Raw genomic sequence first — 55174 nt, 5'->3', positions numbered from 1 at the left:
CGCCGGCACCGGAAGTCACGATGGAGCCGGCCGTCGCCGACACTGCGCCGGCCATTCCTGAGCCCGCAAAGGAACCCGAGGTCGTGGAGACGGCACCGGCCGCCACGGAGGCCGCTCCGTCCCTTGCCGGCGAAGTGCCGGCGCCGGAAGCGGAGGCAGAGACAAAGCCGAAGCGTCGAGCGCCCGCCCGCCCGCGTAGCCCGACGACCCGGCGGCGGCGCGCCGCTGCGTCGCAGGCCGCCGAGCCTGAGGTTCAGCAACCGGTCTTCACCGATATCGCGGATATTTTTGAGGCTGCCGAACAGGCGGAAGCCCTCGCGCCCAAGCCCCGCCGGACCCGTCGGCCGAAGGCAAGGCCCATGGAAGCGGAGACTGCGGTGGCTGACGCGCCTGCAACCACCGAAGCAGTCGCCGAGGTGAGCGCCGCGCCGCAGGATGGCTCGGCGTCTGCCGGGAATGTCGCTGGCGCCGAAGCGCCTGTTGCCAATGAAGGGCAGGCAGCACCAGGGGCGGCGGTGCAACCCGTTCTGATTGGTGCCAGCGAAACGCCGACCGCCGCGCGCAAGCGCGGCTGGTGGAAGCGCCCAGCCTGACTTGACCCTGATATTCCGGTTGCATGTTGAGGGGGAACTCTGATTCGACAGGCATGGCCAGGAGGCTGCGGGAGATCCCGGTCTCTGGCGCCGGCAGGCCAATTTGGGCCGCGGAAGATGGGATGCGGAGGCGTTTCCCGACATCGTGCGCGACTGTGTCTGGAGAACTTTGCGACACCTGAAGGCGTGCCGGTTGTCGATGTGATCGGCTTCCTGAAGATGGGCAAGGCATCACGTGGTGTCGCGCGACAATATGCCGGCTCGGCGGGCAAGATTGCCAACGGCCGGGTCGGCATGCTCGCCGCCTATGTGTCGGCTCATGCCATGCCTTTATCGATCGGGCTCTCTATCTGCTGAAGCGTTGGAGCGGCGATCCTGCAGGGCTTGCCGCAACCTGCGTTCCTGACACTGTCGCTTTCCTCACGAAGCCCGCCTTGGCGATCGACATGATCCAGCGTTCGCTGGCAACAGATGTTCCATTCACGGGTAGCCGCCGATGCCGTCTGCTGCGTGGGCGACATCGAGGGCACGAATGGCGCCCGGCTTCACGATCGGGCCTGGTGCGGACACGCAAATCCCGATGCTGAAGATCATGATGAGACAAAGACGGATCTTTGGGCCCGAGGCCTCCTGATGCGTCGCAACATCAGCGACGGCGATCTTGCATTCTTGCCGATCTGGTGCTCGGTCGGCGCGAGTATACAGGTGCCCGGTTGTCTCGAAGGCCATCCCTGGGCGATCAAAACAACTTCTAGACCGCGAAGAACGAATTCTGCCTTGACCACAACGAGACCCGGTCCTGGCACGAGTGGCATCGCCACGTCTCGCTCGTGATGCCCGCTTCGCCGTGATGGCCGTGGTCCGATATCGCGCCGACGATACGACGCCCCCCAAAAAGCCGAGTATGACGACCCGCAGAAGCGGATCCGCTGGTCTGTTCAGGGAGTCCGCCGCATCGCCAACAAGCGCGCTCAGAGACGGGTCGAACCCGCCGACGTCATCGCTTGGTCGTGCTTGCGACCGACCCACCAAGCCGCGCCCGAACGGACTTATCAAAAATCCAAAATGCAACCGTAATGCTGGAACGGCTTCAGGCCGCGCGGGGCGGATGTCCGGCCCGGCGCATCAGGAGGTGCCGTCCGCGTCGTGAGGGCGGACGTCGAGGAACCGGCTCAGCAGCCAGTCCCCGTCGATCTTCTGTTCGGTGAGAGCCATGGCCAGAACCTCGCCGCCAAAGACCGGGGCGGCGAGGATCATGTCGGGATGAACCCGACGCACCCGTTCCAGGTTCTTGCGCGTGCTGACCGCAGCAACCTTTTTGGCATCGGTGCCCAGTTCGCGGACAGCGAGAATCACGAATGCGTTTTCAGAGTCATCATCCGAAAGAGCGAGAATCGCCCGCGCATGCTCGCCTCCGGCCTTGCGCAGCGTATCGAGATCCGTCGGGTCGCCGATGACCGTCTCGGCATCGCTGAAGCCAGCATCCTCGGTTTCGGTGATGAAGACCACCGCCTCGCCGCGATGGTGGAGTTCGCGCGCCGTGTTCCTGGCAAGGACGCCATGCCCCGAAATGATGAAGTGGTTCACGCGTTTCATCTTCTGTCTCCGTGGACCGATCGTCCGGTTGATGCGATTCTGGAGAACTGGGCCGATCACCGCAGTGAGCGCCGTCGCAAATACCGTCAGCCCAAGGACGATCAGCGAGACGACGAAGAGCCTTGCATCCTCGCTTTTGGGCAGAATATCGCCGTAGCCGACGGTCGACATTGTAACGATAACGAAATAAACTGCCGCGGGCAGATTCGTGATCGGCGGGCTGAATCCCGCTCCAAGAAGCAAGGAGCCCAATACGCCATAGACCATCAGTACGAGCACGGACGCCACGGCGAATAGCGTTCCGGCGGCGAGTGACGAGCGCGAGAAGTGATTGCGCGCCAGCAGGAGCGACGCCAGGAGGACGAGGATATAGATCGTCTCGCCATCGAGCCGCGTTGCAGCTCCCAGATGCACGGTCAGCAGAAGTTGGGCCAGCGCGATGCCGATGGCCGATAGCCAGGCGATTCTCGACCGCCCGAGCAATCCCAAGGCGATCAAGATCTGTAGGGCGCCGACGACCACGTTCGGCACACCGTTGAGAATCAGGCCGGGAATGTTTCCCGAAATCGGGTGGATGGCACTGACCAGGTTCGCCAGATCGAGGTGGAGATATTGTGCCGCGAACTTCTGGATCGTGGGCAAAATCGCGAGGGCCCCGGCGACACCGACGGCGAGCGCCAGAGGCACGTGAGGGAACCAGAGGTCCATCCGCAAACGGCGGTACCAGCGGTTGCTGAGCAACCGCGTCTGCCGGGCAACGAGCGATAATGCCCTACGCACGGCGACCTCGGCCCCTGCCGCATTTCATCACACCAGACATCCGGAAGGCAGATGGGCGCAGACCGGCAGCGGTGCAACGCCCGCCGGTCAGGGAATGGTGATTTCGAAACTCTCGATCACGGTATTGGCAAGCAGGCGGCGAGCCATGGAGTCGGCTGCGTCGCGGGCCTTTTCACGGTCGGTCTCGGCGAGATCGAGTTCGATCAGCTTGCCGACCCTTACGTCGTTCACGTCATTGTATCCAAGCCCTTCGAGCGCGTGGCCGATGGCCTTGCCCTGCGGATCGAGCACGCCGGCCTTCAGCTTCACGGCGACCAGAACCTTCATTGCATCGTCTCCGGGCCCTTCATATCGCGTGTCCCGGCCTCGGGCAGGATTCCGAGACGCTTGGCGACTTCCTGATATGCTTCCTCAACCCGGCCGAGATCGCGGCGGAAGCGGTCCTTGTCCATCTTCTCGTTGGTCTTGGCATCCCAGAGACGGCAATTGTCCGGGCTGATTTCGTCGGCGAGGACGATGCGCATATCGTCGTTCTCCCACAGCCGTCCGAACTCGATCTTGAAGTCCACCAGCACGATGCCGACGCCGAGGAACAGGCCAGTGAGAAAGTCGTTGATGCGCAGGCTCAGATGGACAATGTCATCCATATCCTGGGTGCTGGCCCAGCCGAACGCGGTGATGTGGTCCTCGGACACCATCGGATCGTTCAGGGCGTCGTTCTTGTAATAATATTCGATGATCGATCGGGGGAGCCGCGTGCCCTCAGGGATGCCGAGGCGCGTGCTCATGCTGCCCGCGGCAACGTTGCGAATGACGACCTCGATCGGAATGATCTCGACCTCGCGCACGAGTTGTTCGCGCATGTTGAGGCGGCGGACGAAATGGGTCGGGATGCCGATTTCGCCGAGGCGCTGCATCAGGAACTCGCTGATGCGGTTGTTCAACACGCCCTTCCCCGTGATCACGCCCTTCTTCTGGGCGTTGAACGCGGTGGCGTCGTCCTTGAAATACTGCACGAGGGTGCCGGGTTCCGGCCCTTCGAACAGGATTTTTGCCTTGCCTTCATAAAGTTGCCGGCGACGCGCCATGGGTGAACCTCGTATCTCGGCGGCTGATGGGAAACGGTGAGGCCGCACGCGACCGGGTATATCAACCGGCAGCGGTTTGCGCCATGCCCGGAGGCAGACGCTGCCCCGTGGTGGCAGCGCCAGCCGGTATCAGGCAGCCTTTTGTCTGAGCGCAGCGGGCAATCCGCCGATGGCCTGATCAATCAGGCCCCGATCATGGGCCTCGTCGATTGTCTCTTTCAGGATCTGCTCGGCGGCGCGTGCGGCGAGCGCGGCCGCGGCATCCCGCACTTCGGCGATCGCAGCGGCCTCGGCCGCCGAAATGCGCTCACGGGCCATCTGCTCGCGCCGGCGGGCGGATGCCTCGGCTTCGGCGAGCAGGTCGGCGGCAAGCCGTTCGGCCTCACGGCCAGCCATGGCCAGCATGTCCTTGGCCTGTGCCAGCGCGGCCTCGCGCCGGGATTCGGCATCCTTGAGCATGGCCTCAGCCTCGGCGCGCAAGCGCGACGCCTCGTCAAGTTCGTGCTGGATGGCGGCGCTGCGCTGGTCGAGCATGGTGGTGATGGCGCCGACGATCTTTCTTCCAAAGAAGGCCAGAAAGATCAGGACCGCGACGGTGACCCAGAAAGTCCCCTTGTCCCAAAGCGTACCGGTGAGGGCTTCGTATTCCATGATCTCTCACCCTTGGGTTGAAAGTGCCGATACCGCCTGCTCGATGCGGCCCGGCTCGACGGCCTCGCCGATCAGGCGGTGCAACAAGCTCGACGCCACATCGCGGGCGATCGGAGCCAGCGCGCCCACGGCTGTCCGGCGCGCGGAGTCGATCTCGGCCTCGGCAGAAGCGATCTGAGCGCTGAGACGGTCGTTGAGCGCTGCCGTTTGCGCGCGGGCACGTTCCTTGGCGGCGTTGACCGCCTCGGCAATTGCGCCCTGGCTCGACTCCCGCGCGTTCTGGATGGCAAGATTGAGTTCCCGGACCGCGTGTTCGGCTTCCGCCTTTGCGCGGCGTGCGGTTTCGAGGTCGGTGGCGATGCGGTTGTGGCGGTTCTCGATCACGCCGCCGATGCGGGGCAGGGCCCATCGCGCCAGCACGAAATAGAGCACGACCATGATGACCGCCATCCACACGACCTGCGCACCGGTCAGCGGATTGGAGAAATCCATCTGCGGCATCTTGCCTTCGGCCATGGCGATTGCCGGCGTCAGGCCCAGGGCGGTGGCGGCGAGCAGTATGGTGGTTCGACGCATCGCGTGAAGTTTCCCCGCCGTTGGATCAGGCGAACAGGATGATGAGCGCGATGACCAGCGCGTAGAGCGCAACCGCCTCGGTCAGCGCGAAGCCGAGCAGAACGTCGCGGAACATCTTGTCGCGCGCCGCCGGGTTACGGCCGACCGCACCGACGAAGGCGCCGAACAGGTTGCCGATACCGACGCCCGCGCCGGCAACGCCGATGGTCGCAAGACCCGCACCGACGTCGCGAGCGAGGAGGAGGGTGTCAATGGCCATAACTTGGATTCCTTTCAGTTCAAGCGGTAGCGAGGCCGGTCGGGCCGGCGGGTTGAAGAGAGCGCGAGGCGATCAGTGCATGTGGATCGCATCGTGCAGGTAAAGGCAGGTCAGGATCGCGAACACGTAGGCCTGCAGGAACGCGACCAGGAATTCGAGCGCCGTGAGCGCGATGTTCAGGCCGAGCGGTATGATCGCCGCCACCACGCCGACTGCGCCGAGACCGGAGACCAGCATCAGCATGAAGCCCGCGAACACCTCCCACATCACATGGCCGGCCGTGATGTTCGCGAACAGTCGAACCGAAAGCGAGATCGGGCGCGAGAGGAAGGAAACGATCTCGATCGGAATCAGCAGCGGAAGCAGCCAGCCCGGCACGCCCGGGGGGGAAAAGAACTTCAGGAAGCCGATGCCGTGATACCAGAAACCTACCAGCGTCGAGAGGGCGAAGACGAAAAGCGCCAGGGCGCCGGTGATCGCGATGTGGCTGGTGAAGGCGAAGAAATACGGGAAAAGGCCAAGGATGTTGCCGATCAGGATGAAGGCGAACAGGGTGAAGACGAAGGGGAAGAAGCGCTTGCCTTCCTCGCCGATCGTGTCGAGCACCATGTTGTGGACGAATTCATAGCTGATCTCGGCGAGGCCCTGCATGCGGCCGGGAACCAGAGCGCGCTGGCGCAGCGCGACAACGAAAAGCGAGGTGACGATCACGGCGGCGAGCAGCATCATCTCGTTCGAATTCGTGAATTCGATCGCCTTGCCGAACGCACCGAATCCGGTGGTCAGCTGGAACTGCCCGAGAGCGTTGATCCCCGATTCTTGCGCCATCCGTATCCTCCGGTCAGTCCTTGTCGCCCGGTCCCATGGCCCGGAACACGTTTCGAAGCCCCGCAGCCGCGCCGATGGGCACGAAGCCGATCATGAACCAGGGTGCTGAATGAAAAAGACGATCCAGTCCATAGCCGATCGCGACAGCCACGACCAGAGACGCCACCATTTCGGCGCCCAGCCGCGTTGCGACGCTGAACGGATTGGGCCCCTTGTCCTGCTCCGCGCTCTTTCCGGCGGGCTTGTCGAGCCCGGCGCGGCTGCGCGCAGCGGCAAGGCGCTGATCGAAATCGCTCCGATCATCTGGCCCCTGAGCCGGTTCGTCACCCATTTTCACACCCTTACGCCCGCCGACAGGCGGCAGCGGTTGCTACCGACGCTGCCGTTCCAAGTCAACATATCGCGAGCGTGAAATCTATTCCGCGGCGATCGCCCCGGCGGGTTCGACCATCGCCGCCGCGGTACCGAGATCCACGGACAGGACACGGGAAATGCCCCGCTCCTGCATCGTGACGCCGTAGAGCCGGTCCATTCGCGCCATCGTGTGATGGTGATGGGTGACGACGATGAACCGGGTGCCGGTATCCTGGGAGATGTCCTCCAGCAGGCGGCAGAAGCGTTCGACGTTCGCATCGTCGAGCGGGGCGTCGACCTCGTCGAGGACGGAGAGCGGCGCGGGGTTGCAGCGGAAGACCGCGAAAATCAGTGACAGCGCGGTGAGGGCCTGCTCGCCGCCGGAGAGAAGGGACAGTGTTGCGAGTTTCTTGCCCGGCGGTTCGGCGAAGATCTCAAGCCCGGCTTCGAGCGGGTCGTCGGAGCCGGTGAGGGCAAGATGGGCGCGCCCGCCGCCGAACATCCGGGTGAACAGCGCCTGGAAATGGCGGTCGATCTCGGTGAAGACGGCCGAAAGGCGCTCGCGGCCCTCCCGGTTCAGATGGCCGATGGAGCCGCGCAGCTTTGCGATTGCGCTGGTGATCTCCTCGCGGTCGCGGTCGATCGCGGCAAGGCGGGTCTCGATCTCGCCGACCTCGATATCGGCGCGCAGGTTGACGGGACCCATCTCGTCGCGTTCGCGGGTGAGGCGCTCGAACCGCTTCCGCGCCTTTTCGGCGGCGTCGGGCGACGGATCGGCGACTGCGGGCAAAGCGGGATCGACCCCCAGGCGCTCCAGCATCTTTTCGGCGACGGTGCCCCAGGCGTGGTCGGCTTCGCGCACGGCGGATTCAGCGCCGATGCGGGCTTCGCGGGCGCGGGCGAGATCCTGCTCCGCGGCGCGCGCGGCGGCGGAATTCCGCCGTGCGGCCTCTTCGGCGCTGGCCAGATCCCGCGCGGCGGCGTGGTGGTCGGACTCTGCCGCTTCCAGCTCGGCGCCCGCCTCGGCCCGCCGTTCCCGCGCGCCGCCATCGGCGCCGAGGGTTTCCAGGCTGGCTTCGGCCTCGTGCAAGCGGGCGCCGAGGTCGGTGCGGCGGTCATTGGCGTCGCGCGCACGTTCGGCCCAGTCCGACTGTTCGCGGATGATCGTGTCCAGACGGCGGGCGCGGGCGTCGGCTTCCGTCTGCAGGCGTTGAAGGGCCTGGGTTGCCTCGCTGTCGCGCCGGCGACTCTCGGACAGGGCGGAGCGCGCGCGATCGAGCGCGTCGCGAAAGGCCTGGGCGTCGTCCAGTGTCGCGAATTCGGCTTCGATGGCGGCGAGCGCGGCGCGTGCTTCTCCGGCCTCGGCCTCGATTCGGGCGCGTGTTTCGGCCGCCGCGGCCTCGCGGGCGGCTAGCCGTTCGGCTTCGGCCGCCAGCCGGCTCGCCGTCTCCGCCGTCGTTCGCAGATCCTTGCGGGTCCGGTCGATGGCCGATTCGGCGGCGCGGCGGGCTGTGCGCGCCTCATCCTCGGCATGCCGTGCGTCGCGCTCGGCGGCTTCGGCTTCCTGCAGCGCGGCGCGGGTGGCCTCGGCGCTCTGCCGCGCACGGGCGAACTCGACGTCAAGCTGATCCAGCCGGTTGCGCTGGGCGAGGCGGACTGCCGCCTCGGTCGGCGCACCAGGGCGGACCACGAACCCGTCCCAACGCCAGACCCCGCCCTCGATCGAAACGAGAATCTGGCCCGGGCGCAGCGTCGCCTGCAAGGCTTCGCCGTCTTCGCCATCCGGCAGCAGGAGAATGTGATCGAGGGCGCGTCGGAGGGCATCCGGCGCGGTGATCGTTTCGCCGATCCGGGGCAGCGCGGCATCGGACGCGATGGCCGGCAAGGAGCGCCAGTGCCGGGCGGCGCTGGCCTGCTCGCCCGCCGAGAGCTCGGCGCCCAGCGCGGCGCCCAGTGCCGTTTCCAGCCCTGCGGGAACCTTGATGCGGTCCAGCACCGGGTCGGGGTCGCGGCCGAATTTCTGGGCGAGCAGGGCTTTCAGCGCATCGGTTTCGGCCTTGAGCCGCGCCGCCGCGGCATCCGCCTCGGTTGCGGCAGAGCGGGCGCGGATCGCGGCAGCATGGGCTTCCGTGCGCCGCGTTTCCGCCCCCTGCACCCTGTTCTGGGCCTCGGCATAGGTGGTTTCAGCTGCAGCCACTGCCCGTTCGGCTGCCTCGCGGGTGGCTTCCGCCGCGGCGAGACGTTCGGGAGAAACGAGGGCGGCCTGTGCTGTGGCGTGCGCGGCTTCGGCTTCGCGGGCCCGGCGATCCGCCTGGCCGGCGGTGCCGCGGGCCTGGGTCAGCCGGGGTTTCCATGGCCTGACGCTGGGCCTGGGCGCGGGCGGCGGCTTCCGTCGCCTGTTGGGTTGCGGCTTCGCACTGGGCGAGTGCGGCCGACGCGGCCTCGGCCTCGCGCCGCGCCTGCTCGATTCGGGCGGGAGCCAGTTCGTGATCGGCGGCGAGTTGCGACCGCTCGGCCTCCAGCCGGATCGCGGCGGCTTCGGCGTCGCGCGCGATCCGTTCGGCGCCGGCATGGTCCTTTCGCAGGGTGGCCACCCGCGCTTCGGCTTCGCGCCGGGCCGCTTCGAGGCGCGCGATCTCGGCATCGATCTGCTCGGCGAGGATCCGTGCGCGCTCGAGGCGTGTGCGCGTGTCCGCTTCGCGCGCGCGCAAGGCCGGCAGCGCATCGTTCTGCGAGGTTTCGCGGCCCAGCACGTCGTCGCGAAGCTTTTCGGCGTGGCCAACCGCTGCTTCGGCCTCGGCGAACTGCGCGCGCGCCGCCCGGCGCCGGCGTTCGGCGAGCTCGCGTTCGATGGCGAGATATTCAGCCTCGGCGTCGCGGATCAACCCCGAGATGTTCCGGTAGCGATTGGCCTGGCGGGCCTGCTTGCGCAACTCGGCGAGGCGCGCCTCCTGCTGGGCGCGCAGGTCGTCGGCCCGGAGAAGGTTCTGCTCGGCCGCCCGCAGCTTGAGTTCGGCCTCGTGCCGGCGGGCGTGCAGGCCGGTGATGCCGGCGGCTTCCTCCAGCAGGGCGCGCCGCTCGTCCGGGCGGGCGTTCACCAGGGCGGAAACCCGGCCCTGGCTGATCATCGCAGAATTGCGGGCACCGGAGGCGAGGTCGGCGAACAGGGTCGCGACATCGCGCGCGCGCACTTCGCGCCCGTTGATCCGGTACGAACTGCCGCTGCCGCGCTCGATCTTGCGCGAGACCTGGAGTTCCGGCTCGTTCTGGAACGGAACCGGGGCGAGGCCCGCGGTGTCGGTCAGGGTGATCGACACTTCGGCAAGATTTCGCGCAGCACGCGCCATCGTGCCGGCGAAAATGACGTCCTCCATCTCGCCGCCGCGCAGGGACTTGGCGCTGGCTTCGCCCATCGCCCAGCGCAGCGCGTCGACCACGTTCGACTTGCCGCAGCCGTTCGGCCCAATGATGCCGGTCAGCCCTGGCAGGATGTCGATCGTGGTCGGATCGGCGAAACTCTTGAACCCGCTGATCCGCAGGCGGGCGAAACGCGCGGGCAAGCCGGACCTACGCGGCCTTCAGCCAGGAGGAGAAGGTGTCGAACGAAACCGCTCCCTCCCGCTTGCGGCCATTGATGATGAAGGTCGGGGTCGAATTGACCTTGTAGGTCTTCTCGGCGTCGTTCAGTTCGTTGAGGACGAAGGCGCGCAGCTTCTTGTTGGCTATGGCGGCGTCGAACGTCGTGCGGTCCATGCCGGCGAGGGCGGCGTAGCGGAACAGGGCGTTCTGGTAATCCTTGGGCGTTTTCAGCCCCGGCGCGTAGGCCCATTCATCCTGCGTGCGGAAGAGTTCCGAGATGAACGGATAATATGCCTTCGCCGGCAGCGCGCGGGCGATCTGCGCGGCCCAGAGTGCGTCCTCGTTCAGCGGGAAGTCCTTGAAGACGTAATAGACCTTGCCTGGCTTGACGTAGCTTTCGATGACCTTGGGCAGCGCGTGCGTGGCGAATTCGGCGCAATGCGGACAGTTGAGGGAAAAATATTCATAGACGGTTACGGGGGCATTCGGATTGCCGAGGCTGCGGATCGAATAGGGGGAATCGGCTTTCGTTTCCGCGGCGGCCGCCGGAAAGGCGATCCCCAGAGAGCCTGCGGTCGCAAGCCCACCTACCATTCCTAGTAGCGAACGACGGTCCATGACGATATCTACCTCTATATGTTGTGTAGCGGAAGCGTTCCGCCACGTCGAGCGGAAACGGCGCCTGTGCTGGTCCGATGCATAGCCGATCGCCCCAGGAGTGACGAGAGCGGCGCCGCTTCAATTCAGCGTGGCGCAGGTTTTGAAGCGTGCGCCACCGGATCGGGTTGCCACAGACGATACCTCGGCTATACCGGCGCCATGAATCTCAAGGATCATATCCGCGGCATCCCCGATTTCCCGAAACCGGGGATCCTCTTCTACGATATCTCGACCCTGATCCGCCATGCGGATGCGTGGCAGGTGGCGATGGGACGGCTTGCCAAGGTAGTGCGCGCGCATCACCCGGACCTGCTTGCAGGCGTCGAGAGCCGCGGCTTCATCCTTGCCGCGCCGCTCGCCCTCAAGCTCGGTTGCGGCTTCATCATGCTGCGCAAGCGCGGCAAGTTGCCCGGCGCGACTGTCGGCTACGACTACGATCTCGAGTATGGGCAGGACCGGATCGAGATCCAGGCCGATGCGGTCCAGCCGGGCCAGCGGGTTGTCGTCGTCGATGACCTGCTTGCCACCGGAGGGACGATGGCCGCCGGTATCAAGCTGCTGCGGAAGGTGGGCGCAGAGGTTCCGGCCGCCGCCGCGTTGATCGAGCTGGCGTTCCTGAAAGGCAGGGATCGTCTCGATGTGCCGTTCGAAGCCCTTGTCAGCTACGATCAATAGGTTCGGGCCGCGAGGCCTCGAACCGTGAAGCGCCGTGCCGCGCTCGGTGCGCTTGGAACGATCATCGCCGGCTCTGCCCTACCTTTTGCGCGCGCCAGCGATCTCCCTACGCCTGCCAACGCGATCTTTGCCGATACATTTGGCGGGTCCTACCGGATTGTTGTCGGTGGCCTGCCTGGCGGGCAGGCCGATCGCTGGGGGCGCGCGATTGCGCTTGGCCTGGAGAAAATCCTCTCACCCAGAACGCCGCTCCGCATCGAGACCGTCGGCGGGCAAGATGGGGTGACCGGCGCAAATCGCCTGCAGACATTGATGGTATCCGACGGTCATACGGCCGCGCTGTTGCCGGGCGAGTCGTCGATTGCTTTCCTGACCGGCGATCCGCGCGTGCATTTCCGGCCGGGTGAGTGGATTCCGATCCTCGCCGGACTCAGTTCCGGCGTGATCGTGTTGCGCGGCGGGGCTGGCCGACTGGCGCAAGCGGCGCCGGTCCGCCTTGCCGCCGCCGCGCCGGAAAGTCCGGACCTGGCCGCCATTCTGGCGTTCGAGCGTTTGGGGGTGCCGATTTCGCCGATTTTCGGACTGCGCGGCACGACGGCCGTGGCGCGCGCGTTCGGGCTTGGCGAAGTCGACGCGGTGATGCTGACTGGTGAGGATATTCCTGCCGATCTCGCATCCCTCCAGGCCGAAGGTGGCGTGGCGATCTGTTCACTCGGTACCGTTGACCAGGCGGGACGAACAGTACGGGATCCGCGTTTCGCGAACGTGCCGACAGTTGCCGAGCTTGCCGGGATACGGCACGCGAAGGCGCTGTCGCCACCGCTCGAGCGGGCGTTCCAGGGCGTCGCGGCGGCGAGCCGCCTCGATTTCATCATGGTTTTGCCGCATCTGACGCCGGCGGCGTCGGTCGCGCTCTGGCGGCAGGCTGCACTTGGGGCGATTCAGGGATCCGCCTTGCAATCGGCGGCGACGGCGAGCGCAATCAGCCTGACCGTTAACGGTGCGGCGGTCGCGCTGGCGCCGATCGCCGCGTCGCCCGAAGCGCTGCTGGCGCTGCGCCAATTCCTGTTCACGCGGTTCGGCTGGCGGCCCAGCTGATGCGCGGTCCGTCCGGGGCGGCAGCCTGAATGGCGAAGAGTGCCACCCGTTTTGTCTGCAATGAGTGCGGTGCCGTGGCGCCGAAATGGGCCGGAAGGTGCGAGGCCTGCGGCGCATGGAACACGCTCGAGCCGCAGGCGGTCGTGCCCACCGGCACCGGACGCAAGGCGGCGGTTCAGGCCGGGCGGGGGATCGACTTCGTCGGTCTGGCCGGGGAGACGCCGCCGCCGCCGCGGATTCCGCTCGGAATCGAGGAGTTCGATCGTGTGCTCGGCGGTGGCATGGTGCCGGCCTCTGCCATTCTTGTCGGCGGCGATCCGGGAATCGGGAAATCGACGCTCCTGTTGCAGGCGGCGGCCCGGCTTGCCGCTTCCGGGCGGCGGGTGCTGTATGTGTCGGGCGAGGAGTCGGTCGCGCAGATCAGGCTTCGCGCCGAACGGCTCGATCTCAAGACGGCGCCGGTCAATCTGGCTTCGGCAACGGTGCTGGCCGATATTCTGGGGTCATTGCGCGCCGAACGTGACGCGGCGCTGGTCGTGATCGACAGTATCCAGACGATCTGGGACGAGACAGTCGAGTCTGCGCCCGGTACGGTCAGCCAGGTGCGCGCCAATGCCTTCGCCCTGATCCAGGCCGCGAAGACGCAGGGATTCGCGCTGATGCTCGTTGGCCATGTGACCAAGGAGGGCGCGCTCGCCGGACCGCGCGTGCTGGAGCACATGGTGGATGTGGTGCTGCACTTCGAAGGTGATCGCGGCCACCAGTTCCGGATCCTGCGCGGAGCAAAAAACCGGTTCGGCGCGACCGACGAGATCGGCGTCTTCGAGATGACCGGACGGGGGCTGGCCGAGGTGGCGAACCCTTCGGCCCTGTTTCTTGCCGAGCGGCATGGCAACGTGACCGGCAGCGCGGTGTTTGCCGGCCTTGAAGGATCGCGCCCGGTGCTGATGGAGGTGCAGGCGCTGCTCTCCGCCAATGGCGCGGGCTCGGCGCGGCGCTCGGTGATCGGCTGGGACCAAGGGCGGCTGTCGATGCTGCTGGCGGTGCTCGATGCGCGCTGCGGCCTGAAACTGGGCGGGCATGACGTCTATCTCAATGTCGCCGGCGGGTTGCGCGTCTCGGAACCGGCCGCGGACCTCGCCGTGGCCGCCGCGCTGATCTCCGCCGCGAGCGGCGTGCCCGCCGATCCGGAGACGGTGTTTTTCGGCGAGATCGGATTGTCGGGCGAATTGCGGCAGGTGGCGCAGGTGGAATTGCGGCTCAAGGAGGCGGCGAAGCTCGGCTTCGGCCGGGCGGCCCTACCGCGTCGTGTCGCCGGCGGGACGAGGCGGTTGTCGGCGCCGGAGGGGATGGTTCTCGCGGAATACGGGCATCTGAGCGATCTTGTCGCGGCCATGGGCGCAGTGACCGGCAATGGGGAGGAGGCGTGATGACCTGGGCTGACGGTATCGCGATCGGTGTCGTTCTTTTGTCCGGCCTACTGGCGCTGGCCCGTGGCTTTGTGCGCGAGGTGCTGGGCATCGGCGCCTGGATTGGCGCGGGCCTGGCTGCTTTCGTCTCTTACCCGCTGGTCGAACCCCAGATCACCGGCATTGTGGGAAACCCCAAACTGGTTCTGCCGGTGTCGATCGGGATCGTGTTCATCGTTGTTCTGATCGTCCTGTCGATCCTGAGCGCATGGCTTGGTTCGATGGTGCGGGATTCGGTGCTTTCAGGCGTCGATCGCACGCTGGGGCTCGCGTTCGGCCTCGTGCGCGGGGCGGTGATCGTCTGTCTCGCCTATATCGCCCTTTCGATCTTTCTCCAGCCATCCGAATGGCCGTCGGCGATCCGGCGGGCGAAATTCCTCACCTACGCGGAGAACGGATCGGCTTTCCTGGTGGCGTTCTTGCCGGCGGCCTACCGGCCGCACGTCGACAGGATCGGCCCTGCGGCGGCGCCGGCCGCTGCGCCGGTCAGTTCCGCCGCAGGCGGAACAGGACCCAGCCAGTAAGGTTGGGCATGGTTCGATCCTCGACAGGGCCGAACCTAGGCATTATGTGACAGTTTCCGGTCGCAAGGGGATCAGGCGGCGTGACACAATCCGAAAATCCAGTCATTCGCGACGACGATGACAAGCTGCACGAGGAGTGTGGCGTCGTTGGCGTCTGGAACGTCACCGATGCGGCGGCGATCACGGCGCTTGGTCTGCACGCGCTCCAGCATCGCGGCCAGGAGGCGACAGGCATCGTCACCCATGACGGGGTGCGTTTTCACGCGCACAAGGGGATTGGCCTGGTCGGTGACAATTACGGCGATGCCAAGGTCATGGCGGGTTTGCCTGGCACGCGGGCGATCGGACACAACCGCTATGCGACGACCGGCGCAACGCTTCTGCGCAATGTGCAGCCATTGTTCGCCGAATTCGAGTTCGGTGGTCTGGCTGTCGGCCATAATGGCAACCTGACCAATGCCCATACGCTGAAGCGCGCCCTGGTGCGGCGGGGCTGTCTGTTCCAGTCGACGACCGACTCGGAGGTTTTCGTTCATCTGATCGCGATCAGCCTCTATGCGACAGTGCTCGACCGTCTGATCGACGCGCTCAAGCAGGTCCAGGGTGCGTACTCGCTGGTTGCCCTGACCAATGACATGCTGATTGGCGTAAGGGACCCGCTTGGGGTCCGGCCTTTGATCCTCGGCCGCACGCACGGTGCCGATGGAAGCGGGCCGGGCTGGGTGCTGGCATCGGAAAGCTGCGCGCTGGAGATGGTCGGCGCCGAGTTCGTGCGCGATATCGAGCCTGGCGAGATCGTTGCGATCGACCGTGGCGGGGTGCGGAGCCTCAAGCCGTTCGTGCCGCAGAAGCCGCGCTTCTGCGTGTTCGAATATATCTACTTCGCGCGTCCTGATTCGATCGTCGACGGCATGTCGGTCTATGCCGCGCGCAAGCGCATAGGCAGCGAACTGGCGCAGGAATCGCCGGTGGAAGCCGACCTGATCGTCCCGGTTCCGGATTCTGGCGTGCCGGCGGCGATGGGTTATGCCGAGCGGAGCGGCATTCCCTTCGAACTGGGCATTATCCGTAACCATTATGTCGGGCGGACCTTCATCGAGCCGACCGATCAGATCCGCCATCTCGGCGTGCGGCTCAAGCATTCGGCGAACCGGCCGGCGCTCGAGGGCAAGCGCGTCGTGCTGGTGGACGATTCGATCGTGCGCGGCACGACGTCGAAGAAGATCGTCGAGATGGTGCGCGCGGCAGGGGCGCGCGAAGTGCATATGCGGATTTCCTCGCCCCCGACAACGCATTCCTGCTTCTATGGCATCGACACGCCTGAGCGCGGCAAGCTGCTCGCCGCCCGCAACAGCGAAGCCGAGATGGCCGCGCTGATCGGCGTGGACAGCCTGGCGTTCATCTCGATCGACGGGCTGTATCGCGCGCTTGGCCACCAGGGGCGCGACGCCGCTGATCCGGCCTATTGCGATGCCTGCTTCAGCGGTGATTATCCTATTCCGTTGACCGACCACGCCGAGCCGCGGGACGCGCAACTCTCGCTGCTGGCCGAACTGGCCTGACAAGGTTGCGCCGGAGCATGGTGCATGACGCTGGTGGATCAGATCAGGGCGATTATGAGCACGATGAAGACACGGATGCCGACAGCCGGTGAGGCGCTGCCGGGGCGGGCGACGCCGATGCCGATTCCGGAATTCCACTACGTCAGCGGCGCGCGGCTCGCAGAGCCCTATCCGCCAGGATCGGAAGTCGCGATCTTCGGTCTTGGCTGTTTCTGGGGCGCGGAACGCAAGTTCTGGCAAGCGCCGGGCGTGCTGGTCACGGCCGTGGGCTATGCTGGCGGATTTACGCCGAACCCCACCTATGAGGAGGTGTGTTCCGGTCGCACGGGCCATGCCGAAGTCGTGCTGGTCGTGTTCGATCCGCGGGCGACCTCATATCAGAACCTGTTGAAGCTGTTCTGGGAAAACCATGACCCGACGCAGGGCATGCGCCAGGGTGGTGACATTGGCACGCAGTATCGCTCGGCGATCTACGCCTTGTCCGACGAACAGCTTCGCCTCGCCGAGTTGTCCCGCGACGCGTATCAGAACGTGCTGTCCGAGGCCGGTTTCGGCAGAATCACGACAGAAATCCTCCCCGCGCCGACGTTCTTTTTCGCCGAAGCCTATCACCAGCAATATCTGGCCAAGAACCCTGACGGTTATTGCGGGCTTGGCGGGACAGGAGTGACCTGTCCCGCTGGTGTCATGCCCGCCGATTGAAAACCTGCCGATTGAAAACCTGAGGTATCATTTCAGGCCGGCAGGCTGCGGCGCTTGGTTCAGTGAACCGAGACTGGCGCCAGTTCGTGCTGGACGATCGCGGCACGGGCAACGCTGTTGTCGGCTGCGACGGCCATAGGCACGCCGTTGGCGGCGAAGACGCCGAAGGCCGGTCCGTTCGGTGTCATGATCGGGCGGACATAGGCGATTTCCTCGAGTCCGAGTTCGGCGAGCTGGGCCTCGGTGATCTGATGCGGATCGAGAAACGCCTGGAACGGCGCGTCTTCGGCGATACCGTCATGGGTCTTGATGTTCATGTCAGGAACCCTCCTGAAGTTCACGCCCAACGATGCGCGACGCAACTGCATCACTGTCGAGCGTGCGTGCTGAGCTGGCGCCGTTTTGGCCGCCTGCTCCCTTCTTGATGGCGATCGTGCGGATCTTCGCTTCCGGCAATGGCCGGGCGAGGTCGATATGCAGGAGCCCGTTATCGAGCCAGGCGCCCTTGACCTCGATACCTTCCGCGAGAACGAAAGCCCGCTGGAACTGACGCGCGGCTATTCCGCGATGCAGGAAGATACGCCCCTGCATGTCGTCGTTCTGGCGGCCCCGGATCACCAGCTGGTTGTCTTCCTGCGTGATCTGGAGATCGTCCATCGTGAAACCGGCAACGGCGATGGTGATCCGCAGGCTTGTCGAGCTGAGTTGCTCGATGTTGTAGGGCGGATACCCTTCCGACGACGTCTTGGCGGCACGTTCGATCACCTGTTCAAGATGATCAAAGCCCAGAAACAAGGGCGAAGTAAAAACGCGAGTTGTCAAAGCCTCCTCCTTTCGAGCGAGACAAGCGAAACCCGGACGGCGTTTCGCACCTCCGAAATGGGCATAAATCGCGTCCATTGCAAGTACCGATTGATCGGGCGCGGCGGCGGGGCTACATGCCGGCCATGAGTGCGACGACCGATATTGCGGATGCCGGAATCCCGGAGATCCTGATTGTTCCCGACAAGCGGCTGCGGATGAAAGCGCGCCGTGTGGTCGGCGCGGACCGTGACGACGTGGCGGAACTGGTGCCGCGGATGTTCGCAGCGATGTACCGCGCGCCGGGTATCGGCCTCGCTGCGCCGCAGATCGGCGTGTCGCTGCGTCTGGTGGTGATGGATCTGGCGCCGGACGACCAGAAGCAGCCGATGGTCATGATCAATCCCGAGATCACGGCGCGGAGCGAAGAACTCGTCTCGCGCGAGGAGGGCTGCCTGTCGCTGCCGGGTCAGTATGCCGAGGTGATCCGGCCGGGGCAGATCAGCGTGGCATTCGAGGACGAGGACGGCAAGAAGCGAACGATCGATGCCGACGGGTTGCTGGCGGCCTGCATCCAGCACGAGATCGATCATCTCGACGGGGTCCTGTTCGTCGATCATCTGTCGGCGCTCAAACGGAACATGATCCTGCGCAAGCTCGCGAAGGATCTGCGCGAAAAGGCCGCGCGGAAGCCGGCACGCTGATGCGTCTCGCGTTCATGGGATCGCCTGGATTCGCGGTGCCGGCGCTGCGGGCGCTGCATGCGGCGGGCCATGATATCGTCGCGGTCTATTGCCAGCCGCCGCGACCGGTCGGGCGGGGCCATCGCATTCACAAATGCCCGGTTCATGAGGCTGCGGAGGCGCTCGGCCTGACGGTGCGGACGCCGGAGCGCCTGCGCCGGGATGATGCCGAGCGGGCCTATTTTCGCGCGCTCGACCTCGATGCCGCAGTCGTCGCCGCCTATGGACAGATTCTTCCAGCGGACATGCTGGTCGCCCCGCGACGCGGCTGCATCAATATCCACGCGAGTCTGCTGCCGCGCTGGCGTGGAGCCGCGCCGATCCATGCCGCGATTCTTGCGGGGGATGCGCAGACCGGCGTGACCATCATGCAGATGGATGAGGGGCTCGACACCGGGGCGACGCTGCTGGCCGAAGCGGTGCCGATCGGCCCTGAGGATACAACGGTGGATCTGCTTGACCGGCTCGCCGATCTGGGTGCCGCGCTGGTCATCAAGGTGCTTGACGGGAATTTTCCGCCTGTGCCGCAACCGGAGGGGGGGGTGACCTATGCTCCGAAACTCTCGAAGGCGGACGCGGAGATCGACTGGTCGGCATCTGCCGCAGTGATTCTGCGGCGGATTCGGGCATTCCGGCCTTGGCCGGGAACGGAGACGCGGCTCGACGGCGAGGCGCTCAAGATTATCCGCGCCGAACCGGCGGCGGGGCAGGGCGAACCGGGAACGGTGCTTGATGACCGCCTGGCCATTGCCTGCGGCGATGCTGCGATACGGCCGACTCTTGTTCAGCGCGCGGGGCGGGCCGCAATGCCGGCCGAGGCGTTCCTGCGCGGCCATCCGGTCGCCATCGGGACGCGTCTGGGGTGAGGCGCTGGGCGCTCAGGCTCGAATATGACGGCCGGGGCTTTGTGGGCTGGCAGCGCCAGGAGAACGGGCTGTCGGTGCAGGAAGTGCTGGAGACGGCCGCATCCCGGCTATGTGGCGGCGATGTGCCTGACAGCGTGGTTGCTGGCCGCACCGATGCCGGTGTTCATGCCGCTGGACAGGTCGCGGCGCTGGAACTACCGGACCGGCTCGATGCGCGGGCGGTACGCGAAGCGCTGAATTTCCACATGAAGCCGCACGCGGTGGCGGTAATCGAGGCGGCGCCTGCGCCGTCGGCGGCGTGGAGTCCGCGATTTTCGGCGATCGGGCGGGCCTATCGCTATTTGATTCTTAATCGATCCGCCCGGCCGGCCCTGCGGGATGGGTTCGTCTGGCACGTGAAGGCGCCGCTCGATGCTCCGGCCATGCACGAAGCGGCCCAGTCGCTGCTGGGACGCCACGATTTCACCAGTTTCCGGGCCAGCTCGTGCCAGGCGAATTCGCCGCTGCGCACGCTCGATCGGCTCGATGTCCGGCGGGACGGCGAAACGGTCGTGATCGAGGCGGAGGCACGCAGTTTTCTTCACCACCAGGTGCGGAACATGGTTGGAACACTCAAGCTGGTGGGTGAGGGGCGCTGGCGCGTCGGTCGCGTGGCCGAGGCGCTCGCGGCGCGCGATCGCTCGGCGGCGGGGCCGACCGCACCGCCGGATGGGCTGGTGCTGGTCGCGGTCCGCTACGAGGTTGATCCGTTCCCGCGGAACTGACCCCCCGATGGGGATGGCGCTTGTTCTGTTGCCTTGACAGCCCGATATCGTCTAGAGCGAAGATCTCGTATTCGCGTTTCTTCCACAACGACAGGAGAGCGACATAGCCAGACTACCCGTTCCGCCGAGCCCGCCCAGCCGCGAAGGCCCGCGCGTCAATGAAGACATTCGTGTGCCCCAGGTCCGTCTCATCGACCAGGATGGTGAAATGCTGGGGGTGATGAGCACCAGAGAGGCGCAGCGCCGCGCCGGCGAGGTGGGACTGGACCTCGTTGAAATCAGCCCGAACGCGGACCCGCCGGTCTGCAAGCTGCTCGATTATGGCAAGTTCAAGTACGAGCAGCAGAAGAAAAAGAACGAGGCGCGCAAGAAGCAGAAAGTGATCGAGATCAAGGAGATCAAGGTCCGCCCGAACATCGACGAGAACGATTATCAGGTGAAGCTGCGCGCCATGAAGAGCTTTATCGGCGATGGGGACAAGGTGAAGGTCACGCTGCGGTTCCGCGGGCGTGAAATGGCGCATCAGGAACTCGGCGTGAAGGTGCTCGAGCGCATCCGACTCGATATGGAAACCGATACCAAGGTCGAGCAGATGCCGAAGATGGAAAACCGTCAGATGATCATGGTGCTCAGCCCGCGCTGAGCACCCGCGCAGCGTCATGCTGGGTTTTGTGACTGGACTGACTGCGGAAGCCGCCCTGCTGCGTGGGGTAAGAGCCAGGGTGGTTGTCGGCGGCGGAACTCCTGACGGTGCCCTGCATGCTGCCCGAACTCTGGCTCAGGACAAAGCGGTTTCGGCGCTGATCAGCTTTGGTCTTGCCGGAGGACTGGATCCGGGCCTTGCGGCGGGAACGCTTCTTGTGCCGCGAAAGGTCCTTGATTCACAAAAGGCTACGTATTCTTGCGAGCTCCGGCTGACGGAGATGTTCGGGGGGGCGACTGTGGATGCCCTGATCGGTGGCGGGAGCGTGGCCGTGACCCCTGAACACAAGCGGGTGCTGTTCGCGTCGACCGGAGCTGCCGCGATCGATCTCGAATCAGCGGCCGTTGCGCGTGTTGCCGCCGAGTACGGTCTGGATTTTGCCGTATTGCGCGCGATTGCCGATCCAGCGCGACGGCGTTTGCCGCCGGCTGCCCTCGTGGCGCTCGGCCCCGACGGCCGAATCTCCATCGAACAGGTCCTGAAAAGCGTTTTCCGCCGGCCCGCGCAGATCCCGGATCTGATCGCGCTTGGCCGTGAAGCCGCCGCCGCGCGCCGGACTCTGCAGCGCACGCTCGAGTTCTACAGGTCGAGGGTCAACACCACCGGGACGTGATCGGAACCGCGTTCCCAGTCCCGGGCGTCCTGAAGAATGGCATGGCGCGCCAGATTGCCGATCAGGTCCGTCGAGACCCAGATGTGATCGAGTCGCCGGCCCCTGTTGGAGGCCCGCCAGTCCCTGTTCCGATAAGACCACCAGGTGAAAAGCTTCTGGTCATCGGGGACGAAATGCCGGATGGCGTCGATGAAACCTTCGGCCCGCCAGGCGTTCAGACCCTCGGTTTCCGGCGGCGTATGGCTAACGACGTTCAATAGCTGCTTGTGGCTCCAGACATCGTTTTCCAGCGGCGCGATATTCAGATCACCCACCAGCATGGTGCGATGCGGGCGGTTCATTGCGAAGTGGTCGCGGGCTTCCGCAATGAAATCGAGCTTGTGCCCATATTTCGGGTTCTCTGCCCGATCAGGGATATCGCCGCCGGCAGGGACGTAGAAATTGTGCAGCACAAGCGGATCGGTTCCGGTATCGATTCTCGCGGCAATGTGCCGGCAGTCCGATTTCATGCACCAGTCGGGCGTAGCCTCGACCGCTGTAAGCGGAAGGCGGGAGAGGATCGCAACGCCGTTATAACCTTTCATGCCGCGTTTGAGCACATGAGGCAGGCCGAGTGCCGCGCCGAGGTCTTCCGGGAAAAGGTCGTCGGGGACCTTGGTTTCCTGCAGGCAAACGATATCGGGCGCGGCCTGATCCATGAGACTATGCAGCAGATCCCGACGGAGTCGAACCGAATTTATGTTCCAGGTCGCGACGGTCAGAGCGGTCATGCGAGGGTGAATTCCAGTTCGCCGACGCCATCGATGACGCCGTAAACGCGGTCGCCTGGTTGGATCTGGCCGACGCCATCGGGCGTGCCGGTATAGATCAGATCGCCCGGCTTCAGTTCCACGAGGGACGAGAGGAACGAGATAATGTCGGCGACCGGCCAGATCATGTCGGACAGATCGCCGTTCTGGCGCCGCTCGCCATTCACCGCGAGGGAGATGCGGCCAGCAGCAGGATGACCAATTCGTGCGGCCGGAACAATGAGGCTGATCGGCGCAGAGAGATCGAAACCCTTGCTCATGTCCCACGGACGGCGAAGCGACTTTGCTTCGTCCTGCAGATCCCGGCGGGTCAGATCCACGCCGGCCGCATAGCCATAGATATGGGCCAGCGCCGCGTCGGACGGGATATCCCGGCCGCCTGCGCCCAGCGCCACGACGAGTTCCATCTCGTGATGAAGGTTCTGCGTTGCCGAAGGGAAGGGGACGCTGTCGCCCAGCGCAATCGCATCGGCGGGTTTGGTGAAGAAGAACGGCGGCTCGCGATTCGGATCGCCCCCCATTTCCCGCGTGTGCGCCGCGTAATTGCGGCCGACACAGAAGATGCGTCGGACCGGGAAGAGCCCACCGCCTGCAACGGGAACAGCCGGTATTGCCGGCGGTGCGATCACGAATTCGGACATATTCTGTTCCTGCCTTTGTTGTGACTGATCAGACCGCCTTGTTCACGGCGGCCCCGAAGCTCTCGAAAATGCGGCGGGATGCCGCATCATGTTCGAAATCATATTCCGGATGCCATTGCACACCGACCAGATAGCCCGGACCGGTCCCTGTCACCGCTTCAATGGTTCCATCCGTGGCGCGGGCCTCGACCAGCAGGCCGGGGGCCAGCCGGTCGATTCCCTGATTGTGAAGGGAGTTGACGGAGAGAAGGTTGCTTTCCACGATCCGGGCGAGACGTCCGCCGGAGCGCAACGTGACGTGATGGGCCTTTCCGGTTCGCACCGGGGCGTGTGGCTGCATCGGCGTCGAATGGTCGATGCGCCCAGGCAGATCCTGCAACCGCTGATGCAACGTGCCGCCGAGGGCGACATTCAGTTCCTGGAGGCCGCGGCAGATGGCCAGAACCGGCAGGCCCCTTGCGACCGCGCCACGGACAAGCGGCAGCGTCACGCGGTCTCGTTCCGGATCCTCGGGCGCGTCGTCCGGCGGTTGCGGTGGGCCGCCGTAGAACACCGCCGCCACATTGCTGCGGCTACCGGTCAGGATCAGCCCGTCCAGCCGGTCAAGCAGGGTGTCGACATGCGAACGGTCGCCATTGGCCGGAATCAGAACAGGGACGCCACCGATGACCAGGTCGACGGCCCGGACATATGTGTCCGAGGCCGCATGATTGAGCATTCCGAAAACGCCGAAGAGCTTTCGGCAACAGGAAATGCCGATCAGTTTCGATGACCGCGATATCATGCTCGACTTTCTCGCAAATCCGGAACGCCGTGTCAGCATCGCGCTGGGGACTGCCAGAGTTGCGGCCGTGGTTGCCGCCTGGGCTTCCACGGGTTCAGTTCGTGTTGTAGCCGGGAACGAATTCGAAGGTTTTGTCGGGGAACGGTGCGGCCGGCTTCAGGTCGTACAAGCTGACCTGGGTCACGCGGTCTTGCGCGTCGGTAAGCCGCCATTGCCGCAACTCGATCGGATTGGTCGAGAAGACGAGGGTGATGTGGCCCTGCGCTTCCCTGCCCGCCCGCGTCAGCGTGACCTGGATTTCCCCTGGTGGCGTCGAGACGCGCAGGAGCTTGACATCGCCGCCGAAGGTTATGTGCTTGGCGAGAAGGATGCCGAGAGGCGTGGACGACAGCGGAATGTTGGTTGTCTGGTCCAGCTGCGGATCGTGATACACAAGCAACCCGAAGCCCGCGACGAGCAGTTGAGGGTCCGGCTTGTCATATTCGAACCGCATTTTCCCAGGGCGCTGCACGATGGCGGTGCCGGTTCGGACGGAACCATCGGGGCCAACCTGCATGAAGCGGGCGGTGACGGTCTTCAGGCTGTTCAGGTAATCGAGAACTTTACCCAGGACCTGCTGTGTGTGGCCGGACGAAAGGGGGGCCGACCACGCAGGGGAAAAGGATGCCGCAACGCCGGTTGCGGCAATGCCCAGCAAAGCTCTTCTGGCAATCATTCCGTTCCCGTATTCCACTCAGTTTGCCGCGACCGAACGGCGGCTCGTCTGCTCCGGACGGCTGCGTCCGTCACTTGTCACCTCGGTCATGACGCTACGGATTTCCCGCAGAAAAGCCGAACCTTTGGTCGTGCGCTGCACCAGAACGCTGCGGCGATCCGACGGATCGACCTTCCGGCGGGCGAGATCGAGATCGGACAGACGGTCGAGGGCCCGGGTGATGGCGGGCTTCGACACGTTGAGTTCGCTCGCAAGCCCGCGGACGGTATGAGCGTCATCATTCAGATAACAAGTGAGGAATACGCCGAGCTGTCGTGCCGACAGGTCGACCCCCTCACGTCTCACCAGAGCAACGATCGTGTCTCGTAGAACCCCGACGAGCTCCTCAGAATTCATTTGCTGGCCCATGCAACTTTTTCTCCTCTCCGGTTGTCTGACGCTCATGATCACCAGAGGGAACTGGCGGTCTCAGGCCTCCCAAAAAGGGACGATCGAATTACGTGCAGCCTTGTCTCAGGAGGACAACCTGAGATCAATTATGAATCCTGAAGCTTACGCACAAGACATTGAAACATGAAAACATTGCAATTCCATTGCCGAATATTTGCCTTAATTCATGGGTCATTATCAAGGCCGTTTCGTGGTCGATACGCTGGCAAGGGCTTCGATGGCGCCAAAAGTGGCCTGAAGGGCCTGCGCCTCGCCGCCCTCAGGCTTTCCCGCTCTGGTAGAGTCGTTCCACGCGTAGGTGTCGATATGTGCCCAGGGCGTTCCGGAGGGGACGAAGCGGCGCAGGAACAGGGCTGCGATGATCGCCCCGGCGAACGGCTTCGAGGCGACCGAATTCAGGTCAGCGGTTGGGCTGTCCAGCCAGGATTCGTAACCTTGCCATAACGGCAGGCGCCAGAGCGGATCATCGGCGGCCGTGCCCGCCGCTAAGAGCCCGTTGGCGAGCGCATCATCATTCGAGAAAAGTGCCGGCAGATCCGGCCCGAGGGCAACGCGGGCCGCCCCCGTCAGCGTCGCGAAATCGATCAGCCAATGGGGCTTTGCGTCGGCTGCGTCGGCTAGCAGGTCGGCCAGGACCAGTCGGCCCTCGGCGTCGGTGTTGCCTACCTCCACATTCAGGCCCGCGCGCGTGCGGATGATGTCGAGGGGGCGCATCGCGTGTCCGGACACGCTGTTCTCAACGCAGCCGATCCGCACATCGAGCCGAACCGGAAGATTCAGCGCCATCACGGCCTGCGCGACTCCGAGGGCAATTGCGGCGCCGCCCATATCCTTCTTCATCCGTAACATTGCGGCGCTCGGCTTGAGGTCGTAACCGCCGGAATCAAAACAAACTCCCTTGCCGCAAAGCGAGATCAGCGGATGAGAACTGTCGCTGCCCCAGTTGAACTGCAGGACCTCCGGTGGGCGCTCTGAACCGGCGCCCACCGCGTGCACCGCGGGATATCCGTCTTCAAGTTCCGCGCCTCTGATTCGCCTGACGGCGGCGCCGTAGCGTTCCGCCAGGGTGGTTCCCGCATCGGCTAGATCGGAAGGGCCGAGATGATTGGCTGGTGTATTGATGAGGTCGCGCGCGAAGCAGATCGCGGACGCGAGGTGCCGGGCCCGGTCGGGCGCGTGGTCGACCGAAATCCGAGGCAGAGGAGGCCGGGGCCTACGAAACCGCTCGAATCGGTAGGTACCCAGGGCAATTCCAAGCCATGCCTGGCCAGGATCGTAGTCGCCTGGCAGCAGCGACCATTCGGCGCCCGGCGGCAACTTCGTGTGCAAATCGCCGAACGTGGCCTGGGTAGGTCGGTCGCCAAGCCCGAGCAATGCACCCGAACAGCCATTCGGGCCGTGTAGGAGAACCACCGCAGAGGCCTGCCCCGTAAATCCCTGCATGCGGACAGATGCTGCGGTCGGCGTATCTGCGGTGGCGAGAAACGGTTCCACGGCATCCGGACGCAGCGCCCGGATCGGTAGCCTGGGGCCGGAATGTGATGTCTGGGGATCAGGAGTGAGAATCATCATGGTTTCCGCACGTTATAACAGGCGTATCGGTCACGTCGTTGCTGAGCCGCAAATCCGGTGCGAGAATGCCGGAAACCGCAGGTGATCGGCAACTCTTGACCGACATCGATCGAAGCCTGAATGCCCGGTCGCAGCAGGCTGAAAACATTGGATCATTTCGTTCGGAAAGTTGTCCACTCCTGGATGTGACGCATATAACTCCGATGTCATCTTCCACAGGCCTCTTTTTTTTACTTTTGGCAATTCTGGAATGTTTTAATATCAGAGCCTTAGAGAGATCATCGGATCGGGCCGTAAATTTCCTGAGAGGGGTTGACTGGTCAGTCACATCTCCATTCTTGCAAACCATGCACAGACTTATCCACAACCTTACGGTGCCAATGGACCAGGATGATGAGTGATACGCAGCGACCCGCGCCAAAGGGGATTGAAGTGATCTCAGGCGCGCTCGTCTCCATGCCGGCGGCGCCTGGCGTATACCGGATGCTCGATCTCTCCGGAAACGCGCTTTATGTTGGCAAGGCGCGCAGCCTGAAGAAAAGAGTCACGACCTATACGCAAATCGCACGTTTGCCCGAACGGTTGCGGCGCATGGTGTCGGAAACCTCCACCGTCGAGATCATCACCACCCATACGGAAGCCGAGGCGCTGCTTCTTGAAGCCAATTTAATCAAGAGGTTGAAGCCTAAATACAATATCCTGCTGAGGGATGACAAATCCTATCCCTGGTTGGTGATCACGGAGGATGGGGAGTTTCCCCAACTCGCGAAGCACCGCGGCGCACAAGTGCGCAAGGGGCGCTACTGGGGGCCGTTCGCTTCGGCGTGGTCGGTGAACCAGACGATCCAGGCGCTGCAGCGTGTCTTTTTGCTCCGTACATGCCCCGATACGGTCTTCGCCAATCGCACGCGGCCCTGCCTCCTGTTCCAGATCAAGCGATGCTCGGCTCCGTGCGTCGGGCGCATCGATGCCGAGGCCTATGGGGCGCTGGTCCGCCAGGCGAGTGATTTTCTGTCCGGCCGCGCGGGGACGGTGCAGCACGATCTGGCCGCCGCAATGGCAGCTGCCGCGGACGTCATGGAATACGAGCGTGCGGCGGCGATCCGGGATCGCATCCGTGGCCTTGCGCACATTCGCGGCGGTGACGTGATCAACCCCGAAAGTGTTGGCGATGCCGATGTGATCGCGATCCATCAGGCGGCGGGTCAGTCCTGTCTTCAGGTCTTCTTCATCCGAGGCGGGCGGAATTATGGCAACCGGAGTTTCTTTCCCACCCAGGCCCAGGGAGCCACGCCGGGCGATGTACTCGGTGCGTTCATTGCCCAGTTTTATGACGACAAGACACCGCCTCCTCTCATTTTGCTCAGCAACACCGTCCCCCAGGCCGACCTGCTCAAGGATGCGCTTGGTCTCAAGGCAGGGTACAAGGTTGAACTTGCCGTGCCGCAGCGCGGTGAGAAGCGCCATGTCGTCGAGCACGCGGCAACCAATGCCCGGGAAGCACTCGAGCGAAAGCTGGCGGAGTCCGCGGGGCAGGAAAAACTGCTTGCGGCGACGGCCGCTCTGTTCGGTCTTGAGGGAAATCCGGAACGGATCGAGGTTTACGACAACTCTCACATCATGGGCACCAATGCCTATGGTGTGATGATCGTTGCCGGTCCCGAGGGCTTCATCAAACCGGCTTATCGGCGCTTCTCGATCAAGGGGCCGATCACGCCGGGCGACGATTTCGCAATGATGCGCGAGGTGCTGACGCGTCGCTTTGTCCGGGCGACGGCCGAAGACCCGTCGCGTGAAGATGGCACCTGGCCGGATCTTGTCGTGATAGATGGCGGCGCCGGGCAATTATCGGCGGCGCGCGCGGTACTGGACGAACTCGGGGTAAGCGATGTTCCGCTGGTCGCGATCGCCAAGGGGCCCGATCGTGACGCGGGGCGTGAATGGTTTCATCTGCCGGACCGTTCTCCCTTTCAACTGCCGCCCCGTGACCCCGTGCTTTATTTTCTCCAGAGGTTGCGCGACGAGGCGCACCGCTATGCGATCACGACCCATCGAGCGAGTCGCAGCCGCAAAATCACCACGAGTGAGCTAGATGGCATTCCTGGTATCGGATCGGCGCGAAAGAAGGCCCTGCTCAATCATTTCGGTTCGGCACGGGGCGTGCGCCAGGCCGGATTGAAGGATCTGGAAGCTGTCTCCGGCATAAACCGGACGACGGCCCGACTGATTTACGGATACTTCAACCCGGATGCTCGATTTGACGATCTTCCCGCAGGAGGAATCCGGAAAGATTGACGGCGGGTTGAAAATTTCATCGACACAACTTAAGGTTTAATGTTAAATACAACCACAGAGTTGTATTTTGCATTTGATGCACCTTAAGGAGTGGTCATGTCAGACACGATCAGCGGCACCGTGCTCTCCGGGGTTACCCTATCGTCAGCGCAGTATGCCGACCCGGTGGCCATCGAAGGCATCATCGACGTGGCTGGGGGAAATGCCCTCGTGGCGCCCCTGACGTGGACAATCGACGTGACCGGGACAATCGCCGCATCAGATGACGGAGGAGTTCTGCTTCTTGCAGGCGGTCAAATCGACAATCATGGCCTGGTGACCGCCGCGAGCGATGCCGTGTTGTCCACGTCGGGTCGTGCTTTCGACATCCAGAACGAGGCCAGCGGAACCCTCGCGAGTGCCTCTGGCGATGCGGTGAAGCTGAGTGGCGGCGTGACGGGAAGCACCCTGCTGAATGCCGGCCTGATCTCCGCGGGGAACGCCGGAATCGGTCTTCAGATCGGCGCGGCGGTAGCCGTCAATGAGGCGGGAGGGGTGATCGAAGGCGGGGCCGCGGGCGTGGTTCTCGGCAATGTCGCCAGTTTCGATAATTTCGGGACCGTTGGCGGCTCGAGTGGCATTCTGGTTCCCATCGGCCAGAATTATGTGGACATCGTCCAGGGCGGCTTGGTGAGTGCCAGTTCCGGCCCGGCGATTTCCTTCACTGGCGGAGCCGTGATGACGGTAACCGATACCCTGACTGTTCTGCCGGGCGCCACGTTCGACGGCGCCGCCATCGGCGGGCAGGTCGCCGATCTCGTGTTTGGCGGGACGACGGAAGGCACCTTCGTCAATCCAACGCAGGAATTCGTGCAGTTCAATACGATTTCGATCGCGGCGGGAGCAACGTGGGATCTTGCGGGCATCTCGACGATATCGTCGTCCTTCCGGAATGACGGAACACTTCTCGTGCAGGCTGGAGATGCGATCGATTTCGGAGCGGCGGTTTCCGGCTCCGGAGTGATCGACCTCGCGGGCGGTTTTGTCGATTTCGCAAACACCGTTGCCGCCGGCACGACGATCGACTTCAACGCGCCCGGCTCGTTCATGCAGTTCAACCAGTCGCATCCGTTCTCCGGTACCGTCGAAGGATTCACGCCGGGTGATACGATCGACATCACCGGATTTGGCGCGTCGCAGCAACTGAGCGGAACGGTTGCGGGTAATGTCCTGACCCTGAATAACGGTCTGGCACCCCTTTACGTGACGTTTGCAACGGCGCCTGGACCACTTGCCGTCGTGGCGATCGGCGGCACGAACCCGAAGACTTTCGAGGTCGTTGTGCCTTGTTTCCGCCACGGCACACGCCTGCTGACGCCTTCGGGCCTGCGGCCAGTGGAAACCCTTTCCGAGGGGGATGAGGTGATCACGCTGCGTGGAGAGGTCCGGCAGATTGCCTGGCGCGGCCGGCGGCGGATTGATTGTCGCCGGCATCCTGTGCCGGAATCGGTGTTGCCCGTGCTGATCGAAAAAGATGCCTTCGGTGTCGGGCAACCCTGCCGTGACCTGCATCTCTCGCCCGATCATGCAATCTGGATCGACGGTTCACTGGTCGAGATCAAACGTTTGATCAACGGCCTGTCCATCCGGCAGGTAACGGTGCCGACCGTGACCTATTATCATGTCGAACTGGAAAGCCACGACGTTGTTCTGGCCGAGATGCTGCCGGCGGAGACCTATCTCGATTGCGGGAATCGTTTCCAGTTCGAGGATGGCGACGCCACCATTTCGCTGTTCCCGGACTTCGGGGCTCTGGCGCGCGACCCCGGCCGCCTCTATGCGCCGGTTGTCGACGGTGGCCCGGATCTCGCGCGGATCCGGGCGGGTCTGCAATACCGGGTTGCCTCACGTGGCATTCGCCAGAAGGCAGGAAACTTCCAGGTCGTTGCAGATGGAAAGACAGTGGCGCCTGTCTGGTCGGCGGACCGGCACCGGATTTACCGGTTGCCGCCCGCGCCTTGCGACCTCAAACTGCTGTCAACCGCCTCTCGCCCGGCAGAACTTGACCCGGCTTCGGAGGACTGGCGGTGGCTTGGGATCGCCATATGCGACGCTGTGCTGGACGGCGATCCGGTTGACATCGCGGCACCATTCTTTGGCCGGGGATTTCATGGTCCCGAACATGCGGGAGATGGCTGGTTCCGCTGGACCGACGGGACCGCGACGATGGACGCGGCTGGCGCCCGCGAACTGGCCTTCACCGTCAGGGCTGTTGCGCCGGTGTGGGAGGTGCCGGCTCCGTCTTGCGGTGTTTCGGTAAGGCATCGTGCTTGAGTGTCGCGTTGCGAATGACCTGCCGCAGGCCTAGCGCCGCCTGACTGGCCGCGGCGGCGGCAACGTCGCCCCAGTAGGGTGTCATTTCGCTCGGCTTCAGATCGTGAAGCTGGGAGACCTTGCCGATGAATCCGCCGCGCCGGTTCCGGACTGTCCAGTCAAGTTCGACCAGGTCGCTTTCGCCCGGTTTGCCGTCCTTGTTGGCCGGGCTTACCTTCACGACGCCGTCGATCAGGAAATCGGCGTCGGCCGTGTGGTCGACCATGACCACACCGAGTTTCGGCAGATCCCGGGAGACATCGAGTTTCAGGGCATGGTTGCCATCACCCGGCGCTCCGGTCACGCGAATGAGCCTGACGCGGGGAGGGCGGTTTTCAAGAGACGCCGGATTGCTTTGCTGCACGGCGGCATTGATCGCGGAAAGCTGTTTCACGAGGCCGGGCGCCGCCGCATCCGCTGCCTGCCTGAGCGTTGCGGGATCCCCCGCGGCCCAGGCGGCTCCGCTCACTTCGGCGCCTGTCAGGTGGCCATATTCCTTGTGACCGGGACCGATGATCCGGAAGCCGGGAATGACCGTCGCATTCGCTGTGCGCGCCGTTGCTTCCAGTTGCCAGTCATAGGGACGCGCCGGGCGGACGATGCTGGGCACATTCCGGTCGACAAGCGCTTTGGCAAGATCGTGCGCGTAGGCATCGGCAGCGCGGTTGCCAAGGAGCGCATCCGGCGGCGGAGGGACGATGAGGACCGGCGGTGGCGGCACCGCAAGGCGGGCGCCCATCGCCCCGGGCTTCCCCAGAAGAGGCTGGGGAAGCGTTCCGCAGCCTGCCAGCAGCAACGGCAGCGCAACGAGCAGCCGCCGCCTCATGACCGCACCATGATGATCGAGATCTGGTGGCCGCCCGCGCCTTCGCCGCGCAGGGTTCGGCGGCGGTGGGAGAAAAATGCGGTTTCATCGCTGAGCGTATCGTGCGGCAGGATCGCCGCGTCGATGCCCACCATCGCCAGGCGCGCGGCGCAATAACCCGGAAGGTCGAAGTGCCAATGGCCCGGACGACCGGCCGAGAAAAAACATTCGCTTTCAGCGCCGCTGGCGAGCACTGCCGTTCTCATGTCCAATCCCACCTCATAGCTCTCCCTGTGGATGCAGGGACCGATTGCGGCGACAATCTTTGAAGCGCCCATCCGGCGCATCAGAGCGGCGGTCTGCTCGAGAACGCCAGCGGCGGCACCACGCCAGCCGGCATGGGCCGCGCCTACGATCCTGCCATCGGTGGAACTGAAGAGCACGGGAGCGCAATCTGCGGTGATGATTCCCAGGGCGAGGCCCGGCTGGTCGGTCACCATGGCGTCGGCTTCGTGGAACGGCCCCTCCGGATCGGGGGAGGTGACGGCAACCGCCCCGTGAACCTGTCGCAGTCCGGCCAGACGGTCGCGATGGCCGCCGATGGCCATGACGGCGCGGGCACGGTTCTCCGCGACGTTGGCAGGATCGTCCTGCCCGGACCGGCCGCAATTTAGGCTTGCATAAGGCCCCGGAGACACGCCGCCCGCGCGGGTGAAGAACCCGTGAGGAACATCGAGCGAAGCGATGACGAACGAAATCATGCCCCAAATCCTGGAAGTGGCTCCATCCCTCGTGGGCAGATGGCCATCACACGGAACAGGCTCCCCATAGCCTCAGGGGAGGTCAGCCGCCGTGTTGCGGCCAGCAGGCGCAGCGCATCGTCCTGTCCCGCATGATGACCGAGTTGGGCAGTGCGTTCATGAATCCCCAAGGCTGCGAGGAACGCACCCTGCGCCGCTGGCCCTCGGATCTCGGCCCCCGCGTTGCGGGCCGCCATGGCCAGACGGCTAAAATCGACATGGGCGGTGAGATCCCGCCGGCCTGGTTCGGCGAGCGGATCGGCCGGCTGGCCATCCATGATCGCTTGGAGGGACTCGCCGGTAGCGCCGCCATCATGGCCGTAGTCGATCAGAAGTGCGCTGCCGCCACGGCGGGAGATACGCGAGGCAAGGGCGGCCACGAAGGCCTCGGCGGTCTCGTTCCGCTCGATGACCGTTCCCTCCGGCGCATCTGGCAGAGCCGTCTCCGCGGATGCCTCGACGAAAGCACCATCGGCGACGTAACGCTCGCGCCATGCCGGACCGCGCCGGACGAACTGGCGGATCGGCAGGGCATCAAGAAATTCGTTGGCGAGAAGGATGATCGATTGATCCGGGATTGTCGACAGATCGGCGTGGAACATCGCCTGCGGCAGCCTGTCTTTCAGCAGCCCGATCAGTCGGGGCGAGGTTTCGATCAGATGAATGTCGGCGGCTTCGACGAACGCGGGCATGGCCCGCTTTGCCGCGCGGAGCGCGTCGGTCATCAGATGACCGCGGCCCGGCCCGGCCTCGACCAGAGCAAAGGGGGCCGGGCTGCCGAGCATGCTCCAGGCCATGGCAGCCCACAGGCCTAGCAGCTCACCGAAAACCTGGCTGATTTCCGGTGCTGTCACGAAATCCACAAACGGATCGCGGCTCGCGTAGTAAGCTGCATTGGCGCGGGCCATGAAGGCGTCAAGCCGCTCGATCATGCGGTGGCGAGGGCGCCTTGGCGGCGAGCGACGTATTTCGCGCGCCAGATCATCGTCGCGCCGATCACGATCATCGGGATCGACAGCAACTGTCCCATGGTCAGCCCGAACATGAGGTAGCCGAGAAACCAGTCCGGCTGTCGGAAACATTCGGCGGTCGTGCGGGCAATGCCGTAGCCCATGACGAACATGCCGCCGAGATAGCCGGGCTGGCTGCGGATCCGCTCGTTGCGGGAGGCAATGAGCAGAACGATGAACAGCACGAGCCCCTCGAGCGTGGCTTCGATCAGTTCGGATGGGTAGCGCGGCACGTCCGACCCGGATTCGGGATAGATCATGCGGAACGGAAACCAGGCTGGCGCGGGGCGTCCCCAAAGTTCGCCGTTCACGAAATTGGCAATGCGGCCGAGAAACAGGCCGATCGGCACCGGCACGGCGACGCGGTCGCCGAAACGCCACGGGTCGATGCCATGCCGGCGGCAATAGATCAGGATTGCGACCGCCACACCCAGCATGCCGCCGTGGAAACTCATCCCGCCATCCCACACGGCATAGGTCCGGTTCAGATGATCGAGAAAATAGACCGGCTGATAGAACAGAATATAACCGAGCCGACCGCCGAGGACGACGCCGAGAGTTGCCCAGGACAGGAAATCGTCCACCTGCTCGTGGGTTGCGACGACCGGCGCCTCGCGCACGAGGCGGCGCATCAGCCGCCAGCCAAGCACCAACGCGGTGATATAGGCCAGCGCATAGTAATGGATGGCGAATGGTCCGAACCGGACAAGAATCGGATCGAAATGCGGCCAGACATAAACATTTTTCATCGGTACTGATCCGGCCGGCTGAGGAAGTTCCTGATATAGGCCTCGACGCCCTGTTCGAGGGGCGTGAAGGGACGGTCGAAGCCGGCCGCGCGCAAGCGGTCCATCCGAGCCTCGGTGAAGGATTGATATTGCCCGACCAGACTCTCCGGCATCGGAACGAATTCGATCCGCTCGCCGACGCCACATGCAGAGCAGACTGCGCGGGCGAGATCGACATAGCTGCGCGCAGTGCCGGTGCCGAGGTTGAACAGCCCGCTCACCTCGGGATGATCGAGCAGGAAGAGGATCGCGGCGACAACATCGTCCACCCAGATGAAATCGCGCGCCTGCTGGCCGTCCGCTATATCAGCCCGGTCAGACCGAAACAGGCGGGCCGGGCTGCCGGAAGCGACCTCGTCGAACTTCACCTTGACGACCGAGATCATGCGGCCCTTGTGATATTCATTGGGTCCGTAGACGTTGAAGAATTTCAGGCCGGCCCACTGCGGCGGTCGGGGTCGGCCCGCCGCGCATTCGCCGGCCACCCACAAGTCGAAAGCGTGTTTGGACCACCCATACAGGTTCAGCGGCCGCAACCTTCGCAGTGCCGCGAGGTCATTGTCATCGTCAAAGCCTGCCGAACCGTCGCCATAGGTCGAGGCCGACGATGCATAGATGAAGGGCAACCGCTGCGCCGCGCACCAGCGCCATAACATCTGGCTCAGGGCAACATTCGACTGCCAGACCAGATCGCCATCGATGGCGGTCGTTTCGCTGATCGCGCCGAGATGGATCACCGCGTCGAGTGGCGGCTGGCTGGCGAGGAAATCGCCGAGTTCACGCGGTTCAACGATCATCGCCGGTGGGTGAGCGCGCAGGTTGCGCCATTTCCCCGTTGTGCGGAGCTTGTCGACAATGACGACGTTCAGATCGCGTTCGTGCAGTGCTGCGTGGAGATTGGAGCCGATGAAACCCGCTCCGCCCGTGACCAGTATCATGGAGGCGTTTATAGAGAGGCGGAGATGATCCGTCATCACCACTCTGCAGGAGAATTGGCATGACCGAGAGACCGCGGTTTTTTGATGATCTGGCAGGCCTTGCCGGCGGCGCGCTCTCGGCGGCCAGCGGCCTGCGCGACGAAATCTCAGCCCTGGTGCGGGCGCGGGTCGACGAGGCGATCCGGCGGCTCGACCTTGTCAGGCGCGAGGAATTCGATGCGGTGATGGAGCTTGCGGTCAGGGCGCGTGCGGAATCCGAAGCTCTTGCCTCCCGTGTTGCGCATCTTGAGGACATGGTAATTCCGGCGGCTCCACGCCCTGTCGGACCCGATGCCGGTGCCGACGGGGTGGCCGAGGCGCCGGCATCGGGTCCGCTGGCGGTCCCGGATCAGGATGGCAATGCGCCGATCTGACGCAGATAGCCAAGCAGCGGCAGCAGGGGCAGGCCGAGGATCGTGAAGAAATCCCCCTCGATCCGCTCGAAAAGTTGAATGCCCGGCCCCTCAAGGCGATAGGCGCCGACCGAGTGCAGTGCGGCCTCGCCCTCGGCGGCTAGATAGGCGGTAATGAAGGCGTCCGAGAGAGGCCGCATGGTCAGCCTCGGCGCCTCGCCGTGAAACCACGTCACTTCGCCGTCACGGACGCAGGCAATGCTGGTCTCGAGCCGGTGCGTCCGGCCGGAAAGCCGGTGCAGGGTTTCGGCGGCCTCCTCCCGGTCGGCGGGCTTGTCAAACCATGTGCCTTCGCAATCCAGCATCTGATCGGCGCCGATCACGACCGCATCGGGATGACGGGCAGACACCGCGAGAGCCTTCTCCCGGGCAAGCCTGGCCGCAACCACCGCAGCCGACTGGCCGGCGAGCGTGCCGGCGCGCTTGATGGGCGTTTCATCGACCCCCGATGACTCGGTATCCGCCAGCACACCGGCCGCCTTCAGCATCGACTGCCGGGTGACCGAGGTGCTGGCGAGAATCACCCGCACTCAGAATCCCTCGAGCACGATCTTCCCGCGGGTGGTTCCGCTTTCGACCGCCGCGTGGGCACGGCGCAGATTGGCGGCCGTGATCGGGCCGTAATTCTCGGTCATCGTCGTGCGGAGGACACCTTGGTCGACGAGCCGGCTCACCGATTGCAGGATGTGATGCTGTTCGATCATCTGCGTCGTCTGATGCAGCGAGCGCGCGAACATGTATTCGGTGTGCACCGAGGCCGACTTGTTGAAGATTTCGTTCATATCAAGCGGCCCCGTCGATTCGATGAGCCCGATCCGCCCTTCCGGGGCAAGCACATGGCACAATTCGCGCCAGTGCCGTTCGACGTGGTTGGTGCAGAATATGTAGCTTGGCGCGCTCACTTCGCATGTCTCGAGCTGGTGCGCCAGCGGATGGTGGTGATTGATCACGTGATGCGCGCCGAGAGATGAGCACCAGTTGATGGTTTCCGGCCGTGAGGCCGTCGCGACCACGACGAGTCCCGTCAACTGGCAGGCAAGCTGGATCGCCATCGAGCCGACGCCGCCTGCGCCGCCGACAATCAGCAACGTATCGTGATGCACGCGGTCGCGCGGGATGGAAAACCGGTCGAAGAGCATTTCCCACGCTGTGAGTGTCGTCAGCGGCAGGGCTGCGGCTTCGGCGAAGCTCAGCGAGCGCGGCTTGCGGGCGATGATCCGCTCATCGACTGCGTGGAACTGGGCGTTGCTGCCCTGGCGGTCGACGGAGCCGGCGTAGAAGACCTCGTCGCCGATGCCGAACCGCGTGACGCCGGGACCAACCGAGCGCACGATTCCAGCGGCATCGAAGCCGAGGATGCGGGGCTCGCCGAGCGGTTCGTTACGCCGCCGGATCTTGGTGTCCACCGGGTTCACCGACACGGCGCGAACCTCGACCAGAACGTCGTGAGTCCGCAATACCGGATCGGGTGCCTCGATATCGATCAGCGCCTCGTCGGCAGTGACTGGCAGAGAGTGAGTGAAGGCGACAGCTTTCATGAGTTGGCCTCATCTTTGGGGACGGAAGATCCGTGCCCGTTTCAGGAAATCCGCAACAATCCAGGCCCCTCAGCGGCGAGCCAGGATGTTGCCGCGACCCGGTGCGGCGTCAGCATCTCGGCAAGCCGCCAGAAATCCGGGCCATGATTCATGTGGCGCAGATGCGCCGCTTCGTGCGCAACGACATAGTCCTGAACGAAAGACGGCGCCATGATGAGGCGCCATGAAAACATCAGGGTCCCGTTCGCCGCGCAACTGCCCCATCGCGTCCTGGTGTCCTTGACCCGGATGGCCGCGGGGCGGGCGCCGACATGTGCGGCCTTGTCGCGCGCCTGGGCCGACAGTTCCCGCAACGCAAGGTCGTGCAACGCATCCCTCACGCGCCGGGCCAGGAACTCCGGATGACCGCCGATCCGTATGGCGGCCTGTTCGATGATTGCACCACCGCGCAGAGACGGGTCATGGACGATCCGGTGAGGCCGTCCAAAAATCGGGATTTCGTTGCCATCCGCGATGATGACCGGAGCGGGCAGGGCGGCAAGACGTTCGGCAACCCATATTTCATGGCCGCGGAGCAGTGCCAGGCCCGCTTTCCGCGATCCGCGAGGCGGCAGCGTGATCACGATCCGTCCGCCCTGAGGGTCGATTCGCAGGGCGATCCGCCGCGCGCGGGCGCTTCGTCGCCATAAAATCGATGTCTGCAATCCGCCGATCACTACGGGTTCGGCCCCGTCATGTGGTTCGACATCGAACGGGACGACCGGCACGTTGGCTCCTATCCGGCGTGGCACCTGGCGCGCGGCCAACGGGCCGGCCAGTTCACGATATGGTCCTCAAGGTGATGCACCGAGGTCTCGCTTCGCACCCGTCCCGCAACCGACGCGCCTGCACGAAATGTGCTTTCCGGATCACCCGTCAGCAGCGGGTGCCAATCCGGCAAATCCTTGCCTTCGGCAATCAGCCGATACGCGCAGGATGGCGGCAGCCAGTCGATGGCGGTGACAAGCTCCGGCGTGAGCGCCGAACAGTCAGGCACCTCGCGAAGCCGGTTTTCATAATTTCGGCATCGCCCCGTTGCCGTATCCAGCAGGCGGCACGAGACATTGGTGAACGCAAGTTTATTCGTTTCCTCGTCCCGCAGCTTGTGCAGGCAGCAGCGGCCGCACCCGTCGCAAAGGGACTCCCATTCCGACGGGGTCATCTCTTCGAGGCGTTTCGTGCGCCAGAACGGTGCGTTGCCAGCTTTCGACATGACAACAGCCTAGCCCGGCGGGACGTGCCGGAAAAGCATTATCCGCCGTATTTGGCGAGCATGGCGCGAAGCGGATTGGCCCCTGCGTTGTTGACCGTCATGTTCACAACAATCTGCCGCGGGCCGACCGTCTGGCCGTAATATTGCTGGTCTAGTGCCGCGTCATTCGAGAAAACCGAGCCTGACAAGGATATCCCACCATAAAGTCCGCGGGACTTGGCGAAGGTCACGATATCGGCGCCGAGGGCGGTGCCACTGGAACCGCCAATGCCAGCGCCGAGGGTTGCCACCGATACGCCGGCATCGGCGCCAATCTTGAACTGGCTGTTGAGGAACGCGTTCAGTGCGGTGTTGTTCATCAGCAGCATGATGACCTCGGCGTCCTGGGCGCCGATCTGCAGGCCGAAGCTGCCGCTGCCCATGGTGTAGAATGCCGGATCAGACCAGGAGCCGCCCGCCGCGCGCGACACGAGAACGCAACTCCCGCCTTCGCCGCCAACGAAGAATCCGGCCTTGAAGATCCTTGGACAAACGACGACGGCCTTTGCGTTGCGTAGCAGCTGAGTCGCCTGGCCGGCGGACGCAGTGCCCGACCCCAGCATGGTCTCGATGGTGAGCGTCGACCGGTCGACGAGTTCCTGTGCCGCATTCGGCGTTCCCGCGTCCGATGCGCAGGAGGCAAGCGGAATCGCGAGCAGCAGCGCTGCGATGCCAACCCTGGTCGTTCCGCGAGCGACGCCGCGAACCACGTCATTATGTTTCATCATCAACCGTCTCCGTCTGAACGATCTGGGGAATTGATTTGGCCTCAATCCGCCTGTCGTTCAAATGGAAATTTGTTCATTGACCGTGACGACCCGCCATGCGTGACCGTGGTGCTCGATCCGTGTGACGGAAAGATTCTCGATCGCGAGGCTGAGCGCCTGGTGCGCCGTGAGGTCGAGAGCGTGGGCAACGGCCGCCCGGATTGCTCCGCCGTGAGAGACGGCAACGACGTCCTTCCCCCGGTGCGCTTCGCCCAGCCGGTCGAGACCGGTGCCGACACGCGCGCGCAACTGGGCGAAGCTCTCGCCTTCCGGCGGCTGTTCATCTCCGCCCACCGGCCAGAACGGATGCGGCGAACCGCGCCGGTTGAACTCCGACATGTTCATTCCCTGCCAGATCCCGAAATCCTGCTCGATCAGGGTTTCCTCGACCTGAGGGACGACCGGTCCGTATCCGGCAGCCATGATCGCTTCAGCTGTCAGCCGCGTGCGGGAGAGCGGGGTGACGACCCAATGAGCCGGGCGGGGCAGGCTGCTGGCGAGCGCGGCATAGCGTGGCGTGTCCCGCAGGCGGCGTTCGCCGCAGATCGGCACGTCCATCTGCCCATAGAGAAGGGCGAGTGCGTCCGGCGTGACGGTGGCATGGCGGATCAGCCAGAAGGTCGTCGGTTTCATGTCGAGTTCCGTCATTCGAGGTGGGGCCGGGCTGGGATCATTCGCCGATCGTGACCAGCGCGCCATTGCGTCGCGCCGCCCTGAACTGGGCGGCAAAAATCATGGCTGCGGCAGCCATCCAGATGCCATTCAGGCCGAACGCGATTCCAAGTTGGCTGAAATCCGTCACGTGCCGGTAGAGCGCGCTGCGCATGCCCGCGAAAATGTGGGCGGCCGGCAGCGCGTCGGCGACGGGGCGTAACCAGCCGGGGAGAATCGAGGCCGGATAGAAGACGCAGGCGACCGGAGTGAGGCCGAAAGCCAGTGTCCAGGCCAGCGCCTCAGCCGACGCCCCATAGCGGAACAGCAGCGAAATCACGCCCAGGGCGAGCCACCAGCCCATGAGAAACAGGTTCAGCATGAACAGGATGAGGGCGGGGCCAAATGTAAAGACGTTGAAGTCGTAGAGCAGAAAGGCGATGACGGCGGCCGGCGCAAGGCCGGCGAGGGAGCGCATGACGGAGACACCGAGCAGCGCGAAGACCATCTCCCGCGGGCGCAGCGGGCTGACGAAGACATGGCCCAGGTTACGGGACCAGATTTCTTCGAGGAACGAGATCGTTACCCCCATCTGCGCGCGAAGGGCGACTTCCCAGAGCAGCACGCCGCCGATCAGCGCGCCGGCGGCGCGTACCGGCAGGTCTGCATGGCCCTGAACGACGAATTTCGCCGTGAAGCCCCAGATCAGCAATTCGAGCGTCGGCCAGTAGGCGAGTTCGAGCAGGCGCGGCCAGGACCGCCGGTAAAGGCAGAAATGGCGATACATCAGACCCCAGATGCGGCGCAGAGCGGCAATCATGATGCCCGGGACTCCGTGCCGCGCGCGATGGCGAGAAAGACCTGCTCAAGATCACCGCGGCCATATCGCGCAATCAGCCCGGCCGGCGTGCCGCGATCGACGATGCGTCCACCCTTCATCATCAGAACCTCGGCACAGAGCCGCTCCACTTCGGCCATGTTGTGCGAGGCGAGCAGGATCGCCGCGCCCGTTTCGTCGCGATAGCGTTCGAGCCCGGTGCGGACGTAATCCGCGGTATCCGGATCGAGGCTTGCTGTTGGCTCATCGAGCAGAATCAGGGCGGGGCGGTTGATCAGCGCCTTGGCCAGCGCGACGCGGGTTTTCTGTCCGGCCGAAAGCGCGCCCGCCTTGCGGCGCAGGAGTGCCTCGAGATCGAAATCCCGGGCCAGTTCGCGAATCCGCCGCTCAAGCTGCGGAACGTTGTATAGATGACCGTAGACGCGCAGATTTTCCTCGACGGTCAGCCGCATCGGCAAGGCGACATAGGGCGACGAATAATTCATCCGGGCCAGCGCGGCGAACCGGTCGCGCGCCATGTCGTGGCCGAGCACGCGGATCGCTCCGGCGTCGGGCGCCAGGATGCCGAGAAGCATCGAAATCGTTGTCGTCTTGCCCGCGCCATTGCCCCCGAGCAGGCCGCAGGTGGTGCCCGGAGCGACTCTGAAACTCACGCCCTCCACCGCGCGCACGGCGCCGAAGCTCTTGGTCAGGTTCTCGACGTTGATCGTATCCATGCCGATGTCACTGAGGCCGTTTTCAGTCTTCCGCCGCCGGCTCGCGCCTCAGCACGAAAAGCCCCTGTTCCCCAAACAGATTGGCAAGCAGTGGAAAGCGCCGCCAGGGGGCACGGCGGCCGGCCTCGTCGGCGGCAAGCCATTGCTCGACCTGATAGTGTTCTGTCGCGCAGAGGTCGAAGAAGTCGCGAATCGTGCATGGATGGATATTCGGCGTCTCGTACCACATCCTGTTCCATGTCGTCGTCATCGGCATGCGCCCGGTCGAAAAGAGCTGCCAGCGCAGGCTCCAGTGGCCGAAATTCGGGAAGCTGACGATGGCCCTGGTGCCGACCCGCAGCATCTGGCGCAGCACCTCCCGCGGCTGTTCGACCGCCTGAAGCGTGCGCGAAAGCACGACGTAATCGAACGCGGCATCGGGGTAGTGGATAAGGTCCGCATCCGCATCGCCCTGCATGACCGGCAGGCCATGGGCTACGGCGCGCGTGACTTCCGCCATGTCGATCTCGATACCCCGCGCATCGCACCTGCGCGTGCGGGCGAGAAGGTCGATCAGTGCGCCGTCGCCGCAGCCGATATCGAGGACCCGCGAGCCTGGCGGGATCATCTCTGCGATCAGTTCGAGGTCGACGCGCATGTTCTTGCCGACGAACCGCACCGGCGCTTGCTGGCTCATTGCAGGCCCGCCGCTTCGGCCGCGCCGGAGATGAAGCCGGCGACGGTACGATGGAAGTCGGGTTCGTCGAGCAGGAAAGCATCGTGCCCCTTGTCACTGACGATCTCGACGAAGCTGACATTCGCCGCGACCTGATTCAGTGCGCGCGCCATAGCCCGGCTTTCCGCTGTCGGGAACAGCCAGTCGGAACTGAAGGATACCAGAAGGAAGCGTGTCTTCGTGCCGCGAAAGGCGGCCGACAGCGACCCGCCATGGTCGGCGGCGAGATCGAAATAGTCCATTGCCCGCGTGATCACGAGATACGAGTTGGCATCGAATCGCCGCACGAAGCTCGATCCCTGGTGTTCGAGATAGCTTTCGACCGCGAAGCGTTCACCGAAGACGGGCGCGGCGAGGGCGTTCTGGCGCTGTAGCCGGCGGCCGAATTTCCTGGTCAGGGCCGCTTCCGAAAGATAGGTGATATGTGCGGTCATGCGCGCGACGGCGAGGCCGCGGGCGGGAATCACGCCATGTGTCCGGTAGTGGCCACCATGAAAATCAGGGTCGGTATAGATCGCTTGCCGGCCGACCTCATGGAAAGCAATGTTCTGCGCGGAATGATAAGGCGCGGTCGCGATCGGCACGGCGGCAAACACGCGGTCCGGAAACAGCGAAGCCCAGGCGAGCACCTGCATGCCCCCCATCGATCCGCCGACAACCGCGAAAAGGCGTTCGATTCCAAGCCAGTCAACCAGCTTCTTCTGGGCGCGCACCATGTCCTGAACGGTGATCGCAGGAAAGTCGATCGACCAGGGCTCGTCGGCCCCGTGATCGCGTCGGCTGCGTGGTCCCGTCGATCCCATGCATCCGCCCAGCACATTCGCGCAGATCACGAAGAACCGATCAGTGTCGACCGGCTTGCCGGCGCCGACCAGGGCGTTCCACCAGCCCGGCTTTCCCGTAAGAGGGTGCGGCTCGGCAACGTACTGGTCTCCCGTTAGCGCATGACAGATGAGGATCGCGTTGCTCTTCTCGGCGTTCAGCGAGCCATAGGTGCGGTAGGCCACCTCGAGCCGCTGCAGCGTCGTGCCGCAGTCAAGAACGAGGCCATCTGAAAACGATGCCGTCTGATGGGCTATGTCAGGGAAAGGGGACTGATCCATGGCCCGCCCGATATGCGCTCAACCCATGCGGGCGGCAAGGATGGGGCTTGCCGTGCGGCGTGCCTCCTGTATCAGATAGGTTGAAAGTCAGTATGTTGGATTATCATGTCTGAAACGCCGCCTTCGCCGACCCCGAACGATACTGCTCCGGAGACGCTTGCCAGGCTTCGCGCCGAGATCGATGCGCTGGATGACCGGATCCACGACATGCTGATGCAGCGCGCGGAGATCATCGAGCGCGTTGCCTCTCAGGGGGGGAAACGCGGCGTGCCGATCCGTCCCGGGCGCGAGGCGGCGATCCTGCGCCGCCTGCTCGATCGGCACCAGGGATCGCTTCCCCAGCACACGATCGTCAGGATCTGGCGGGAACTGTTTTCCGGCGCCCTGATGATCGAGGGAGGGCTCGTCATCGCCGTCGCTGACGGCGTGCAGGCCGAACTGCTGGCCGTCGCGCGCGAGCATTTCGGGCCGCTGACCGCCATGCGCCGCCACCGCACGCCCTCCCAGGCCCTCGCCGATGTCACCGGCGCTGCGGCGCATGCAGCGGTTTTGCCGCTTCCATCCGATGAGGACGATGATCAGGCGGCGTGGTGGGTCGGCTTGATGCATGGAGGCCCGCCGCGTCTGTCCATCGTTGCAAAGCTGCCCTTCTGGGGACGGCGAGGGGACGGTGTGCCGCAGGCCGAAGCCTATGTCGTCTCATCCTTCGTGCCGGACGCAAGCGGGAATGACCGCAGCCTGATCGGCATTGAGATCGTCCCCGATACCAGCACGGCGCGGATCGTCGGGATGTTGCGCGATGCCGGATTCGACGTCGGCTCCCTGCTGCTCCGCAGGGTTACGCGGCGGGAGGTCGGTTATGCGCTGGCTGACGTCGAGGGGTATGTGCCGCGCGAGGACGCCCGACTCGGCACGCTGGCCGGTTTCCTCGCGCCGCCTGTCGTGCTCGGGTCGTATGCCGCGCCAGTTGGTGCGTCTGGTCCCTCGCGATGAGCGGTCTGCCCACCGCGCGCCCCGCCGTCTTTTCGGTTCCACCCTACGTCGGGGGCGAATCAAGGCTCGATGGGGTGAACCGGGTCATCAAGCTGTCGTCCAACGAGGGCGCGTTCGGCCCGCCGCCTGGCGCCATCGCGGCGCTGACCGAAGTGGCGGCAATCGCCCATCGCTATCCGGATGGAGGGGCGACATCGCTGCGTGCGGCGATCGGTCGTCGCTTCTGCCTCGACCCGGCGCGGATCGTTTGTGGGAACGGATCCGATGACCTGATTGCCCTGCTGATCCAGTCCTATGGTGGGCCGGGGACCGAACTGGTGATGAGCCGGCACGGGTTCCTGATCTATGAGATCGCCGCACGACTCGCCGGGATGAATGTACGGAAGGCGCCGGAACGAAATCTGACGGCCGATATCGATGCCATGCTCGCCGAGGTGACGCCGGCGACCCGGCTTGTGTTCCTGGCCAATCCGAACAATCCGACCGGCAGCCTCGTGCCCGCCTCGGACGTCTCCCGGCTTCGGGCGGAACTACCGCCGGATGTATTGCTGGTCCTCGACGCAGCCTATGCGGAATATGTCGAGCGCGCCGATTACGACCCGGGCGTCGAACTGGTCGATTCCGGCCAGAACACGGTGATGACCCGCACATTCTCGAAAATGTTCGGGCTTGGCGGCGTGCGCCTGGGCTGGGCCTATGCGCCGCTCGCGATTGTCGATGTGCTGAACCGGACCCGTATGCCCTTCAACGTGAGCGGCCCCGCCGCCGCCGCGGGGATTGCCGCGCTCGCCGAGCCGGGCTGGGTCGAGCGTTGCCGCAACCATAACACCCGCGCCCGGACGGAACTGGCGGCGCGGATCGAACGAGCGGGATTCCGCGTCTGGCCGAGCGAGGCGAATTTCCTGCTGGCCGATCTTGAGACCGCCGATCGTGCGGCTGCTGCCGATACTCATCTGCGCAACCGGGGCATCATTGTTCGGCAGGTGGCGGCCTATGGATTGCCGCAATGCCTGAGGATCACGATCGGAACCGACGAGGAATGCTCGACCGTCGCCGACGCGCTCGATGATTTCGGCCAAAACCATGGCTGAGCCGCTGTTCAACCGCCTTGTCCTGCTGGGAATCGGGTTGATCGGCTCGTCGATCGCGCGGGTTGCCCGCGAGCGCGGCGATCTGGCCCGGACGATCGTAGCCAATGCCCGAACGCAGGCAACGCTCGACCGTGTCATGGAACTGGGCATTGCCGATGAATGCGAGATTGACCCCGCACGCGCCGTGCAGGGGGCGGATTGCGTTATCTTCTGCGCGCCGGTGGGCGCCTACGCCGCCTTGGCCGAGGCGATTGGCCCCCATCTCGCGCCGGGCGCAATCGTCAGCGATGTCGGATCGACCAAGCAGTCCGTGATCCGCGATATCGGGCCGCACCTGCCGGAAGGGGTGCATTTTGTCCCCGCCCATCCGATGGCCGGGACAGAGTTTTCGGGTCCCGATGCAGGGTTCGCGGGTCTGTTCAAGGGCCGCTGGTGTCTTCTTACTCCGGTGCCGGGCACGGATCAGGATGCGATCAGCCGCATGCGGACGTTCTGGGAGCGCTGTGGCGCGATGGTCAGCGTCATGGATGCCGCCCATCACGATCGGGTGGTGGCGATTGTCAGTCATCTGCCGCACCTCATTGCCTTCACGATCTGCGGCACGGCGGACGACCTCGCCGACGAGACCAGGCAGGAAGTGCTGCAGTTCGCCGCCTCGGGCTTCCGGGATTTCACCCGGATCGCTGCGTCCGACCCGACAATGTGGCGCGACGTGTTCCTCAACAATCGCGAGGCACTACTGGAAATGCTGGCCCGCTTCACTGAGGATGCGCAGGCCATGGCACGCGCCGTTCGGTGGGGCGATGCCGCTTACATCGAGGACAAGGTTCTGCGCGGCCGCAAGATCCGCCAGGCGCTGATCGACATCAATCAGGCCTGAGCGAGGCCTTGCCGGTTTGCCACGGGGCACCGGCTTCGCTATCAGCCGCACAACCCGAGCAATCCGAAGGTCAATATGGCGCCGAATCAGACGCGGCAGAAGCGTGGACGTATTATCGACGGCTGGATCGTGCTGGACAAGCCGCCGGGGATTACCAGTGCGCATGCTGTGGCCCGCATCAAGCGATTGCTCCAGGCCGCGAAAGTCGGCCACGGCGGCACGCTCGATCCGTTGGCGACGGGCGTCCTGCCGATTGCCCTGGGCCGGGCGACAAAGATGGTGCCCTATGTCATGGACGGGACCAAGCGGTATCGCTTCACCCTTCGTTTCGGCGAGGCGCGTGATACCGACGACGCGGATGGCGCGGTAGTCATGACGTCCGATTTCCGGCCGGAAACGTCGGACATCGATGCTGCCCTCGTCGCGTTTCGCGGTACGATCATGCAGGTTCCGCCGGCGTTCTCAGCAATCAAGGTTGATGGTGAGCGTGCCTACGACCTGGCGCGCGCCGGTCTGCCGCCGGAGTTGCCGCCTCGCCCGGCGCAGATCGACCGGTTCGACCTTATCGACCGGCCCGACCCTGATCATGCGATTTTCGAGGTGGAGTCAGGCAAGGGGGTCTACATGCGGTCGTTGGCGCGCGATTTGGCGCGTGCGGTGAACACTGTGGGGCACATAGCTGCATTGCGTCGTCTTTCCGTTGGCCCCTTTGCCGAAACGGGCTCGACGACGCTGGACAAGATCGCCGATTCCGGCGATAGCCTCGCCCGCGATCCGGACTTCCTGCTTCCCGTCGAGACCGCGCTGGACGACATCCCGGCCCTGGCCCTGACCGAAGCGGAAGCCGCTGCCCTTAGAAATGGCCAGGCATTGAGCCTTGTCCAGTTCATGGGTCGGATTCCGTTGGCCTGCGATCCCGATGGCGGATTGGCGCGGCTGATGGCGGGTCGCCGTTTCGTGGCGCTAGGTCGTCTGACTGACGGCCAACTCAAGCCGGAACGTGTGCTTTAATTTCAGAAACAGGAGTCTACGCGATGTCGATTACACCGGACCGCCGGCAGGAACTGATCGGCGAATATGCCAACAAGGCGAATGATACGGGCAGCCCCGAGGTGCAGGTCGCGCTGTTGACCGAGCGGATCGTCAACCTCACCGAGCATCTCAAGACACATGCCAAGGATTTCCACTCGCGCCGCGGCCTGCTGATGCTGGTTGGCCGTCGCCGCCGACTGCTCGATTATGTGAAACGCCAGGACGTCAAGCGTTACGAGGCCCTGATCGGCCGTCTCGGCCTGCGCCGTTGACCGGCTGGAGCGTTTCGCGCTCCAAATCGTTACGCCGAACTCACATGCCGCCTGCCGATTCCGCTTGATCGGCGGGCGCGAATGGCCAAAATAGGGTCGACAGCGGCATTCCGCCGCTCGACGAGGAGTATCAAGCAATCATGGCTATGGGTCCCGACATGCGTTCCTATCGCAGCGCAACCGTTGCGGCAGGTGCAGGCGTTCTGGACGAGGGTCTGCGCGCCTATATGCTGCGGGTCTATAACTGGATGGCGTCAGGCCTGCTGCTGACGGCCATTGTCTCGTATGCGATCTCGCATACCGGGCTGATCAACGCGTTCTATCCGCTGGTTGCGACGCCCGGCGGCGCAATGATCCGCGAGCCTGGCATCCTTGCCTATATCAGCATCTTCGCACCGCTGGCGTTCATGCTCGTGATGAGCTTCGGAGTGAACAAACTGAGCACCACGCAGGCTCAGGCCCTGTTCTGGGCATTCTGTGGTCTGATGGGCGCAAGTCTGACCAATATTTTTCTAGTTTATACCGGGCAGTCCATCCTGACGACGTTTTTCGTCACGGCCGGCACCTTCGCGGCGATGAGCATCTACGGCTACACGACGCGAACCGACCTTACGAAATTCGGCAGCTTTCTGGTGATGGGTGTGATCGGTCTGCTGATTGCCATGGTGGTGAACATCTTTCTTCACTCTCCGGCCATGCAGTTCGCAATCAGCGCGATCGGTGTGCTGGTGTTCACTGGGCTTGCGGCATACGACACGCAACGGATCAAGGCTGATTATGTCCAGTACGGTTACCGGTTCGGTGCCGGAATGGCGGCGAAGCGGAGCGTTTATGACGCACTTCAACTCTATCTGAACTTCATCAACCTGTTCCTCTTCCTGTTGCAGTTCATGGGCAATCGTCGGAACTGATTTCAGGATCTGTAAATCCTTGCAGAACAGGCTCCAGTTGATTTCTGGAGCCTGTTTTTTTGCTCAGACCTGTCGCGATCAGAGGAACGAATTCAGCCGTTCTCGTAAAATCCGGCCTCGACCAGTTCGACAACGGCCGCCAAGGCTTCCTTAGCGTCCCAGCCTTCGGCGGTAATCTCGATAGTTGAACCGAGTCCCGCCCCCAACATCATCAATCCCATGATTGATTGCGCCGAAACGGACTGACCATCGCGGGATACCTCGACGGACGCGCTGAATTTCTCGGCCAAAGTCACCAATTTGGCTGCGGCGCGCGCATGAAGGCCGCGGGCATTGCAGATGGTGACCGTCTGGGCCAAGCGAACGGGCGAATGATCGGCGCTCATCCGCACGCACGCTTCGGTGTGACGGGGTGGAGGATCTCTGATCCACAGGCAATGTATTTTCGACCGGCTTCTTCCGCGCAATGAACGGCATCTGCCAGGCTATGTGAGCCGCGGACCTTTGCCAGCTTGACCAGCATCGGCAGGTTGACCCCGGCGATTACCTCCACGTCGTCGCGCTCCAGCATGCTCATCGACAGGTTGCACGGCGTTCCTCCGAACATGTCGGTCAGAACCACCACGCCGTCACCTGTATCGACATCGGCAACGCGATCGGCAATTTCCTTGCGCTGGGTTTCAATATCGGCATCCGCCTCGACGGAGACGGTCGCGATGTTTCTCTGCGGACCGACGACATGCTCCAGCGCCTCGCGGAGAGCGACGCCAAGCTTGCCATGGCTTACGAGCACCATACCGATCATTTCTGGACTCCGGGCATCGGAGCACCTTGATGGGCTCCCGGCATCGCCTTCCACGCACTGCCTGCGGATCTGGAGCCGAGGCTGCGATGCTCAATCAGGACATTCCAGTCAGCATTGCGCAGACGATTCCCCAGCATCTCCACGAGAGAGACCGAGCGGTGCTTTCCGCCCGTGCAACCAAACGCGATCATGACGTATTTCTTGCCCTCACGAACAAAACGCGGCAACAGATAATCGGTCAGGCCGCTGACCCGCTCGAAGAATTCGGGAAAATCGGGATCCTGTCGGATATAGTCCCTTACCTCGGGATCGAGGCCGGTCCTGTCGCGCAGGTCCGGTATGTAATGGGGATTGCGCAGGAAGCGGGTGTCGAGCACAAGGTCGGCTTCCTGCGGCAATCCAGACGGATATCCGAATGAAACCAGCGTGATGGACATTCCCGGGCCGCCAAGCCCGAAACGCTGATCAATGATTTGCCGAAGCCCGGCCAGGGAGAGTTCGGAGGTATCGATAACCCAGTCCGCCGCATTGCGGAGGGTGCGGGTCAGGGCCTGTTCGGTTTCGATTCCTTCGCTCACGGTGCCGGCCAATGCCAAAGGATGCCGACGCCTCGTTTCGCTGAAGCGGCGCTGCAATGCTTCTGGGCTCGCCGTGATGAATATGAGTTCTGGGCGGACACATCCCCGTGTCTGCAGCCGATCGATGGTCGACAGGACATCCTCGGCCGAAAAATCCCGGGTCCGAGCGTCCACGCCGACTGCCAGCGGCTTGTCGCCCCGCACCAACGTTTCGACGATCCGCAACGGCGGGTTATCCACCGCCTCATAACCGATATCTTCCAGCGCGCGCAAAACGGAATTGCGTCCCGCGCCGGAGAGGCCGGTAACGATCACCATGCGTGCGCTCATTCGACGAAGCTCCCGCAATACTGCATACGGCGGCCGCCAAGTGCGTCGAGCGCCCAATGAATCCGGATCGATGCCGAGCAGGAATGCGGGTTTATGGTGATCTCCGGTGCGTTCAGGATGTCATTGGTGCGAGGTTTCGGCAAACGTTCTTCGATCCCGCAGAGCTGAACGACGAGCTTCAAAGTCGCCTGGCGGACTGCTGGCACGCCGAACAGCCCGATCCCACGCAACTCAATCATGCCGGCAAGTGTGTCCGGTGCGGATACCTGGTCCCCGGCGACCTGCACCTGATCATCGGCCACAAGGTTGAAGCCGCGGTCGATCAGCTTGAGCAACAAGTCAGATTTGCCGGACCCGGGCGGGCCCAGCAGCAAAACCGCGTCGTCGCCTAGTGCCGCACAAGAACCATGCAAAAGCATTTGAGTTTAATTGTGGCAAGTTTCAGGCGAAAGAGGAAGGGGGCAGCCGACGATGCCGCTCTGACGATGCCGCTGGCCCGGTTCGACGTATTGCCGTGAGGCCAACAAAAGCAGAAAACGAGATATTTCAGGAAATAAGGATTTGATAAAATTTAATTAATTAATATAATCCAAAAATATGAAAAAATTTCAACGCGAGCAATCCGGTGTGTGGGCTGTTCAAGGACTCCTTTTGTTTTCTGTCGCTTCCGGCAGCAATTCGGATGCAAACATGCATGCGTCGTAACGTTGCTGCAACGCTCATGCAAAGGCGCTTGAGCGATCCTAGGTTGCAGACGGCTGATGTTGCAGGCGGTCTGGCCCAATCAGTAGGAATTGCCATGCCGGCTTCATGCCGTGCTTTTTTGCTCGGCTTCATCGTTCGCACTGTCGTTTTGTCACGGCCGGCCGCGAAGCCATGCCGGTGAATATCGCCCGGCGCTTTCGGGGCGGATCGTTGCTCATGGTCGCAGGCCTTGCGATTGCCAGCGACGGTGATGCGCGGCGGCGACCCCGAGAATGTATCCAGCCCGGCAGGATTTCCTTTCGGCGTCCTGCATCTGGTCGCGGCAATGTCATGATTGGCCCGGCGAAGCGTGGATATTCCATCAAGGCGGCGCAGACTTCATCGCAACCAATCGCCTTGTCACGGCGACTGCCAGGACGTTCACCGTGACGCGCGGCTGTGGCCAACCTGTTCCTTCTCACATTGTCAGGCACAACAGCCGATGGTTGTATTCCATAAGGCCCGTCTGGCGTATCAGGGATCGATCGGCCGGAACGAGTGCAGGGGTGAGGCTGGTTGGCGTTGAATTCCCTGAACTTGCCTCGAATCCGGGGATGCGGCGAGGTGACATCGTTCACGCGATGAACAGAGTTCCGATATATGGTGCGGGTGTGTTGATGCGAGCCTTCATCTCGGTGCGGTCGGCGCATATTGAACATTGCAGGTGATGCGAGACGGCGACATCTCTGGCCTGTCTGTCATGGTCGGCCGCAGGCCGGCGAACTTGGGAGCGACTGATGCGAATACTCGTGGTTGAAGATGACAAGGATGTCGGCGGCTTCGTGGTGAAGGGGCTGCGCGAGGCGGGGCATACGGTCGAGCATGCGGATAACGGGCGGGACGGGCTTTTCATGGCGGCATCGGAGAATTTCGATGCGATCATTCTCGACCGGATGCTGCCGGGCGGGATCGACGGCCTGCGCCTTCTGGAGACGCTTCGTGCGCAGGACAACGTGACGCCGGTTCTGTTCCTGTCGGCCCTGGGTGAGGTGGATGATCGCGTCAAGGGCCTCAAGGCCGGCGGCGATGACTATCTCACCAAACCTTTCGCGTTTGCCGAACTTCTGGCCCGGGTCGAAGCGATGGCCCGGCGTGGCAAGGGCGAAGGTCCGGCGACGCGCCTGAACGTCGGCGACCTCGAAATGGACCTGCTGTCGAGAGGCGTGAAGCGGGCCGGACAAAAGATCGATCTGCAGCCCCGTGAATTCCGGCTGCTCGAGTATCTGATGCGCCATGCCGGCCAGGTGGTGACCCGGACCATGTTGCTGGAGGGAGTGTGGGACTATCACTTCGATCCGCAGACGAACGTGATCGACGTTCATATCTCCCGTCTTCGCCAGAAGATCGACAAGCCCTTCGACACCCCGCTTCTGCATACGGTACGCAATGCCGGATACATGTTGAGGGTCGAGGAACCCTGAGAACGCGTTGTGAGCAGCGGCGCCTCCGATACCGAAGAACTGCGAGGCTTGCCCCAGAGGCACGTCCGACATAATCGCCTATTGCGTTCGGCTGGCGTTCGGTTTGCGATTTTCTACGCGCTTGTTTTCGGGATTTCGGCCATCGTTCTGGCCGGCTCGCTCTACTATTCGACGATCGGCCTGCTCGGGAGGCAGACCCATGAGGCGATCCGCGTCGACGCACGCAGCCTGGCCGCTCATTTCGAGGCAGGCGGGTTGACCGGACTGGTTCTGACCCTGGACAGTCGGATCAGCGAGGACATCAACGACCACGCCATCTACCTGCTGGTCGATCCGCTGGGAAACCGGATTGCCGGCAACATGAGCCGATGGCCGCAAGGCATCAATACTGCTCACGTCTGGTATCAGGTGCCGCTCGAGCGAGGCGGCCGCAAATCGACGGCTCTGATGCGCTATTACGAACTGCCGGGCGGGTTTCAACTGCTGGTCGGCCGGGATGTCAGCACGCGCGCCCAGTTGCGGCGCATTCTCCGCGATGGGCTGCTCTGGGCCCTTGCGGCAATGGCGTTTCTTGGTGTGCTCGGAGCGATCGTCATTCGCGGCCTGTTCAAGCGGTCACTGGCCGACATTTCCGGCATAACCCGGGCCATCGCCCGCGGAGACCTGACCCGGCGGGTCCGCCGCTCGGGCAACAGTGACGAGTTCGATGAACTTGCTGAAACGATCAACGACATGCTCGATCGCATCGCAAAACTCATGGACGGCGTCCGCGAAGTGTCGAATTCGATCGCGCACGATCTTCGCACGCCGATTACGCGCGCCCGTGCGAGGCTCGAAGACGCCGCCGCACATGCGCGAACCACCGAGGAACTGCAAAGCGCCGTTGAGCGGGCGACCTTGGATCTCGACGGAATTGTTAACGTGTTTCAGGCCCTGCTTCGCATCGCCGAGATCGAGGCCGGCGCCCGCCGTTCGGCGTTCAGGGATGTCGATCTCGCGCCTGTGCTCGACGATTTGGCAGAGTTTTTCGATGCGTTGGCCGAGGAACGAGGCATTCTCATTGTCCGTGACTGGCCGAAATCGATCCCGATTTTTGGCGACCGCGATATGCTGCAGCAGGCGGTCTCCAACCTGCTGGATAACGCGATCAAGTTTTCCCGTGAAACCGACAGGGTGGTCATAGCCGCCCATGCCGGCGGTGGCCATGTGGAAATCCAGATCGCTGATCATGGTCCGGGCATTCCGGAGGCAGACCTGTCACGTGCCACCGAGCGATTCTATCGCGCCGAGGCGGCGCGTTCCACGCCGGGGTCAGGGTTGGGGCTTGCGCTTGTTTCCGCAATCGCACAACTCCACGGAGGTTCGCTGCTCCTGGAAAACAACGAGCCGGGCCTGCGGGCGCGTCTCATCCTGTCCCAGAGGGACAATGCTCCGCCACAATCACCGCGCCAGGAAGCTGCGTCATCGATGGCTTGATTCCGCGCCTCCCGGTTCATTTCGACTCTGATTGACATCCGACCGCGCCGTCCCGATACCGTGATCAATTGTGGAATGTGGGCCATGAAACGGGGCGGCGGGTGCGGGGCGCAATCTGTCCGCGTCATCTCTTCATCCAGCATAGCGTCCGGGGAGGATGAGACCATGACCGATACCACGAGCGCCGCTGCGCCTTCGTCCTGGAGCGCGCGTCTGACCCCCGCCCATTGGCGGGTGTTGACCGCCGCCTTCTTCGGCTGGGTGTTCGACGGATATGAGACCTACGCCCTGATCACCGTGATTGGCCCTGCGATGGTCGCACTTCTGCCAGCGCCCGAACGCGGGCACATCCATGCCGCCGCCGGCCTTGCCATTGCCATTACCCTGCTCGGCTGGGCGGCCGGTGGAACGGTTGGCGGCATTGCTGCCGATTATGTCGGTCGCAAGCGGATGCTGCTGATATCGGTGGTTGGCTACAGCCTGTTTACCGGCCTGACCGCATTCAGCACATCGGTCGACATGCTTGTGGCGTTCCGCTTCCTCACCGGCCTGTTTCTCGGTAGCGAATGGAGCACTGGCAATTCGCTGCTGGCCGAAACCTGGCCGAACGAGGCCCGCCCCAAGGGCGCCGGCTTTCTGCAGTCCGGCTTCGGGTTCGGCGCCTTCCTCGCTGCAGCCGTCTGGTACCTGCTGCGTCCGTTGGGGCCCGACGCGTGGCGTGCGATGTTTCTGGTCGGCGTCCTTCCGGGCTTTCTTGTGCTTTTTCTGCGTCGCCGCATCGACGATTCAGAAGCATGGGCACGGGCGGTTCGCGAGAAGCGCTGGGCCGTGACTGAAAATTCCGGCAGGCTGAGCCTGTCGGCGCGTCCTTTCACGCTCTTCCAGCTCTTCGCCGATCCGGAGGGCCGGCGCCGGACCGTGCTGGCCTGCCTGATGTCGATCAGCACGACGATGGGGTGGTGGGGAATCGCCACTTGGATACCCGGCTTCGTCGGGGGCTTCGCTGCCCATCACGGGCTTCACGGGCCATACTGGGCGAGCGTTGCCGGGCTCGTCTACACTGCGGGAGCCGTGGTTGGCTATCTCGTTTCTGGCTTCCTTGCCGACTGGATGGGCAGGCGGCGTTA

The 55174-nt window shown here is 63.9% G+C and carries 62 protein-coding genes and 1 pseudogene (1 of these 63 cut by a window edge); 25 read left to right on the top strand and 38 right to left on the bottom strand.

The annotated features are described in order from the left end of the window. Positions 1-593 carry the 3' end of a ribonuclease E/G gene (locus APM_RS05370; protein ID WP_007422340.1) on the top strand. 2128 nt of this gene lie to the left of the window's left edge, so 593 of the gene's 2721 nt are visible here — the last part of the coding sequence; its start codon lies beyond the left edge, outside the window; it ends in the stop codon at positions 591-593. 61 nt (positions 594-654) lie between these two features. Continuing rightward, positions 655-1515 (top strand): annotated as a pseudogene (locus APM_RS22535) (transposase); the annotation flags it as partial. Between the two features lie 203 nt (positions 1516-1718). On the opposite strand, the gene kch reads toward APM_RS22535, so the two are convergent. From kch to APM_RS05315, 11 genes are all read right to left on the bottom strand, one after another. Further along, positions 1719-2930: a voltage-gated potassium channel protein gene (kch, locus tag APM_RS05360; protein ID WP_231295336.1), complete on the bottom strand. Its 1212-nt coding sequence runs from the start codon at positions 2928-2930 to the stop codon at positions 1719-1721. A 126-nt stretch (positions 2931-3056) separates the two neighbouring features. Continuing rightward, positions 3057-3296 carry a phosphoribosylformylglycinamidine synthase subunit PurS gene (gene purS, locus APM_RS05355; RefSeq protein WP_007422337.1) on the bottom strand — a complete coding sequence of 80 codons (240 nt, stop codon included), beginning with the start codon at positions 3294-3296 and terminating at the stop codon, positions 3057-3059. Beyond that, complete coding sequence (gene purC / locus APM_RS05350; RefSeq protein WP_007422336.1) at positions 3293-4057, bottom strand: phosphoribosylaminoimidazolesuccinocarboxamide synthase; 765 nt, start codon at positions 4055-4057, stop codon at positions 3293-3295. The genes purS and purC overlap by 4 nt, the downstream gene beginning before the upstream one ends. Before the next feature lie 129 nt (positions 4058-4186). After that, entirely contained in the window at positions 4187-4708 is a 522-nt protein-coding gene (locus APM_RS05345) for an ATP synthase subunit b 1 (RefSeq protein ID WP_007422335.1), read from the bottom strand. A 6-nt stretch (positions 4709-4714) separates the two neighbouring features. After that, entirely contained in the window at positions 4715-5284 is a 570-nt protein-coding gene (locus APM_RS05340) for an ATP synthase subunit B (RefSeq protein ID WP_007422334.1), read from the bottom strand. 25 nt (positions 5285-5309) lie between these two features. Beyond that, positions 5310-5543, bottom strand: a complete 234-nt coding sequence (locus tag APM_RS05335) for an ATP synthase subunit C (RefSeq protein ID WP_007422333.1) — start codon at positions 5541-5543, stop codon at positions 5310-5312. A 72-nt stretch (positions 5544-5615) separates the two neighbouring features. Further along, a complete protein-coding gene (locus APM_RS05330) occupies positions 5616-6371 on the bottom strand; it encodes a F0F1 ATP synthase subunit A (RefSeq protein WP_007422332.1) in 756 nt (251 codons plus the stop codon). A 13-nt stretch (positions 6372-6384) separates the two neighbouring features. Beyond that, positions 6385-6702, bottom strand: a complete 318-nt coding sequence (locus tag APM_RS05325) for an AtpZ/AtpI family protein (RefSeq protein ID WP_007422331.1) — start codon at positions 6700-6702, stop codon at positions 6385-6387. A gap of 84 nt (positions 6703-6786) precedes the next feature. Then, positions 6787-8415 (bottom strand): hypothetical protein, encoded by a 1629-nt coding sequence (locus APM_RS23070; protein ID WP_408735149.1) that lies wholly within the window; start codon positions 8413-8415, stop codon positions 6787-6789. Positions 8416-8908: 493 nt separating this feature from the next. Continuing rightward, a complete protein-coding gene (locus tag APM_RS23065) occupies positions 8909-10285 on the bottom strand; it encodes an AAA family ATPase (RefSeq protein ID WP_007422329.1) in 1377 nt (458 codons plus the stop codon). A 7-nt stretch (positions 10286-10292) separates the two neighbouring features. Further along, positions 10293-10922 (bottom strand): DsbA family protein, encoded by a 630-nt coding sequence (locus tag APM_RS05315; protein WP_013639445.1) that lies wholly within the window; start codon positions 10920-10922, stop codon positions 10293-10295. Positions 10923-11123: 201 nt separating this feature from the next. Between APM_RS05315 and APM_RS05310 the strand changes: the two genes are divergently transcribed. From APM_RS05310 to msrA, 6 genes are all read left to right on the top strand, one after another. Then, positions 11124-11639, top strand: coding sequence for an adenine phosphoribosyltransferase (locus tag APM_RS05310; protein WP_011941503.1), 516 nt, complete (start codon positions 11124-11126; stop codon positions 11637-11639). Between the two features lie 24 nt (positions 11640-11663). Beyond that, entirely contained in the window at positions 11664-12737 is a 1074-nt protein-coding gene (locus tag APM_RS05305; RefSeq protein ID WP_007422326.1) for a hypothetical protein, read from the top strand. A gap of 29 nt (positions 12738-12766) precedes the next feature. Then, positions 12767-14167, top strand: a complete 1401-nt coding sequence (gene radA, locus APM_RS05300; protein ID WP_011941505.1) for a DNA repair protein RadA — start codon at positions 12767-12769, stop codon at positions 14165-14167. Then, complete coding sequence (locus APM_RS05295; protein ID WP_007422324.1) at positions 14167-14730, top strand: CvpA family protein; 564 nt, start codon at positions 14167-14169, stop codon at positions 14728-14730. The genes radA and APM_RS05295 overlap by 1 nt, the downstream gene beginning before the upstream one ends. A gap of 80 nt (positions 14731-14810) precedes the next feature. After that, positions 14811-16292: an amidophosphoribosyltransferase gene (gene purF / locus APM_RS05290; RefSeq protein WP_007422323.1), complete on the top strand. Its 1482-nt coding sequence runs from the start codon at positions 14811-14813 to the stop codon at positions 16290-16292. Between the two features lie 24 nt (positions 16293-16316). Then, the gene (msrA, locus tag APM_RS05285) at positions 16317-16994 is read left to right on the top strand and encodes a peptide-methionine (S)-S-oxide reductase MsrA (protein WP_007422322.1); all 678 of its coding nucleotides are present in this window, start codon (positions 16317-16319) and stop codon (positions 16992-16994) included. A gap of 59 nt (positions 16995-17053) precedes the next feature. On the opposite strand, the gene APM_RS05280 is transcribed toward msrA, so the two are convergent. Both APM_RS05280 and APM_RS05275 read right to left on the bottom strand, forming a co-directional pair. Next, positions 17054-17311 (bottom strand): DUF1150 family protein, encoded by a 258-nt coding sequence (locus tag APM_RS05280; RefSeq protein ID WP_007422321.1) that lies wholly within the window; start codon positions 17309-17311, stop codon positions 17054-17056. Between the two features lies 1 nt (position 17312). After that, positions 17313-17816, bottom strand: a complete 504-nt coding sequence (locus APM_RS05275) for an Hsp20 family protein (RefSeq protein WP_007422320.1) — start codon at positions 17814-17816, stop codon at positions 17313-17315. 116 nt (positions 17817-17932) lie between these two features. On the opposite strand from APM_RS05275, the gene def reads away from it, so the two are divergent. The 5 genes from def to APM_RS22530 all read left to right on the top strand — a co-directional run bounded on the left by def (position 17933) and on the right by APM_RS22530 (position 21484). Then, a complete protein-coding gene (gene def / locus APM_RS05270) occupies positions 17933-18499 on the top strand; it encodes a peptide deformylase (RefSeq protein WP_007422319.1) in 567 nt (188 codons plus the stop codon). Continuing rightward, positions 18499-19404, top strand: coding sequence for a methionyl-tRNA formyltransferase (gene fmt / locus APM_RS05265; protein WP_007422318.1), 906 nt, complete (start codon positions 18499-18501; stop codon positions 19402-19404). Before def ends, fmt begins: the two co-directional genes overlap by 1 nt. Then, positions 19401-20168 (top strand): tRNA pseudouridine(38-40) synthase TruA, encoded by a 768-nt coding sequence (gene truA, locus APM_RS05260; RefSeq protein WP_007422317.1) that lies wholly within the window; start codon positions 19401-19403, stop codon positions 20166-20168. The genes fmt and truA overlap by 4 nt, the downstream gene beginning before the upstream one ends. Positions 20169-20271: 103 nt before the next feature. Further along, positions 20272-20811, top strand: coding sequence for a translation initiation factor IF-3 (gene infC / locus APM_RS05255; RefSeq protein ID WP_035185014.1), 540 nt, complete (start codon positions 20272-20274; stop codon positions 20809-20811). A 16-nt stretch (positions 20812-20827) separates the two neighbouring features. Continuing rightward, on the top strand, positions 20828-21484 hold the full coding sequence (locus tag APM_RS22530; RefSeq protein ID WP_241763112.1) for a hypothetical protein: 657 nt from the start codon (positions 20828-20830) through the stop codon (positions 21482-21484). Here the strand turns inward: APM_RS22530 and APM_RS05245 are convergent. The 6 genes from APM_RS05245 to APM_RS05220 all read right to left on the bottom strand — a co-directional run bounded on the left by APM_RS05245 (position 21451) and on the right by APM_RS05220 (position 26452). Further along, positions 21451-22254: an exodeoxyribonuclease III gene (locus APM_RS05245; protein WP_007422314.1), complete on the bottom strand. Its 804-nt coding sequence runs from the start codon at positions 22252-22254 to the stop codon at positions 21451-21453. The genes APM_RS22530 and APM_RS05245 overlap by 34 nt on opposite strands. Next, positions 22251-22934, bottom strand: a complete 684-nt coding sequence (locus APM_RS05240) for a fumarylacetoacetate hydrolase family protein (protein ID WP_007422313.1) — start codon at positions 22932-22934, stop codon at positions 22251-22253. The genes APM_RS05245 and APM_RS05240 overlap by 4 nt, the downstream gene beginning before the upstream one ends. Positions 22935-22962: 28 nt before the next feature. Then, positions 22963-23718 carry a gamma-glutamyl-gamma-aminobutyrate hydrolase family protein gene (locus APM_RS05235; RefSeq protein ID WP_007422312.1) on the bottom strand — a complete coding sequence of 252 codons (756 nt, stop codon included), beginning with the start codon at positions 23716-23718 and terminating at the stop codon, positions 22963-22965. 94 nt (positions 23719-23812) lie between these two features. Further along, the gene (locus tag APM_RS05230; RefSeq protein ID WP_241763111.1) at positions 23813-24451 is read right to left on the bottom strand and encodes an outer membrane lipoprotein carrier protein LolA; all 639 of its coding nucleotides are present in this window, start codon (positions 24449-24451) and stop codon (positions 23813-23815) included. After that, complete coding sequence (locus tag APM_RS05225) at positions 24452-24841, bottom strand: MarR family transcriptional regulator (RefSeq protein ID WP_007422310.1); 390 nt, start codon at positions 24839-24841, stop codon at positions 24452-24454. Between the two features lie 219 nt (positions 24842-25060). Next, positions 25061-26452, bottom strand: a complete 1392-nt coding sequence (locus tag APM_RS05220) for a M17 family metallopeptidase (protein WP_007422309.1) — start codon at positions 26450-26452, stop codon at positions 25061-25063. Positions 26453-26845: 393 nt separating this feature from the next. On the opposite strand from APM_RS05220, the gene uvrC reads away from it, so the two are divergent. Then, on the top strand, positions 26846-28750 hold the full coding sequence (gene uvrC, locus APM_RS05215; RefSeq protein WP_007422308.1) for an excinuclease ABC subunit UvrC: 1905 nt from the start codon (positions 26846-26848) through the stop codon (positions 28748-28750). 96 nt (positions 28751-28846) lie between these two features. Then, positions 28847-31063 (top strand): Hint domain-containing protein, encoded by a 2217-nt coding sequence (locus APM_RS05210; protein ID WP_007422307.1) that lies wholly within the window; start codon positions 28847-28849, stop codon positions 31061-31063. Here APM_RS05210 and APM_RS05205 read toward each other — a convergent pair. From APM_RS05205 to rfaD, 5 genes are read right to left on the bottom strand one after another with little or no spacing between them, the layout of a single operon-like run. Then, positions 30993-31928, bottom strand: coding sequence for a hypothetical protein (locus APM_RS05205; protein WP_011941517.1), 936 nt, complete (start codon positions 31926-31928; stop codon positions 30993-30995). The genes APM_RS05210 and APM_RS05205 overlap by 71 nt on opposite strands. Continuing rightward, the gene (pgeF, locus tag APM_RS05200) at positions 31925-32668 is read right to left on the bottom strand and encodes a peptidoglycan editing factor PgeF (protein WP_007422306.1); all 744 of its coding nucleotides are present in this window, start codon (positions 32666-32668) and stop codon (positions 31925-31927) included. Before pgeF ends, APM_RS05205 begins: the two co-directional genes overlap by 4 nt. Beyond that, positions 32665-33639 (bottom strand): class I SAM-dependent methyltransferase, encoded by a 975-nt coding sequence (locus APM_RS05195; RefSeq protein WP_007422305.1) that lies wholly within the window; start codon positions 33637-33639, stop codon positions 32665-32667. Before APM_RS05195 ends, pgeF begins: the two co-directional genes overlap by 4 nt. Continuing rightward, positions 33636-34466, bottom strand: a complete 831-nt coding sequence (gene lgt / locus APM_RS05190; protein WP_007422304.1) for a prolipoprotein diacylglyceryl transferase — start codon at positions 34464-34466, stop codon at positions 33636-33638. The genes APM_RS05195 and lgt overlap by 4 nt, the downstream gene beginning before the upstream one ends. Beyond that, entirely contained in the window at positions 34463-35443 is a 981-nt protein-coding gene (gene rfaD, locus APM_RS05185) for an ADP-glyceromanno-heptose 6-epimerase (protein ID WP_007422303.1), read from the bottom strand. The genes lgt and rfaD overlap by 4 nt, the downstream gene beginning before the upstream one ends. A gap of 59 nt (positions 35444-35502) precedes the next feature. On the opposite strand from rfaD, the gene APM_RS05180 reads away from it, so the two are divergent. Beyond that, complete coding sequence (locus APM_RS05180) at positions 35503-35856, top strand: accessory factor UbiK family protein (RefSeq protein WP_007422302.1); 354 nt, start codon at positions 35503-35505, stop codon at positions 35854-35856. On the opposite strand, the gene APM_RS05175 is transcribed toward APM_RS05180, so the two are convergent. Genes APM_RS05175 through APM_RS05130 form a run of 10 tightly spaced genes read right to left on the bottom strand, consistent with a single transcriptional unit; the run spans position 35832 to position 43514 of the window. Further along, a complete protein-coding gene (locus APM_RS05175) occupies positions 35832-36425 on the bottom strand; it encodes a nucleoside triphosphate pyrophosphatase (RefSeq protein ID WP_007422301.1) in 594 nt (197 codons plus the stop codon). The genes APM_RS05180 and APM_RS05175 overlap by 25 nt on opposite strands. Then, on the bottom strand, positions 36426-37433 hold the full coding sequence (locus tag APM_RS05170; protein ID WP_007422300.1) for a zinc-binding alcohol dehydrogenase family protein: 1008 nt from the start codon (positions 37431-37433) through the stop codon (positions 36426-36428). Between the two features lie 41 nt (positions 37434-37474). Continuing rightward, positions 37475-38200, bottom strand: a complete 726-nt coding sequence (locus APM_RS05165; protein WP_007422299.1) for a M48 family metallopeptidase — start codon at positions 38198-38200, stop codon at positions 37475-37477. A gap of 8 nt (positions 38201-38208) precedes the next feature. After that, positions 38209-38685: a YcgN family cysteine cluster protein gene (locus APM_RS05160; RefSeq protein WP_007422298.1), complete on the bottom strand. Its 477-nt coding sequence runs from the start codon at positions 38683-38685 to the stop codon at positions 38209-38211. A gap of 38 nt (positions 38686-38723) precedes the next feature. After that, entirely contained in the window at positions 38724-39452 is a 729-nt protein-coding gene (locus APM_RS05155) for a lipid-binding SYLF domain-containing protein (RefSeq protein ID WP_007422297.1), read from the bottom strand. A 57-nt stretch (positions 39453-39509) separates the two neighbouring features. Beyond that, positions 39510-40124 (bottom strand): histidine phosphatase family protein, encoded by a 615-nt coding sequence (locus APM_RS05150; RefSeq protein ID WP_240314130.1) that lies wholly within the window; start codon positions 40122-40124, stop codon positions 39510-39512. Between the two features lie 37 nt (positions 40125-40161). Continuing rightward, positions 40162-40962: an ABC transporter permease gene (locus APM_RS05145; protein ID WP_007422295.1), complete on the bottom strand. Its 801-nt coding sequence runs from the start codon at positions 40960-40962 to the stop codon at positions 40162-40164. Beyond that, complete coding sequence (locus APM_RS05140; protein ID WP_007422294.1) at positions 40959-41696, bottom strand: ABC transporter ATP-binding protein; 738 nt, start codon at positions 41694-41696, stop codon at positions 40959-40961. The genes APM_RS05145 and APM_RS05140 overlap by 4 nt, the downstream gene beginning before the upstream one ends. 22 nt (positions 41697-41718) lie before the next feature. Beyond that, positions 41719-42333: a methionine biosynthesis protein MetW gene (gene metW, locus APM_RS05135; RefSeq protein ID WP_035185074.1), complete on the bottom strand. Its 615-nt coding sequence runs from the start codon at positions 42331-42333 to the stop codon at positions 41719-41721. A 35-nt stretch (positions 42334-42368) separates the two neighbouring features. Continuing rightward, a complete protein-coding gene (locus tag APM_RS05130; protein ID WP_007422292.1) occupies positions 42369-43514 on the bottom strand; it encodes a homoserine O-acetyltransferase in 1146 nt (381 codons plus the stop codon). Between the two features lie 105 nt (positions 43515-43619). Here APM_RS05130 and APM_RS05125 point away from each other — a divergent pair, with 105 nt between their 5' ends. The 6 genes from APM_RS05125 (at position 43620) to APM_RS05100 (ending at position 48693) form a co-directional block, all read left to right on the top strand. Continuing rightward, positions 43620-44507, top strand: a complete 888-nt coding sequence (locus APM_RS05125) for a chorismate mutase (RefSeq protein WP_007422291.1) — start codon at positions 43620-43622, stop codon at positions 44505-44507. Further along, positions 44504-45598, top strand: a complete 1095-nt coding sequence (hisC, locus tag APM_RS05120) for a histidinol-phosphate transaminase (RefSeq protein ID WP_039887833.1) — start codon at positions 44504-44506, stop codon at positions 45596-45598. The genes APM_RS05125 and hisC overlap by 4 nt, the downstream gene beginning before the upstream one ends. After that, the gene (locus tag APM_RS05115) at positions 45591-46478 is read left to right on the top strand and encodes a prephenate/arogenate dehydrogenase family protein (protein WP_007422289.1); all 888 of its coding nucleotides are present in this window, start codon (positions 45591-45593) and stop codon (positions 46476-46478) included. Before hisC ends, APM_RS05115 begins: the two co-directional genes overlap by 8 nt. A 75-nt stretch (positions 46479-46553) precedes the next feature. Then, complete coding sequence (truB, locus tag APM_RS05110) at positions 46554-47489, top strand: tRNA pseudouridine(55) synthase TruB (protein WP_007422288.1); 936 nt, start codon at positions 46554-46556, stop codon at positions 47487-47489. Positions 47490-47512: 23 nt separating this feature from the next. After that, positions 47513-47782, top strand: a complete 270-nt coding sequence (gene rpsO / locus APM_RS05105; RefSeq protein ID WP_007422287.1) for a 30S ribosomal protein S15 — start codon at positions 47513-47515, stop codon at positions 47780-47782. A 140-nt stretch (positions 47783-47922) separates the two neighbouring features. After that, entirely contained in the window at positions 47923-48693 is a 771-nt protein-coding gene (locus tag APM_RS05100; protein WP_007422286.1) for a Bax inhibitor-1/YccA family protein, read from the top strand. A 92-nt stretch (positions 48694-48785) separates the two neighbouring features. On the opposite strand, the gene APM_RS05095 is transcribed toward APM_RS05100, so the two are convergent. From APM_RS05095 to APM_RS05080, 4 genes are read right to left on the bottom strand one after another with little or no spacing between them, the layout of a single operon-like run. Then, on the bottom strand, positions 48786-49079 hold the full coding sequence (locus tag APM_RS05095; RefSeq protein WP_013639469.1) for an HPr family phosphocarrier protein: 294 nt from the start codon (positions 49077-49079) through the stop codon (positions 48786-48788). Further along, positions 49076-49498 (bottom strand): PTS sugar transporter subunit IIA, encoded by a 423-nt coding sequence (locus APM_RS05090; protein WP_011941528.1) that lies wholly within the window; start codon positions 49496-49498, stop codon positions 49076-49078. Before APM_RS05090 ends, APM_RS05095 begins: the two co-directional genes overlap by 4 nt. Beyond that, the gene (gene rapZ / locus APM_RS05085; protein ID WP_039887829.1) at positions 49495-50406 is read right to left on the bottom strand and encodes an RNase adapter RapZ; all 912 of its coding nucleotides are present in this window, start codon (positions 50404-50406) and stop codon (positions 49495-49497) included. The genes APM_RS05090 and rapZ overlap by 4 nt, the downstream gene beginning before the upstream one ends. Then, positions 50403-50825: an HPr kinase/phosphorylase gene (locus APM_RS05080; protein ID WP_039887828.1), complete on the bottom strand. Its 423-nt coding sequence runs from the start codon at positions 50823-50825 to the stop codon at positions 50403-50405. Before APM_RS05080 ends, rapZ begins: the two co-directional genes overlap by 4 nt. A gap of 1062 nt (positions 50826-51887) precedes the next feature. Here APM_RS05080 and APM_RS05075 point away from each other — a divergent pair. From APM_RS05075 to APM_RS05065, 3 genes are all read left to right on the top strand, one after another. After that, on the top strand, positions 51888-52571 hold the full coding sequence (locus tag APM_RS05075; protein WP_011941533.1) for a response regulator transcription factor: 684 nt from the start codon (positions 51888-51890) through the stop codon (positions 52569-52571). 9 nt (positions 52572-52580) lie between these two features. Continuing rightward, a complete protein-coding gene (locus APM_RS05070; protein ID WP_241763109.1) occupies positions 52581-54047 on the top strand; it encodes a HAMP domain-containing sensor histidine kinase in 1467 nt (488 codons plus the stop codon). 84 nt (positions 54048-54131) lie between these two features. Continuing rightward, a partial coding sequence (locus APM_RS05065) for an MFS transporter (protein ID WP_050807177.1) occupies positions 54132-55174 on the top strand: 1043 nt, incomplete at its 3' end.

Source organism: Acidiphilium sp. PM, assembly GCF_000219295.1.
Lineage (GTDB): Bacteria > Pseudomonadota > Alphaproteobacteria > Acetobacterales > Acetobacteraceae > Acidiphilium > Acidiphilium multivorum.
Note: the sequence above shows the minus strand (reverse complement) of the source record. Positions and strands in the feature narration are given on the sequence as shown.

What these genes read in the sequence shown, in the direction of transcription:
- purS (WP_007422337.1), bottom strand. Translation starts at nt 3,296, where the DNA reads ATGAAGGTTCTGGTCGCCGTGAAGCTGAAGGCCGGCGTGCTCGATCCG.
- purC (WP_007422336.1), bottom strand. Translation starts at nt 4,057, where the DNA reads ATGGCGCGTCGCCGGCAACTTTATGAAGGCAAGGCAAAAATCCTGTTC.
- APM_RS05345 (WP_007422335.1), bottom strand. Translation starts at nt 4,708, where the DNA reads ATGGAATACGAAGCCCTCACCGGTACGCTTTGGGACAAGGGGACTTTC.
- APM_RS05340 (WP_007422334.1), bottom strand. Translation starts at nt 5,284, where the DNA reads ATGCGTCGAACCACCATACTGCTCGCCGCCACCGCCCTGGGCCTGACG.
- APM_RS05335 (WP_007422333.1), bottom strand. Translation starts at nt 5,543, where the DNA reads ATGGCCATTGACACCCTCCTCCTCGCTCGCGACGTCGGTGCGGGTCTT.
- APM_RS05330 (WP_007422332.1), bottom strand. Translation starts at nt 6,371, where the DNA reads ATGGCGCAAGAATCGGGGATCAACGCTCTCGGGCAGTTCCAGCTGACC.
- APM_RS05325 (WP_007422331.1), bottom strand. Translation starts at nt 6,702, where the DNA reads ATGGGTGACGAACCGGCTCAGGGGCCAGATGATCGGAGCGATTTCGAT.
- APM_RS05315 (WP_013639445.1), bottom strand. Translation starts at nt 10,922, where the DNA reads ATGGACCGTCGTTCGCTACTAGGAATGGTAGGTGGGCTTGCGACCGCA.
- APM_RS05310 (WP_011941503.1), top strand. Translation starts at nt 11,124, where the DNA reads ATGAATCTCAAGGATCATATCCGCGGCATCCCCGATTTCCCGAAACCG.
- radA (WP_011941505.1), top strand. Translation starts at nt 12,767, where the DNA reads ATGGCGAAGAGTGCCACCCGTTTTGTCTGCAATGAGTGCGGTGCCGTG.
- APM_RS05295 (WP_007422324.1), top strand. Translation starts at nt 14,167, where the DNA reads ATGACCTGGGCTGACGGTATCGCGATCGGTGTCGTTCTTTTGTCCGGC.
- msrA (WP_007422322.1), top strand. Translation starts at nt 16,317, where the DNA reads ATGACGCTGGTGGATCAGATCAGGGCGATTATGAGCACGATGAAGACA.
- APM_RS05280 (WP_007422321.1), bottom strand. Translation starts at nt 17,311, where the DNA reads ATGAACATCAAGACCCATGACGGTATCGCCGAAGACGCGCCGTTCCAG.
- def (WP_007422319.1), top strand. Translation starts at nt 17,933, where the DNA reads ATGCCGGCCATGAGTGCGACGACCGATATTGCGGATGCCGGAATCCCG.
- fmt (WP_007422318.1), top strand. Translation starts at nt 18,499, where the DNA reads ATGCGTCTCGCGTTCATGGGATCGCCTGGATTCGCGGTGCCGGCGCTG.
- APM_RS22530 (WP_241763112.1), top strand. Translation starts at nt 20,828, where the DNA reads ATGCTGGGTTTTGTGACTGGACTGACTGCGGAAGCCGCCCTGCTGCGT.
- APM_RS05245 (WP_007422314.1), bottom strand. Translation starts at nt 22,254, where the DNA reads ATGACCGCTCTGACCGTCGCGACCTGGAACATAAATTCGGTTCGACTC.
- APM_RS05240 (WP_007422313.1), bottom strand. Translation starts at nt 22,934, where the DNA reads ATGTCCGAATTCGTGATCGCACCGCCGGCAATACCGGCTGTTCCCGTT.
- APM_RS05235 (WP_007422312.1), bottom strand. Translation starts at nt 23,718, where the DNA reads ATGATATCGCGGTCATCGAAACTGATCGGCATTTCCTGTTGCCGAAAG.
- APM_RS05225 (WP_007422310.1), bottom strand. Translation starts at nt 24,841, where the DNA reads ATGGGCCAGCAAATGAATTCTGAGGAGCTCGTCGGGGTTCTACGAGAC.
- APM_RS05220 (WP_007422309.1), bottom strand. Translation starts at nt 26,452, where the DNA reads ATGATTCTCACTCCTGATCCCCAGACATCACATTCCGGCCCCAGGCTA.
- uvrC (WP_007422308.1), top strand. Translation starts at nt 26,846, where the DNA reads ATGATGAGTGATACGCAGCGACCCGCGCCAAAGGGGATTGAAGTGATC.
- APM_RS05210 (WP_007422307.1), top strand. Translation starts at nt 28,847, where the DNA reads ATGTCAGACACGATCAGCGGCACCGTGCTCTCCGGGGTTACCCTATCG.
- APM_RS05205 (WP_011941517.1), bottom strand. Translation starts at nt 31,928, where the DNA reads ATGAGGCGGCGGCTGCTCGTTGCGCTGCCGTTGCTGCTGGCAGGCTGC.
- pgeF (WP_007422306.1), bottom strand. Translation starts at nt 32,668, where the DNA reads ATGATTTCGTTCGTCATCGCTTCGCTCGATGTTCCTCACGGGTTCTTC.
- APM_RS05195 (WP_007422305.1), bottom strand. Translation starts at nt 33,639, where the DNA reads ATGATCGAGCGGCTTGACGCCTTCATGGCCCGCGCCAATGCAGCTTAC.
- lgt (WP_007422304.1), bottom strand. Translation starts at nt 34,466, where the DNA reads ATGAAAAATGTTTATGTCTGGCCGCATTTCGATCCGATTCTTGTCCGG.
- rfaD (WP_007422303.1), bottom strand. Translation starts at nt 35,443, where the DNA reads ATGATACTGGTCACGGGCGGAGCGGGTTTCATCGGCTCCAATCTCCAC.
- APM_RS05180 (WP_007422302.1), top strand. Translation starts at nt 35,503, where the DNA reads ATGACCGAGAGACCGCGGTTTTTTGATGATCTGGCAGGCCTTGCCGGC.
- APM_RS05170 (WP_007422300.1), bottom strand. Translation starts at nt 37,433, where the DNA reads ATGAAAGCTGTCGCCTTCACTCACTCTCTGCCAGTCACTGCCGACGAG.
- APM_RS05160 (WP_007422298.1), bottom strand. Translation starts at nt 38,685, where the DNA reads ATGTCGAAAGCTGGCAACGCACCGTTCTGGCGCACGAAACGCCTCGAA.
- APM_RS05155 (WP_007422297.1), bottom strand. Translation starts at nt 39,452, where the DNA reads ATGATGAAACATAATGACGTGGTTCGCGGCGTCGCTCGCGGAACGACC.
- APM_RS05150 (WP_240314130.1), bottom strand. Translation starts at nt 40,124, where the DNA reads ATGAAACCGACGACCTTCTGGCTGATCCGCCATGCCACCGTCACGCCG.
- APM_RS05145 (WP_007422295.1), bottom strand. Translation starts at nt 40,962, where the DNA reads ATGATTGCCGCTCTGCGCCGCATCTGGGGTCTGATGTATCGCCATTTC.
- APM_RS05140 (WP_007422294.1), bottom strand. Translation starts at nt 41,696, where the DNA reads ATGGATACGATCAACGTCGAGAACCTGACCAAGAGCTTCGGCGCCGTG.
- metW (WP_035185074.1), bottom strand. Translation starts at nt 42,333, where the DNA reads ATGCGCGTCGACCTCGAACTGATCGCAGAGATGATCCCGCCAGGCTCG.
- APM_RS05130 (WP_007422292.1), bottom strand. Translation starts at nt 43,514, where the DNA reads ATGGATCAGTCCCCTTTCCCTGACATAGCCCATCAGACGGCATCGTTT.
- APM_RS05125 (WP_007422291.1), top strand. Translation starts at nt 43,620, where the DNA reads ATGTCTGAAACGCCGCCTTCGCCGACCCCGAACGATACTGCTCCGGAG.
- hisC (WP_039887833.1), top strand. Translation starts at nt 44,504, where the DNA reads ATGAGCGGTCTGCCCACCGCGCGCCCCGCCGTCTTTTCGGTTCCACCC.
- APM_RS05115 (WP_007422289.1), top strand. Translation starts at nt 45,591, where the DNA reads ATGGCTGAGCCGCTGTTCAACCGCCTTGTCCTGCTGGGAATCGGGTTG.
- truB (WP_007422288.1), top strand. Translation starts at nt 46,554, where the DNA reads ATGGCGCCGAATCAGACGCGGCAGAAGCGTGGACGTATTATCGACGGC.
- rpsO (WP_007422287.1), top strand. Translation starts at nt 47,513, where the DNA reads ATGTCGATTACACCGGACCGCCGGCAGGAACTGATCGGCGAATATGCC.
- APM_RS05100 (WP_007422286.1), top strand. Translation starts at nt 47,923, where the DNA reads ATGGCTATGGGTCCCGACATGCGTTCCTATCGCAGCGCAACCGTTGCG.
- APM_RS05095 (WP_013639469.1), bottom strand. Translation starts at nt 49,079, where the DNA reads ATGAGCGCCGATCATTCGCCCGTTCGCTTGGCCCAGACGGTCACCATC.
- APM_RS05090 (WP_011941528.1), bottom strand. Translation starts at nt 49,498, where the DNA reads ATGATCGGTATGGTGCTCGTAAGCCATGGCAAGCTTGGCGTCGCTCTC.
- rapZ (WP_039887829.1), bottom strand. Translation starts at nt 50,406, where the DNA reads ATGAGCGCACGCATGGTGATCGTTACCGGCCTCTCCGGCGCGGGACGC.
- APM_RS05080 (WP_039887828.1), bottom strand. Translation starts at nt 50,825, where the DNA reads ATGCTTTTGCATGGTTCTTGTGCGGCACTAGGCGACGACGCGGTTTTG.
- APM_RS05075 (WP_011941533.1), top strand. Translation starts at nt 51,888, where the DNA reads ATGCGAATACTCGTGGTTGAAGATGACAAGGATGTCGGCGGCTTCGTG.